Below are 40,969 nucleotides of genomic sequence, written 5' to 3'. Positions count from 1 at the left end.
TCGGGGCGACACCACGAGAGCGGAACAGTCGGAGGAATAATCCGACCGTTCACAGCGTCCTCGCTGTGTATTCTTCAAAGGAACCACGACCATCGGAAATATCTCCGACGGACGGGGTATCAACATATCTGGCGTTGACTTTTGGCACGCTGTTGAGTTCTCAAGGAACGGACGCTTCCTTCGTACTCACCCTCTCGGGCTTTCCTCCGGGCGCTTCCCTTCGATGTTTCCGACTCTATCAGATCTTTTTCTCGATCCGATTCCCGGCCGGAGCGGGTTGTCTTGGGCCCGGCGCTTTTCGGCTCCCGGCCTTTCGACATTCACTACGTTAGCCGATTTCCGTCGCTACTCATAATCGAGTCCGCGGATTCGAATTCGGGCATGCAGGCACGCCGAATTCGCCCTCGATGAGGGTGACGTAGTAGTGGGTTGGCCGCTTCCGGTTGCTGGCTGAAGCCGTACCCGGTTCAGCGGCTCGGGCTACATTACGCATCCTCCAGGGACGCGTCAACTTCGGCGTCGCCGCGGTGTGTGGGCCCGATAGGGACTCACCGTCGGGTCGTTGGCGATCCAGAAGCGCCACGGGTGGACCGCTCCGTCGCCGGCGACGCCGGCGTCGCCGGTCCGCGGACCGTTGCGGACCTGGTCGGGCGGCACCGGTGTGCCGGTCAGGGCGCGCAGCGGGGTCTCCCCCGGGCTGCAGGCGTCCGTACCGTCCAGGGCCCGGTCCACGTCCAGAGCCGTGGCCAGGCGTGCCGGGCCTTTGGCCAGTTCCTTGTCATTGCGGGCCGAGAGTCGACGTGTGTGGGCGAGCTCCGCTCCCTCGGTGATCTCGCCGGCCCGGAGGAGTACCCCGCCCGCCTGCCCCACCGGACCGCACACCAGGTTCATGCAGTGCCACATGCCGTACGTTACGCACTGAGCATGTACGTCGTTGCATCATCGGCAAGACGACGACAAGCAGGAGAGACAGGCAGTGCGAGCGATCATTTACGCCAGGCTCAGCCCAACCCCGAGGGGCGAGGAGTCCAAGGGTGGGAACCTCACGCAACAGGTCGAACTGAGCCAGGCACTGTGCGACCGGAACGGCTGGACGGTTGTCGAGGTCATCGCAGAGAAGGACTCTTCGGCGTCGAAGTTCCGCGTCGTTGAGGGCCGCAAGGTGTCGGCTCGCGGTGAAGGCTGGAGGCGCGTGGTCGAGCTGGTTCGTACGGGTACGGCCGATGTCGTCGTAGCCAGGCACTACGACCGCCTCTACCGCACGACACGAGACCTGGTCGAGTTGGTGGACCTGGCCGAGGAGACCGGTGTTCATCTGGCCGCCGCACAGGCTCAGGGCGTCCTGGACTTGGCGACCCCATCGGGTCGTCTGGCTGCTCGCATCGGTGCTGCGGTGGCCGAGAACGAGACCGAGATGCGAGTAGAGCGTCAGGTGCTCGGTCATCAGCGCCGCAGGGAGTCGGGCAGGCCCTTCTGGAGCACTCGCCCCTTCGGCTTCGAGCGCAACGGCACGCATCGCGACGAGGAGGCAGAAGCCCTGCGGCAGGCATACCGAGATGTCCTGGCCGGTGTCTCCCTGTGGTCCATCGCAAAGGACTGGAACGCTCGCGAGCTGCTCTCGCCACACGGCAAGGAGTGGCGTAGCTCGAACCTCCGGGGCGTCCTCTTGAAGCCGAGGAACGCCGGGATCCAGACGTATTCCCAGTGGGTCGAGAAGCCGGATGGGAGACGTGTACGGGTGACCGAGGAGACCGGCACAGGCAACTGGGAACCGATCGTCTCCGAGGGCATGTTCCGGGCCCTGATGCGCTACCTGAGCGACCCTGAGCGCAACACGGGCGGCGGAGGGAAGCGCAAGGCTCTGTTGTCCGGCGTGGTCCGCTGCTCGAAGTGTCAGGCCGTCGTTACGCAGGGATGGAGCCGGAAGGACGCGGCAGGCGAGCGGTACCGCATTTACACGTGTTCGGATGGCCGGTGCATCACATGCCCTGCAGACCCGCTTGACGCCTACGTGGTCCGGCAGGTCATCTCCCGGGCCGAGGAGTGGAACCAGGCTCCGGCCACGGATGCCGCAGACGAGGTGCGTGAGGCCGAGCTACTGGCCGAGGAGGTGGCCACATCCGAGAGGCGTACCGCCCTGGCGGAAATGTTCGCCGTAGGGGACATCGACGCATCGACCATGCGCGCAGGCATCGGCAGGTGTGATGCCGACCTGGCAAAGGTCCGAACCGAGCTTGCAGACCTGGCGGCGAAGCGGGTACGTGTCGACCTGGGGGACGTCGAATACCTATGGGAGGAGCTGGACTACGAGGACCCCGACCGGATCGACTACGTGCGAACGGTCGTCATACAGGTATGCGAGCGGGTGGAGCTCCTGCCGAGGGGGCGAGGAGTCCGCGAGTTCAAGTCGGATCACTGCCGGATCACTTTCCGGAACCCGTGAGCAATGCGTGACAGCCGGCTGAGGGGACGATAGCCAACGACAGGGGCGCCCTACGAGGCGCCCCTGTCGTGTCATCGCTGCAAGTGGACGACCGTTCCCTCAACGGGCGGTGCGGCGATTGACGTGGGGTGCATGAGCCACATAAGCCGGAGCCGACACAAGGGCTTCCGGCGCATGTGCACGTCGTTCGCGATGGTGGTCCGGGAGGAGTAGCCGACGGCGTGCACGGTATGGGACCGAAGGGCCTCATGGGCCTTGGGTCAGGAGGGCGAAACCGGTCGGATTCGAACCGGCGTCCTCGCGATTTTGGAGACCGCGCGCGACGACCTCTGCGCTACGGCTCCGCCCGGCCCGACAGCCTAGGAGCGTGGGTCAGTAGCGAGCAAGCGGCCCGCTGGCCGTGATCGGTCGACGGCCGCTCCGTCGGCATCTGTGAGGCTGTGGTTGGGGCCTGCCTGTCAGGTGTCCGGCTGGTAGGGCCTGTGAGGTGGCCGGGGAGGCCTGGCTCAGGCGGCCAGGGCGGCGAGTCCGGTGGCCCCGGCGTATCGGAAGATCTTGCGGAGGTTGTGGCAGGCGGCCAGCAGTCGCCACTCGGCGCGGGCGCCGTCCTCGCCGCGCAGGAGGAGTTGGCGGCCGTTCTGGCAGGTCATGATCTGGCCGAAGACGGGTTCGCCGATGGCCTTGCGGCGGGCGTAGGCGGCCTGTCCGGGCTTGGTCCGCAGCTTGCGGGCCATCCGCTCCTTCAGGGTGGCGCCGGCGGGGATGCGTCCGCGGGGCGCGGGCGGGACCTGTTCGTCGTGGCTGAGTCGGTCGGTGGCCATGAAGGTGTCGGTGTCGCAGTCCAGTTGGCGGTCTTTCGCGGCTTCGAGGTTTGCTTCCGAGCAGTATCCGGCGTCGACCAGTGCCTGCCGTGGGTGGACGCCGGTGTTCTGGGCGGACTGGTCGAGCATGCTGGTGTAGTTCAGCGCGTCCGAGGGGTTAGTCGTCACGTCAGCGGCGGTGATGACCTGGTGCTTTTCATCCACGACGGCCTGGGCGTTGTAGGCCTGGATGTAGGCGCCGTCGCTGTTCTTCATGATCCGTGAGTCGGGGTCGGTGAAGTTGGCCTGGGCCTTCGGCTTCGGGCGGGCCTTCGCGGCAGCCGTGTCACCCGCGTCGGTCACGGCCTGCTCGTCGCTGGTACCGGTGCGGTCCTGACGGTGGCGTTCCTTGTCCTCGGCGTGCGCGCGGGCCTTGTCGGCGGCCTCGGCCTCGATCTGCGCGCGGGCGGCCTGCAGGCTGGCCAGGCGCTTCTCACGCCGGTCCAGCTCGGCAGGCAGGTCCACCTCCTTGCCGTCCACGCCGAAGGTCTGGTCCTCGGCTTCGTCGGCGGCCTCCGCGTCGGCCAACAGGGCCTGAGCCTTCGCTTCCAGCTGGGCGATCTCGGCCTCTGTCCGCTCTTCCTTGTCGATCAGTCGGCCGTAGCTCATCGCCTTGTGCTTGGAGGCGTTCGCTTCGAGCTTGGTGCCGTCCAGGGCGACGCGGCCCATCGTGACCATGCCGATCTTCTGGGCGAGGTGCAGCGACTGGGTGAACAGGTTGGCCAGGGCGTCCAGGTGCCGGCGGCGGAACCGAGCGATCGAGCGGAAGTCCGGGGCCTGGCCGGCGGCCAGGAAGCGGAACGCGACATCGTCGGCGCACCGGCGCTCGATGGCCCGCGAGGAGCGGATACCGGTGGTGTAGCCGTAGATCAGCAGCCGCACCATCAGCCGCGGATCGTAGGGCGGGTAGCCGCGCTTTTCGGTGTAATCCGCCAGGACCGGCCCGAGGTCGAGGACCTCGTCGACCAGGTCGGCGACGAACCGGGCGAGGTGGTCCTCGGGCAGCCAGTCGTCCAGCGACGGCGGCAGCAGCAGGACCTGGTGCGGATCGAACGCCCGGAACGTCTTGTCCACCGCCGCCGGACGACCCAGCGTCCTCTTCGGCTCGACTGGCTCGACCTCGAACAGCCCATCGCCACCATGCATACCGTGATCATCCCGCATGAATAACCACGAACCGCAGGCGGGTTGCCGTTACTGAGACACGCTCCTAGTCCAGACATAACAGCAGCCCCCTGCTCGCGCGGGGGGCCTGACTGTGCGGCTATCTCAGGCGCTCTCGTCCAAGTGGCGGTGCAACGTGGCGCGGGAGATCCCCAGTGCCTTAGCAATGGTGCTCACGCTCTCGCCCTTGGCCTTCCTGGCGCGGGCCACAGCAAGCACGTCCTCACTGACGACGGACGGCCGTCCGCCGGTACGCCCCTGCGCCTTGGCTGCATCCAGTCCGGCGCGGGTGCGCTCCTTGATGAGCGAGCGTTCGAACTCCGCCATAGCTCCAATCACCTGAAGCATGAGACGGCCGTCCGGAGTGCTCGTGTCGATGTTGGCCAGTGCACCCGTGAGGACCTTGAAACCGATCCTTCGTTCCCGTAGCGCGTCGACCATGGTCACCAGATCTATGAGGGAGCGGGCGAAGCGGTCGAGCTTCCACACGCACAGGGTGTCGCCCTCCCGCAGGTGGTCGAGCATGGCCGCGAGCTGAGGTCGGTCGGTGTTCTTGCCGGATGCCTTGTCCTCCCAGACGCGGACGCATCCCGCCGCCTTGAGTGCGTCACTCTGAAGCTGTGCCTCTTGGTCGTCGGTGGACACACGGGCGTAGCCGTGGAGCTGACCGGTGATCGTCTTCGTCGTCACAGCCGAGACCGTCTCACAACCCGTCTCAATACATCAAGCCTGAGGCGAGGGTTGTGAGACGGGTTTTGAACAGGGTTGCGCGCCACCTTGAGGGGCGTCGCCGCCCCGTCTCATAAACCATCGTTTCTGGAACGGCTTGCCGGCGGCTCTTCACGACTGTGCCTGCTTCGGCTGGCCGTCGTCTGTCTCGACAGGGGAGGCGGCAACGAGGATGGGACCGGCGGCTGTATTCCACGACTTGCCCTGCGATAGCGCCGCCCTTCCTGCCGTGCGCAGGTTCTCAGCCACCGGCGTGAGGAAGGTCTCGCGATAGTGCTGTACCGCATCGGCAGTCATGCCGCTGGCCTCGACCACGGCCCCGACTCTCGCTTCGAGTACCGCTGCGCCCTCGTGTGCGTCCATGCCGGTCCATTCATCCGCGTGCTCGCCTGCCAGCGTCCAAGACATCTTGATCACGACGGCATCGTAGAGGCGAGGGAGGCAGTAGCGGTCGGGCTTCCCGACGGCCTGGGGGTGGGGGTATGACCCGCTGAGCCCGGCGAGCGAGGCCGCCATGTCTTAGCAGCCGAGATTCCGCCACGGTTCCAGGGTCCGTCTGCTGTGCCGCAGGTTGCCACGGCGAACCCTATGGCCTGGTCACAGGCTTGTTCGCAGCGGCGGAAGGCTGCAAGGAACTGCGTCTTACGACGCTTCCTGTGGGGCGCGGTAGCGCCCCCCTCGGTCTTACTGGCTTGCTCCTGTCGGCCCCTTCCGGGGCCGCATTGTCATTGGGTACTGCGACCGTGGCGGCCGGTAGGCCGCCCCTTCCGCTCCCTCCTTTGTCGCTGTCCCGCCCTAAAGAAGTCGTTGCTCTTGGTGGGCGGGTGCCGGGCATCATGGTCGTCGTGAGGGGCCGTACACGAGAGAGTGAGTGCAGCAGGTGCCTGAAGGCGGACAGACGGCTTTGACGGAGCTGTGGCGGCAGAGATGGCCCGACTGCCCCCCGGTTGGGTACAAGCTTCGTGACCCGTATCGAGATGTCTGGGTCCGCTTTCACAGCCTGCCGGAGTCAAAGCGGTACGCAGTGGATGAGAGCGAGCACGCCGTCGTTCTGGAGCGTTACAACACCGTCCTCGACGAGTTGTTCGCTGGCACAGACGTGTACGTGATCACTCCCCTCTGGGCGACCGAACCCGAGATCCCGCTGCTCGAACCAGACGCAGGCTATTGGCAGAGCCTGTTGGTGGAGGACGATCCAGAGCCAGAGTTCCGCACGTACTGCCACCTCTTCGCCGCCCGGCTGCCTTGGCAACGCGGCTGCATCGACAAGCTGCTCCGAGACACTGCCGACGACAAGGTGGCAGGGGTCCTCGTCACCGACAGCCTGATGCAGCGCATCTACTACCCCTACGACGGTGGCGCCGACGTCTTCCTCACCACGCCCGAGGAACGGGACCGAATGCGCGATCGGCATACCGACTGGCTCTCCAGCCATCCGTCAGGTCTCTGACCGGCAGTTCACCCCGCCCACCCACGCTGCACTGTCGTTGAGCGCTGCGACTATGGGGGCCTGGGCGCTGCCGCTCCCCTACTTCCCTTGCTGTTAATCCAAGCTGCTCTCCTCAGTCGGCCCCTTGGGGGCCGCACTGCACTGGAGGCTAAATAGATAAGAAAGGACGTGAACGTTTCCGCACCCATGAGGGCCGGGCCTGTCAAGGGCGTAGATGGCTCTCGCCTGCGGCTTCCTGGTCGAAGCAGGGGCGTTTTCCTTGTTGGGCTTCTTCGTGTTCGTCTGTGAGCCCGCCGCGTGGGAGGGGTCCAGTTGGAGCTCCTGGAGCCCCGCGAGGGATGATCGGGGCGAGGGCGAACGAGCTGGAGGCCGACGAGCGGCGGTCGAGAATGAGGGCGAGGAAGCGTCACGGATATTCACAGATACGGTCGTTGACATCCCCGGCGGGTCCTGACCGGCGGAGTGGTCTCACAGGCACCCATTCGGCACCGGGCCGGCGCTCGGCGCCATGATCGTGATGCGGGGATCCGGGCTGCTCAATCAGGTCATCGAGCGCGGCCGTTGGGCCGTCTCATACGGAAAGGCGAGCTCACCCGGGGTCTGCGACCGTCTGCGGCGATTGTCGTCTGCTGGAGTCATCGGCGCCTCTGAAGCTGGGTGGATCCAACCTCGCGCAGGACGTGGTAGGCGTGAGCCAGCAGGCGGCGGGCCACCGCGGTGGTGGCGATCTTCTTGCCCCGGCGATGAGCGAGGCGCTGGTAGGCGACGGAGAAGTCCGGCGACCGCTTCGCGGTCTGGGCGGCCTCGCACAAGATCCACCGCAGCCAGTCCGAGCCTTGCTTGGAGATGTGCCCGTGCCTGACGGTGAGATCCGATCCCCGGACGGTAGGCGTCAGCCCGGCCCAGGCGGTGAGCTTGCGCGCGGACGGGAAGCGGGTGACGTCGCCGATCTCGGCGACCATGACCAGGGCGGTGAGCGTGCCCACCCCCGGCAGCTGGGTGAGCGCCTTGACCCTGGGGTCGCCCCGCGCCTGTGCGAGCAGCTGTGCGTCCAAGGCGTCGATCGGCTCCTTGAGGGCGTCCATCAGGACCAGAAGATCGTCGACCACGCGGCGCGAGGCATCCGGCAGATCCAGGGCCTGCAGCCAGGCCCGGCCCGGAGCGGTGAAGTAGCCACCGGGCCGGTCGCAGCCGTGATCCGCCAGGACGGCGTGGACGCGGTTGCGCAGCAGGGTGCGCAGCCGCACCAGCTGGCAGCGGTGCCGCACCAGGACCCGCTGCTGCCGCACGTCCAGCGGGGCGATCCACGCTTGCGGTAGCAGATCTGCGCGCGGCAACTGGGCCAGGGTGGCCGCGTCCACCTTGTCGTTCTTCAGTCGCGCGGAGGCGATCGCCTTGCACCGCAGCGGATGCACCAGATGCGGCTCGAATCCGTAGTCCTCCAGCAGCTCCACCAGCCATCCCCAGCCGTAGGCGGCCTCGAAGGCGACCGGCGCCCCGATCGGAAGATCACCGATCACCGAAAGCACCGGCTCCACCCCGTTGGGCACGTTCCGGTTCACCTGCACCGCGCCGCCGTCCTCGACCACCGCGATCTGCGACCGCTTGCGGTGCACGTCGATACCGACGTAGACAGACATTGAGGGCCTCCCTCCTGAGCTCGTACATACCCGGACGATAGGTATCGCCGGGCTGAGCAGGGAAGGAGGCCCGGCCCTCATAGGATCAGGTCAAAGGCTATGCCGATGCACGCCAGACGTGCTCTGGCTACACGCCTGGCATGTAGTCACCGGTCCTGATGCAGACGGCAGGGGGCTGGCGCACCCTTGCCCTTCTGGAACAGGTAAGGCGGAGGCAGGCGGCCCCGGACCGGGGCGACACAAGGCCCAGCGCCTTGGCGCGGGCTACCGCGTTACGCGTGCTCTGTTCGGACAGCGGTTTGCCGTCCTTGCCCAGCAGTGCGGCCAACCGGCCGGGACCGAAGCCTGCGTGTCCGTGCCGGTCGGCCCATCCGATGGCGGCGAAGTGAACGCGGTAGGTGAGCGGGTGTCTGGGGTCCTGCGTCAAGCGCCGGAACTCGTGCTGGGAGACAGCGCCCCAAGGGCGGTCATGGCCGAAGCTGATAGCCACCGGGGTGGCTCCTTCCTGTGAGGCGCACACGGGTGCGCCAGTGACCCCCGCCGGATGGCGGGACATGTGCCTCCCTTTCTTCGCGGGGGTGGACCGGCCATGGCTGGCACGGTCTCTTCACAGGTGACGCCCAAGGCTTTGCGCTTGGGCTCGGTCTCGTGCAGTCGGGAGCGACGGCGGCGACCTGGCCGAGCGACCTTACACGAAGGAGGGAGGCCCCTGTTAGGGAGCCCTCCCGTGTGGTGCAGCTCTGTTCGGCCGTCCGATTATGTACACCTTCGCTGCTCGTCGATGTGCACAGTCACCGAGATCCTGGCGGTGCGGAAGAACGCACCAAGGGGTCATCCACCCACCCCTCCGCCCCGGGTCGGCGCACATCGACAGTCACCCGACCGGCCAGGAACGCGTCACGCGCCACGCTCGCGAGCGGTCACGCATCTTCGGACCCAACTTCCTCGCCGACTCACCGGCGAGCCGCGAGCAAGGCGCACAGCGGCTCAGGCTCCGGCGGACGGCTTGGCTCTCGGGCTCAGTCGGTACGCCGAGACCGTTGGATCACCGGCGAGGTAGAAGCGGTGCTGCCAGTCGTGGGCTTTGCTCACGCCTACCCGAGGACCAACCCGGATGAGTGCGGCGGGTACTGGCTCGCCCTCGGACAGCGCGACCGAGGCGCCTGTCAGTAGGTCTGTGCCGTTGTGCTCTGCCGTGATGCCGAGCGCTTGGCAGAAGTTCCCCGGACCCCGCGCGAGACGTGGACTCTCGACCTTGCCCCCTCGCCGCTCGCGGGCCAGGTCTTCCCCTTCGATGACCCTGCCTGCCCGGATGAGGACAGCTGTAGCGATGCCGTCTGCCCCGGTGACGATGTTGGCGCACCAGTGGAGTCCGTGAGACCGGTAGACGTACAGGTGTCCCGCAGGTCCGAACATGACGGCGTTTCGGGGTGTCCTGCCTCGGTAGGCGTGGGAGGCAGGGTCGGCCGAACCGGAGTACGCCTCGGTCTCCGTGATGGTGATGCTCACGGTTCCCTCGGGGGTCTCGTGGGTGAGGATGGCACCGAGCAGCTTGGGGGCGACTTCTTCAGCGGGGTGAGCAAGATCCATGACGTTCATGCTGACCGCCTTGACATGCCGTAGGTGAAGTAGACGTACACATGGCCCGGCGGTCCGAACATCACGTCGTTGCGGGGTGTACGGCCCCGATACGCGTGCGAACCCGGGTCGTTCGGGCCGTCGTACGCCTCGACCTCCGTCAGGCGTAGGACGATCGGACCGTCCGGGGTGCTGCGGACGATCAGACGTCCCAGGAGGTCGGTGGCGACCTCCAGTACGGGCCGGTCGAAGAACTCCCTGGGCAGGGGCGTACGGTCAGGGGTCGCGATCACGGGGTACGAGCGTAGTCCAGACGGGTGCGTGCCAAAGGGTGGTCAAGAGTCCTCCCCCTTGGAAGGGTGAGGGCCCGGAACCGGTCCCGGCCGGATCGCGTATCCAGGGATCAAGGATCCACCGATGAGGGCGCGCGCGGTACGTGAGCGCGCATGGGGCAGGACGACGGATCAGGCGTTGCCTGGGAGGGAAGATTCATGGGGTTCAAGCGGCTGCTCGCGAGCCTGGGAGCCGGCGGGGCTTCGGTCGAGACCGTGCTGACCGAGGTCAACGTCGTTCCGGGCGGTGTCGTCCAGGGGGAGGTGCGGATCCAGGGCGGGTCCGTGAACCAGGCGATCGAGGGCCTGAACGTCGGTCTGCAGGCCCGGGTGGAGGTCGAGGGGCACGACGACACGGAGCACAAGCAGGACATCGAGTTCACGAAGGTGCGGCTCGGCGGCGCCTTCGAGCTCCAGGCGGGGGCCGTGCACGCCGTGCCGTTCGGGTTCGAGATCCCCTGGGAGACGCCGATCACCATGATCGACGGGCAGGCGCTCCGCGGCATGCACATCGGGGTGACCACGGAGCTGGAGATCGCGCGTGCCCTGGACTCCGGTGACCTGGACCCGATCAACGTGCACCCGCTGCCGGCGCAGAAGGCGATCCTGGACGCGTTCATCCAGCTGGGCTTCCGCTTCAAGAACGCGGACATGGAGCGTGGCCACATCCGCGGTTCACGGCAGCGGCTGCCGTTCTACCAGGAGATCGAGTTCTACCCGCCGGCCCAGTACCGCGGTCTCCATCAGGTCGAATTGAGCTTCGTCGCGGACGAGCACGCGATGGACGTCATCCTGGAAATGGACAAGAAGCCCGGGCTCTTCAGCGAGGGCAGTGACTCCTACCGTACCTTCCAGGTGGGTCTGCACGACTTCCACGCCACGGACTGGGCCGCGTACCTCCACCAGTGGCTGCCGAGGTCGGCAGCAAGCGCAGCTGGTTCTAGGCTCTGAACTGGAATCGGTTGATCCACTGACTTGGAGGTACCGAGGTGACCGAGTCCCAGAGGCGCCCGCTGCCGCATGACTTCCATCCGCCCGTGCCGTCGTTCACGGTGACAAGCGAGGACGTCGAGGACGGCGCCAGGCTCAAGGACGCTCAGGTCTACGCGGCGGGAAACACCTCGCCGCAGCTGCGCTGGGAGGGCTTCCCGGCGGAGACCAAGAGCTTCGCGGTGACCTGCTACGACCCGGACGCCCCGACGGGCAGCGGGTTCTGGCATTGGGTCCTGTTCGACATCCCGGCCTCGGTGACCGAGCTGCCCGTGGGTGCGGGCAGCGGGAAGTTCGAGGGGCTCCCCGAGGGTGCGGTTCACGCGCGCAACGACTACGGGACGAAGGACTTCGGTGGTGCCGCGCCGCCGCCCGGGGACGGGTCGCACCGGTATGTGTTCACGGTGTACGCCGTGGACCAGGAGACGCTCGGTCCGGACTCGGACGCGTCTCCGGCCGTGGTCGGCTTCAATCTGCGGTTCCACACGCTGGCGCGCACCCAGCTCATCGGCGAGTACGAGAATCCGGCCGCCGGCTGACGTACGTGCTGAAGACTGACGTTCATTGAACGTTTGCCCGCCTCCGGTCTTGGAAGTGATCGGAGGCGGGCATTTTTTATTGCGTTGTCCATCTCGGCGCGCCCGTTCAGAGTTGATCCAAGCCCGCCAGGGGGTGGGCAGGTGCACACGGGAGGTGGGCTGGATGCGTGACACGCTGGTTCTGAACGCGAGCTTCGAGCCGCTGTCGACAGTGACGCTGAATCGAGCCGTGGTCCTGGTGCTGCAGTCCAAGGCTGTCGTCGAGCAGGCCCACCCCGAGATCCGTATGCGGGGAGCCGATGTGGACATACCAGCGCCCCGGGTCATCAGGCTTTGCAGGTATGTAAGGGTGCCCTTCCGAAGACAAGCTCCTTGGTCGAGGCGGGGTGTCCTCGTACGGGACCGGCACAGGTGCGCCTATTGCGGGAGGCGTGCGACGACCGTGGACCACGTGGTGCCGCGGTCGCAGGGTGGAGGCGACACCTGGCTCAACACGGTGGCTTCGTGCGCGGAGGACAACCACCGCAAGGCGAACCGCACACCGGAGGAGGCGGGGATGCCGCTGCTCCGGAAGCCGTTCGAGCCGACGCCGGCGGACGCGATGCTGCTGTCGCTGGGACACGACAACGTCGGCGCGCTGCCGGAGTGGCTGGCGCAGCCGGCGGCCTAGGCGGTACACGGCGGCCGTCCTGACGGCCGCTCAGAGGTCGCGGATCCGTACATGAACTGGCGCCCGTCTCCGATGGAGACGGGCGCCGTTATCGTACGGGCAGCGCCCGTCAGTCGATCGACGGCTTCTCGCGCCGGTCCGTGTCGCCGCCCGACTTGGCGGAGCCGGAGCCCGAACCCCCGCCCAGCGGGCCGAAGTTGCCGATGGCTCCGGACAGGCCCTTCAGAGCGTCGCCGATCTCGCTGGGGACGATCCAGAGCTTGTTGGCGTTGCCTTCGGCGATCTTCGGGAGCATCTGCAGGTACTGGTACGACAGCAGCTTCTGGTCGGGGTCGCCGGCGTGGATGGACTCGAAGACCGTGCGGATCGCCTGGGCCTCGCCCTCGGCGCGCAGCGCGGCGGCCTTGGCCTCACCTTCGGCGCGCAGGATCTGGGACTGCTTCTCACCCTCGGCGGTCAGGATCGCGGCCTGGCGCGTACCTTCCGCGGTGAGGATCGCGGCGCGCTTGTCACGGTCGGCGCGCATCTGCTTCTCCATCGAGTCCTGGATGGAGGTGGGGGGTTCGATGGCCTTCAGTTCGACGCGGTTGACGCGGATGCCCCACTTGCCGGTGGCCTCATCGAGGACGCCGCGCAGGGCTGCGTTGATCTCCTCGCGGGAGGTCAGGGTGCGCTCCAGGTCCATGCCGCCGATGATGTTGCGCAGGGTGGTGACGGTCAGCTGCTCGATGGCCTGGATGTAGCTGGCGACTTCGTAGGTGGCCGCCCGGGCGTCGGTGACCTGGTAGTAGATGACCGTGTCGATGTTGACCACCAGGTTGTCCTGGGTGATCACCGGCTGCGGCGGGAACGGGACGACCTGTTCGCGCAGGTCGATGCGGTTGCGGATGGAGTCGATGAAGGGGACCACGATGTTCAGGCCCGCGTTCAGCGTCCGTGTGTAGCGGCCGAAGCGCTCGACGATGGCGGCGCTCGCCTGCGGAATGACCTGGATCGTCTTGATCAGGGCGATGAAGACCAACACCACCAGAATGATCAGGACGATGATGATCGGTTCCATCGTGATTCCCCGTACCCCTTCTCCGCCTTGGCGCCCCGTGTTCTCCGCCTCGGCGCCCTGTAGAAGATCTTATGGTTGTTGAAGATCTTGCTGGACGAGTCTGACAGACCGTGCCGTGCCCCGTGGGCTGTTCCGTTCAGTTGAGTCCTACGAGGTCACATGACGATCGCCGTGGCCCCCTCGATCTCCACGACGTCCACTTCCTGGCCGACTTCGTAGGTGAGTTGGGAGTCGAGAGCGCGCGCGGACCAGACCTCGCCGGCCAGTTTGATCCGGCCGCCGCTGCCGTCGACGCGCTCCAGGACCACGGCCTGCTTGCCCTTCAAGGCCTCGACGCCGGTGGCGAATCGGGGTCGTTGGGCGCTGTGCCGGGCGGCGATGGGCCGGACCACGGCGATGAGCGCCACGGAGACGACGGCGAAGACGACGACCTGGAAGACGGCGTCGCCACCGAGGCCGGCGATCACGGCGGCCGCGACGGCGCCCACCGCGAGCATGCCGAGCTCCGGCATCGCGGTGATCACGAGCCCGATCCCGAGCCCCGCCGCGCCGATCAGCCACCACACCCAGGCGTCGATGTCCACGCGGTCATGGTAGGGCCGGGGGTCCGCCCGCGGACAGGGCGCAGATCGGGTAGAAGCGGGCTTCCCAAGGGGTTTGCGGCGGTCAGGACAGGGGCAGGCCCTGGGCCGTCCAGCGCTCGCCGACCTGCTCGACGACAAGCGGGAGACCGAAGCAGAGGGAGAGGTTGCGCGAGGTCAGCTCGAGCTCCAGCGGACCAGCGGCGAGCACCTTGCCCTGACGGATCATCAGGACGTGGGTGAAGCCGGGGGCGATCTCCTCGACATGGTGCGTGACCATGACCATGGAGGGGGCGATCGGGTCCTGGGCGAGGCGTCCGAGACGGCGTACGAGGTCCTCGCGGCCGCCGAGGTCGAGACCCGCGGCGGGCTCGTCGAGGAGCAGCAGCTCGGGGTCGGTCATCAGGGCGCGGGCGATCAGGGTGCGCTTGCGCTCGCCCTCGGAAAGCGTGCCGAACTTCCGGTCGAGGTACTCGCTCATGCCGAGGCGGTCGAGGAAGGCGCGGGCGCGCTGCTCGTCGACTTCCTCGTAGTCCTCCTGCCAGTGGGCCGTCATGCCGTATGCGGCGGTCAGCACGGTCTCGAGGACGGTCTGGCGCTTGGGGAGCTTTTCGGACATGGCGATGCCGGCCACACCGATGCGCGGGCGCAGCTCGAAGACGTCGGTGCCGGGCTTGCCGAGGGTCTCGCCGAGGATGGTGGCGGTGCCCTTGGAGGGGAAGAGGTAGCTGGAGGCGACGTTGAGGAGGGTCGTCTTCCCGGCGCCGTTCGGGCCGAGGATGACCCAGCGCTCCCCCTCCTTCACCGACCAGGAGACCTGGTCCACCAGAGCGCGGCCCTCACGGACCACGGATACGTCCTCCAGCTCCAGAACATCGCTCATGAGCGCGTTGTCTCCCCTTGCAGTGTGGCCAGTATCGGCTCTCGCGTACGCCTGTGGGCGTGGTCCGCCACGCCTGTGGGCGCAGCCCCGCAAGAAATCTACGCCACCTGCCGCCCGGACCATTCCATAGGTCAGGTCCTTAGGGTGGGGGCATGCTCTCGGAACCACGCTCAGGACGGCTGGCCGCATGGGGAAATGCCCTATTGGCCGGACTTGTTTCGCCGGACGACGCCGCGTCCGCCATCGTCGAGGACGACGCGGTGCACCGGGTCGAGGGACTGCCGGCCGAGCCGGCGCCCGTCGGGCTCACGCTCGCGCTGGGGCGGCTGCGGACGCTCGGGGTGAACGGGCTGCGGGTCGCGCTGCCCGCGCCGGGGCACCCGCTGGGGCTGAGCGGTCCGCCGGAGTTCAATGCGCGGGCACTGGAGGCCGAGGAGGCGGTGGTCTGCCAGGGGGCCGCCTTCGGGCTGGTGCCTGAGGTGTACGAGGCCGGGCCCGACGGTGATGTGCACGTCGAGGTCGTCTGGCACTGTCTGCCGGTGCGCGAGGCGCCGCCCGCCGATGTGCCCTCGCTCGGGGAGGCCGAGCGGGAGCTGGCCGAGGCGCTGCGCGATGCGACGGAGGCGCTGTCGCGGCTGGACGTGGCGGGGTCCGGGCCGGTGGCGGAGGCCGCCGTCGACGCGTACCGGGCGCGGGCCGAGCGGGGGCGTGAGGTCCTGGCGCCGGGCTATCCGCCGCGGGCGGTTCGGGTGCTGGAGCTGGCCCAGCGGGTGGGGCTGCTGATCTCGGTGGCGTCCGAGAACGGGCACGGGGGTGCGGTGAGCGCCTCGGAGATGGCGGCGCGGGCCCAGGCGCTGCGGCCGGTGGAGCGGACGGCTCGGCGGGCGCAGGTGGCGGCGTACAACTCGATCGTGGAGCAGCGGGAGATTCGGTGACGCCGGGTGTCCTGGCGTCCGACCTTCGGCGCACTGTCCCTGGGGGCTGCCGCCCCCAGACCCCCGCTTCGGCCTGAACGGCCTCGTCCTCAAACGCCGGACGGGCTGGTCTTGACTCGGCCCGTCGGTGTGACATTCGACCTCACACGCCGGACCGGCTGTGTCGCATCACACGGCCGGCCTCCCGGGAGTGTCCGGAAGGCCGGTGGTCACAAGGTGCCCCTTGGTGGGCTCAGTGGTTGAGGCCCAGGTTGCCGAAGGCCGGGTTCAGGGCGCCGATCACGTTCACGGTGTTGCCGACCACGTTCACGGGGATGTGCACCGGAGCCTGGATGACGTTGCCCGACACGACGCCCGGGGAACCCGCGGCCTTGCCGTGGGCATGCGCGCCGCCCTCGCAGGCGGAGGCGAGACCGGTGCTCGCGGCGACCAGACCACCGGCCACCATCGAGACGGCAACAGCCTTCTTCAGGTTCTTCACTTCTGAGCCCTCTCCTTGCGATCACTGCGGCAGTCGCCGCAGCACGCCCTGGAGAACGGCCGGGGTCCGCCGAGGATGCGCCGTCCGGGGGACATACACACGACGGTATGAAGATCCGCTCAGCCGTCGACGCCGTGTCGCACCGCCCAGAGCGCGGCCTGGGTGCGGTCCGCCAGGTCCAGCTTCATCAGGATGTTCGAGACATGGGTCTTCACCGTCTTCTCCGACAGCACCAGGGCCCGGGCGATCTCCCGGTTCGACCGGCCGTCGGCGATCAGACCCAGCACCTCACGCTCCCGCTCGGTGAGTGAACCCGCCCTGCCCTGGCCCGAGTTCCCCTCCTCCTGCGAGAGCAGCGCGCCCGCGACCTCCGGTTGCAGCAGGATGTGCCCGGCGTGCACCGAGCGGATGGCTCCGGCGAGCGCGTCGGGGTCCACGTCCTTGTACACATATCCCGCGGCGCCCGCGCGCAGGGCGGGAACCACCGTGCGCTGCTCGGTGAAGCTGGTGACGATCAGCACGCGTGCGGGATTGTCGAGCTGGCGCAGTCTGCGCAGCGCGTCGATCCCGTCCATGCCCGGCATCTTGACGTCCATGAGGACGACGTCCGGCTTGAGCTCCTCGGCTCGGGCCACTCCCTCGGCGCCGTCGGAGGCCTCTCCGACGACCTCGATGTCGTCCTGCACCTCGAGGAAGGTGCGCAGTCCACGGCGGACCACCTGGTGGTCGTCGACGAGCAGCACCTTGATTGCGTCAGCCACCAGGGACCTCCATCTCTATCGTGGTGCCCTTCCCGGGCGCCGATTCCACGGTCAGGGTGCCTCCCACCCCGCCCGCCCGGTCGCGCATGGAGACCAGGCCGAGGTGGCGGCCCGCGCGGCGGATCGCCGTCGGGTCGAAACCGCTGCCGTCGTCCGTGACGCGCAGGACGGCGCCCGGTCCGCACTTCTCAAGGGTCACCTCGACCCGTCCGGCGCCGGAGTGCCGCAGGGCGTTGTGCAGGGCCTCCTGGGCGACGCGCAGCAGCGCCTCCTCCTGGGCGGCCGGCAGCGCGCGGACGCCACGGCCCGCGAAGGTCACGCGGGCGGTGTGGGCGCGGTCGAGGACCTGGATCTGGGTGCGCAGGGTGGCGACCAGTCCGTCCTCGTCGAGGGCCGCGGGGCGCAACTCCACGACGGCCGCGCGCAGTTCGTCGACGGCCTCCCCGGCGAGCGTGGCCACCTGCTGCAGCTCGCCCTTGGCGCGCACCGGGTCGCGGTCGATCAGGGCGGCCGCGGCCTGGGCGGTGAGCCGCAGGGAGAAGAGCTTCTGGCTGACCGCGTCGTGCAGCTCGTGGGCCAGCCGGGAGCGCTCCTCGGCGATGGTCAGCTCTCGGCTGCGCTCGTAGAGACGGGCGTTGGTGAGGGCGATCGCGGCATGCTGGGCGAGGATCGAGAGCAGCTCCTCGTCCTCCTCGGTGAAACCGCATCCGCCCTGCGGCTTCGGACACCTCTTGTTGGCGAGGAACAGCGCGCCGATGATCTCGTCGCCGTCGCGGATGGGCAGGCCGAGGAAGTCGGACAGGTCGGGGTGGGCGGCCGGCCAGCCCTCGAAGCGGGGGTCCTTGCGGACGTCGGCGAGCCGCTCGGGGCGCGACTCGTGCAGCATGGCGGCCAGGATGCCGTGCTGGCGCGGGAGCGGGCCGATGGCCTTCCACTGCTCGTCGCTGACCCCGTCCACGACGAACTGGGCGAAGCCTCCGTGGTTGTCCGGGACACCCAGCGCCGCGTACTCCGCGTCGAGCAGCTCGCGGGCCGAGGCCACGATCGTCTTGAGGACGTCGCGCACCTCGAGGTGCCTGCTCATGGCCAGCAGCGCGGAGCTCACCGCGTACAGGCCCGACCGGGATCCATGGCTCATGACCTCACCGTACCGGTGGGATGTGACCGTGCGTATCCGACGTGTGGCGGGCGTATCTGGGGCGAAGGGCCTAGGGCGAAGGACCCCCGTACCTTGCGGCCCGCGTCCGAGGCGGCCGGCAGGGACCGGTTCCTACGTTGAGGTCACCGCCGATCAGCGGTGACCGAGGGACCGAAGGGGACGGTAGTCATGCCGGTTGCGATCATCACAGGGGCTTCCAAGGGGCTGGGGCGGGCGCTCGGCGCGGCTCTGGCGGAGCGCGGCTGGGACCTGGTGCTGGACGCCAGGACCGCACCGGTTCTGGCCGAGACGGCCGAGAAGCTGGCCGGGCACGGGACCAGGGTGGAGGCGCTGCCCGGGGATGTGACGGACGCGGGTCACCGGGCCGCTCTGGTGCGGGCGGCCCGGCGGCTGGGCGGGCTGGACCTGCTGGTGAGCAACGCGAGCGCGCTGGGCGCGCAGCCGCTGGTACGGCTGGAGGTGCTGCCACCGGACGGCTTGCGGCGGGCGCTAGAGGTCAATGTGGTGGCCGCGCTGGGCCTCGTCCAGGAGGCGCTGCCGCTGCTGCGGGCGTCGCAGGCGGGCACCGTCGTCGCCGTCAGTTCGGACGCGGCGGCCGAGGCGTACGAGACCTGGGGCGGGTACGGGGCGTCCAAGGCGGCGCTGGACCACCTGGCGGCGGTGCTCGCCGTGGAGGAGCCGGGACTGCGGGTGTGGGCGGTGGATCCGGGCGACATGGCCACCGACCTGTATACGGCGGCCGTACCGGACGACGGCGGTCCGCGTCCGGCGCCGGAAAGCGTGGTGCCCGCGTTCCTCAGGCTGCTGGACAGGCGTCCGGCGAGCGGCCGCTACGGTGCTTCCTCGCTGCTGGAGACGCGATGAGGACGGGGACGGGGATCCCTCAGGCCGAGCGCGTCCGGAAGCAGTGGACACTTCCGGAGGAGCTGGCGGCGCGGGTCCCGGCCGAGCAGCGCGGGCCGGGCCTGGACCGGGACAGCGTGCGGCTGCTGGTCTCCCGCGGTACCGACGTCTCGCACCACGCGTTCGTGGAGCTGCCGCGGCTGCTGCGGGCCGGGGACCTGCTCGTCGTCAACACATCGCCGACGCTGGCGGCCGCGGTGGACGGCCGGCTCGGGCACGCACTCGTGGTGGTGCACTTCTCGACGCGCGGGGACGACGGGCGGTGGGCGGTCGAGCTCCGGGATCCGGACGGACGAGGCACCACGCGCGCGCGTGCGTCGAGCGGGGCGCGAGGCGCCGCCCGCAAGAGCGGCGGCGGGCGACGGGAGGCAGGGGCCGCGGGCGCGGAGGTGCGGCTTCCGGGCGACGTGCGGCTCGTCCTCGAGGAGCCGCTGTCGCCGGGGAGCGACCGGCTGTGGTGGGCCCGGCCCTCGAACGGGGACCTGGCCGGGCTGCTGGGCCGGCACGGGCGTCCCATTCGGTACTCCTATACGGAAAGGGACCAGCCGCTGTCCGCGTACCAGACGGTGTTCGCGCTGCCGTCCGCCGACGGCTCGGGCAGCGCGGAGATGCCGAGCGCGGCTCGGCCGTTCACCTCGCGGACCGTGGTGGAGCTGGTGAGCCGGGGTGTGCAGGTCGCGCCGGTCACGCTGCACACGGGAGTGGCATCGGCGGAGGCACATGAGCCTCCCCCTCCGGAGCGCTTCTCGGTGCCGCAGGCGTCGGCGCGACTGATCAACGCGGTCCGGGCCGGGGACGGCCGGGTGGTGGCGGTGGGGACGACGGCCGTGCGGGCGGTGGAGTCGGTGGTGGGCGCCGACGGGGTGGTGCGGGCCCGGGAGGGCTGGACGGATCTGGTGGTGACGCCCGAGCGCGGGGTGCGGGTGGTAGACGGGCTGCTGACCGGCCTGCACGAGCCGCAGGCGTCGCATCTGCTGATGCTGGAGGCGATCGCCGGGAGGGAGGCGATCGACCGTGCCTACGAGGCGGCGCTGGCCGAGCGGTACCTGTGGCACGAGTTCGGTGACGCCCACCTCATCCTGCCCCCGGATTCGCATCACACTGTGCGTTGCTAGAGCAACTGCACGTGAAGAACCCGTGACCTCGATGTGAGGACGCGCATAGGACCCACATCACATACGAAGCCGCATAGGACCGGGATAAGACCCTCATGAACGGGGAAGACGGGGCGGTCTGCCCCGTTTTGCCCCTCCTAGGCCCACTAGCCGGGGTAGTACGTCACACCTTTGCCTGGTGTTTTTGCGGCCGCTAAGAATTGCTTTCGTCGCTCGGCGCCGTGGCTCATTACCCGCGGCGCTTGTGCTGGAAACATCCGAATCCACCGGCACCAGAGCGACCTCCGCGCAATTCGAAGAGGTCACTCCGACATGCCCCAGATCACCAATATTCGTAGTCGTGCCCGTGCGCTGACCAAGACGCAGAAGCTGTCGGCCGCATGCTGCACCGGGCTCGGTATCGCGACCCTCGCGATCACCGCCACGCCGAGCGAGGCGCAGACCACGACCCACGAGGCCCCGGCCGCCGCCGCGGCCCCGGTGACCATAGGCAACCAGCCGGTGAAGGCGATCAAGGCGAGCATCACCGACCAGGAGGCCGCCTCGATGCTGAAGGCCGAGGCGATCGCCGCGAAGCAGAAGGCCGCCCAGAAGCCCGCCGCCCAGAAGGCACAGCAGCAGGCGGTGCAGCAGCGCAGCACGCAGCAGCCCGCGAGCCGCTCCGCCGACCGCGCCCCCGTCCGGCAGTCCTCCCCGAAGTCCTACGCCAACAACCTCGACGGCTGGATCCGCCAGTCGCTCGACATCATGGCGCAGAAGGGCATCCCGGGCTCGTACAACGGCCTGTACCGCAACATCATGCGGGAGTCCTCGGGCAACCCGATGGCCATCAACAACTGGGACATCAACGCCCGCAACGGCATCCCCTCCAAGGGCCTGCTCCAGGTGATCGACCCGACCTTCCGGGCGTACCACGTGGCGGGCACGTCGATGAACATCTACGACCCGGTCGCGAACATCACCGCCGCCTGCAACTACGCGGCGCACCGCTACGGCTCGATGGACAACGTCAACAGCGCGTACTGAGGCCTGCGCGGACCTCTTCTCGCTGAGCAGAAGAAAGGGCGGCACCCCCTGACGGGTGCCGCCCTTCCGCGTTGTACGGGAGTGACTACTTCCTCATGACCTCGGGCTCGTGGCGGCGCAGGAAGCGGGCCACGAGGATGCCGCAGATCACACCGATGGCGATCAGGGCGGCCATGTCCAGGGTCCAGGCGCCCGCCGTGTGGTTCCACAGCGGATCCGTGCTGGTCGGGTCGCTCGTGTTCGGGAAGATGTTGTTGAAGTCGAGCGTCGCACCGGCGGCGCCCACCGCCCAGCGGGACGGCATCAGGTACGAGACCTCGTTGGCGCCGACCGCGCCGTGCAGGGTGAAGAGGCAGCCGGTGAAGACGACCTGGATGATCGCGAACATCACCAGCAGCGGCATGGTCTTCTCGGCGGTCTTCACGAGCGCGGAGATGACCAGGCCGAACATCATCGAGGTGAAGCCCAGCGCCATGACCGGCAGGCAGAGCTCGAACAGCGTCGAGCCGCCCAGGACGACGCCCTCCTTGGGGATCTCGCGGCTGGAGAACCCGATCAGGCCGACCATGAGGCCCTGCAGCACGGTGATGACGCCGAGGACGAACACCTTCGACATGAGGTACGCGGAGCGCGACAGGCCGGTGGCGCGCTCCCGCTCGTAGATGACCCGTTCCTTGATCAGCTCGCGGACGGAGTTGGCGGCGCCCGCGAAACAGGCGCCCACCGCGAGGATCAGCAGGACCGTGGTGGCCGTGCCGTTCGGGACGGGCACGCCGGTCTTCGGGCTGACCGGGTTGACCAGCAGGCCCTTGTCACTGTCGATGAGCAGGCTGACGGCGCCCAGCACCGCCGGCAGGATCACCGTCAGTGCCAGGAACCCCTTGTCGGAGGCGATGACCGCGGCGTACCGCCGGATCAGGGTGCCAAGCTGGGAGAACCAGCCCTGCGGCTTGGGCGGCTTGATCGCCTGCGGCGGCGGCATGTGCACCGACTGCGGCGCGACGGCGTCGATGTCCGCGGCGTACATCTGGTAGTGCTGCGAGCCCTTCCAGCGGCCCGCCCAGTCGTAGTCGCGGTAGTTCTCGAAGGCGGAGAACACATCGGCCCAGGTTTCGTAGCCGAAGAAGTTCAGCGCCTCCTCCGGCGGGCCGAAGTAGGCGACGGAGCCGCCCGGCGCCATCACCAGCAGCTTGTCGCACAGGGCGAGCTCGGCCACGGAGTGCGTGACGACGAGGACCGTGCGGCCGTCGTCGGCCAGGCCGCGCAGCAGCTGCATGACGTCGCGGTCCATGCCCGGGTCGAGACCGGACGTCGGCTCGTCCAGGAAGATCAGCGACGGCTTGGTGAGCAGCTCCAGGGCCACCGAGACACGCTTGCGCTGACCGCCGGAGAGGGAGGTGACCTTCTTCTCCCTGTGGACGTCCAGCTTCAGCTCGCGCAGCACCTCGTCGATGCGGGCCTCGCGCTCGGCGGCCGTGGTGTCGGCCGGGAAGCGCAGCTTGGCCGCGTACTTGAGGGCCTTCTTGACGGTCAGCTCCTTGTGCAGGATGTCGTCCTGCGGGACCAGACCGATGCGCTGGCGCAGCTCCGCGAACTGTTTGTACAGGTTGCGGTTGTCGTAGAGGACGTCACCCTCGTTCGCGGGGCGGTAGCCGGTGAGCGCCTTCAGCAGCGTCGACTTGCCGGAGCCGGACGGGCCGATGACCGCGATGAGCGACTTCTCCGGGACGCCGAAGGAGACGTCCTTGAGGATCTGCTTGCCGCCGTCGACGGTCACGGTCAGGTGGCGGGCGGAGAAGGAGATCTCACCGGTGTCGACGAACTCCTCGAGCCGGTCGCCGACCAGACGGAACGTCGAGTGGCCGACGCCGACGATGTCATTGGGTCCGAGCAGCAAGGAGCCGCCCTTGCCGATCGGCATGCCGTTGACGAACGTGCCGTTGTGCGAGCCGAGGTCACGGATCTCGAAACGGCCGTCGGGCGTGGCGTGGAACTCGGCGTGGTGGCGCGAGACTTGGAGGTCCGAGACGACCAGTTCGTTCTCCAGCGCACGGCCTATGCGCATCACACGGCCGAGGGCGAGCTGGTGGAACGTGGTCGGACTGCGGTCGCCGTAGACCGGAGGCGCCCCCGCGCCACTTCCGGGGCCCTGCTGCTGCGGGATCTGTGCGGCGGCCTGCGGCGCAGCCTGGTCGGCCCAGCCCGGGTCAACGCCCTGGGCGGCGTACGGCTGCTGCTGGGGCCTGGCCTGCGGCGCGGCCACGGCGGCCGCGGCACCGGACAGGTTCAGGCGCGGTCCGTCGTTCGCGTTGCCCAGATGCACGGCCGAGCCGGGGCCGATCTCCAACTGGTGGACCCGATGGCCCTGTGCGAACGTCCCGTTGGTGCTTCCGTGGTCCTCGATGACCCAACTGCGGCCGTTCCAGTTGATCGTGGCGTGACGCCAGGAAACCCTGGCGTCGTCGAACACGATGTCCCCCTGCGGATCACGTCCGAGGGTGTATGGCCTGGACGCGTCCAGCGTCCAGGTGCGTCCGTTCACTTCGAGTACGAGTTCAGACACTCCATGCCCCACTGAGTTGTCCCCCGAATTGCCCCCATCACAGAGAGTCTAGGGATGTCGAACATCGTGGGGAACTATTTCAGGCTGAGCCCTCTGACCGAAAGTCGGGCTTTATGACCCATGCGTGGACCCGCCGGAACGCGTCCCGTTGACGGGGTTGAAGCCGCCCCGGAGAGTGGTAATCCCCCGCGAGGGGGGACATCCGCGGTGGATCACCGCGGCGCGGACCGGGGGGCAGGCATGGATGTCGGAACAGCGGGAGAGGGCCGGCGGCTGCCGTGGACGGACGTGCTACTGTCCGCGATCGCCTCGGTGAGCTGGGCCTTGATCGGGATGGCGGGGACGGCCGCGCTCGGACTGCATCTGCTCCAGGCCGACGCCGCGGGCTCGCTCGGCCCGATGACCGCGGCGGTCGTGGCACTTGGGGCGAACGGGTCGGTCACACCGTCCGGCGACGTGTCGGCGTTCGGCCTCAAGGGGGCGGAGGCGACGACCGCCATAGAGATCACGCCCTTGGGCGTGAGTCTGGTCGGGGCGCTGCTGCTCTGCTGGTTCTTCCTGCGCTCCCTGCGTGCGGCGGGAGTTGTGGTCGCGCCCGCCGAACTCCTTGTGCGTGCGGGCGCGGTGGTCGTGCTGTTCGTGGCGATGCTGGGCGGTCTGGCCTGGGCCGGACACGACGTCATCACCATCGACGGGGGCTCCCTCGGGCTCGGCGGGCTGCCGGGCGGGGGCGGCGGTGGGGGCATCGGCATCCCCGGTCTCGGCGACATCGGGGGGCTGCTGCCGAGCCGGATCGGCGACCTGGTCGACGCCAAGGCAGCGGTCGGCTTCTCCGTGGACACGGCGCCCACGCTGCTGGGTGGCGCCGCATGGGCTGCGGGTGTGCTGCTGATCTCCCTGCTCGCGTCCCGGCGCACCCCTCTGCCACGCGGCTGGGACGCGGTGCACCGAGTGGTGCGTCCGGCCGTGTCCGCGCTGGTGACCGCGGTGCTGGTGGCGGTGGTCGCCGGCCTCGCGGCGGCCGCCTACGCCGCGATCGGCGACGACCATCCGGCGCGGATCGCGGGGGCGGCCCTCCTCGGGGTGCCCAACGGAGTGTGGCTGGGCCTGCCGCTCGGCCTGTTCGTGCCCTGGGACGGCAGGGCCACGGGTGAGCTGGCGAAACTGCTGCCCGATCCGCTGGACCGGTTGCTGAGCGTGCGGACACAGCAGCCGGTCACCCTCGGACGGCTGGCCGAACTGGACGGCAAGGTATGGCTGCTGGCGGTCGCCGCGGCCCTCCTGATGCTCTTCGCGGGCGTGCTGACCGCGGCGCGTACGCCTCTGGTACGAGCACGGGATGCCGCGGCCGCACCAGTCCTGCCTGCTGCCGGTGTACGGGACCCCGGTCCTCTCGGCTTCGCAGGGCGCTGTGCGCTGCGGCTCGGGATCGTGACGGCACTGGCGCTGCCGCTGCTGGCCTGGCTGACGGACGTGTCCGTGGACGCCTCGCTGTCCGTGTTCGGATTCGACGCGTTCGGTGCCGGTATCGAGTTGCACGGGCACCTCGCCATGGCGCTGCTGCTGGGTGCGGTGTGGGGCGCGGGCGCGGGCGCGGCCGGGGCGCTGATCGCGTATGCGACCGGGTCGGCCGGGAGCCGGGCGGCGCGGCTGGCACGCGGTGAGGCCGGGCCGCCGGTTCCTCCGCTCCCCTTGTTCGCGCGGGTGCCTCAGGGACCGGGCCCGTACGAGCCGGGCACGCCGTTCCGCCCGCCGAACCCCGACACGAACCCGTATCTGCGGCTGCCGGAAGGGCTGCGCGAACCGGAGGATGCACGGCCGGACGAGCGCGGGCGCAGGGGCAGGCCCCGCACATCGCCCGGCGGAACCGCGCCGGCGCACGGCCCTCGGCCCCCGCAGACGCGGTCCGGCGAGCCGGCGCCGCCTCCGCGCGGCGCTGTGCCGCCCGCTTCCGAGGACGTATACGGCGCCCCCACGGTGATCCAGCCGATCGAGCCGCCCGCGCCGTCCCCGGGCCGGCACGGGCGGGGCCCGTCGTCGGACCAGGGCGGCCCGCCCCCGCCTCCCCCGCCCCCGCCTGGGTCACCCGGGCGGCCCCGGGGACGCGGCTGACCGGCCGGGTCCGCCCTCCGGGCCGCACGCGCGGCTGGGCCGCAGCGGGGATCAAGCCGCGGCCTGCGTCTTCTTCGTCGCTCAAGACACGCGTCATCCGTCAGCCACCCACTGTTCCCTGTCCGCTGGGCGGACCGGGAACGCGCAAGGCACTGGGTGCCGGATACGGTGGAAACACCATGAGCGCTTCGCAGACCTCCGACGCCCCCACGCTCCTTGTCAAGATCTTCGGCAAGGACCGGCCGGGTCTGACCGCCGGTCTGTTCGACACCCTGGCCGCCTACAGCGTCGACGTCGTCGACATCGAGCAGGTCGTCACCCGGGGCCGGATGGTGCTGTGCGTCCTCGTGACCGTGCCCCCGTCCGGGCTCGAGGGAGATCTGCGGGCCACCGTCCACAGCTGGGCGGAGTCCATGAAGATGCAGGCGGAGATCATCTCCGGTATCGGCGACAACCGCCCGCGGGGCCTCGGGCGCTCGCTGGTCACCGTCCTCGGCCACCCGCTGACGGCCGAGTCGACGGCCGCCATCGCCGACCGCATCGCCACCGCCGGTGGCAACATCGACCGTATCTTCCGGCTCGCCAAGTACCCGGTGACCGCCGTCGAGTTCGCCGTCTCCGGTGTGGAGACCGAGCCGCTGCGCACCGCCCTGGCGACCGATGCCGCGGCGCTGGGTGTCGACGTCGCCGTGGTCGCGGCGGGTCTGCACCGCCGGGCCCAGCGTCTGGTCGTCATGGACGTGGACTCGACGCTCATCCAGGACGAGGTCATCGAACTGTTCGCGGCGCACGCCGGCTGTCAGGCGGAGGTCGCCGAGGTGACGGCGGCCGCCATGCGCGGCGAGCTGGACTTCGAACAGTCGCTGCACGCCCGGGTGGCGCTGCTCAAGGGGCTCGACGCGTCGGTGGTCGACAAGGTGCGCGCCGAGATCCGGCTCACTCCGGGCGCGCGCACCCTGATCCGGACGCTGAAGCGGCTCGGTTTCCAAGTAGGGGTCGTCTCCGGTGGGTTCACCCAAGTCACGGAGGACCTCAAGGAGCGGCTCGGGCTCGACTTCGCGCAGGCCAACACGCTGGAGATCGTCGACGGGAAGCTGACCGGAAAGGTCGTCGGCGAGATCGTCGACCGGGCGGGCAAGGCGCGGCTGCTGCGCCGGTTCGCGGCGGAGGCGGGCGTACCGCTGGCGCAGACCGTGGCGATCGGTGACGGCGCCAACGATCTCGACATGCTGAACGCGGCCGGGCTGGGTGTCGCCTTCAATGCCAAGCCCGTCGTCCGTGAGGCCGCGCACACCGCGGTGAACTTCCCCTTCCTGGACACCGTGCTCTATCTGCTGGGCGTCACCCGGGAAGAGGTCGAGGCGGCCGACATCCAGGACGCCCTGCACTGAGTCCGCGCGGGAGCGGCCCAGGACTCCGGGCGGGCCCGGCACCTCCGGGGTGCCGGGCCCGATGCCGCTCCTGCGGCTACTCGCTCGGCGCCCAGTAGTCGGACAGCGTGGCCGTGCCCGGCTCCAGTGACTTCCAGGGACCGTCGTAGGAGAGCACGGCGAAGGCGCCGGCCGGGAAGCCGCGCCGGCTCAGCCGTTCGCCGGCCTCCTCCTCGGCCGTACCGGCGAGGATCTCCGCGAGGCCCTGGACGCCCGGGTTGTGCGCGATCACGATCACGTTCCGCGCATCGTCGGGGATCTCGTTGAGCACGGCGATCAGCTCGCCCGGCGAGGCCTCGTAGAGCCGCTCCTCGTAGACGGTTTTCGGCCGGTGCGGGAACTCCTGGACGGCGAGCTTCCAGGTCTCGCGGGTGCGCGTCGAGGTGGAGCACAGGGCCAGGTCGAAGGGGACGCCGGTGTCGGCCAGCTTGCGTCCGGCGACAGCCGCGTCCGTGCGGCCCCGGTCGGCCAGCGGCCGCTCATGGTCGGGAACCTGCGGCCAGTCGGCCTTCGCATGCCGGAAGAGGACAATCCTGCGGGGTTCAGCGGAGCTCATGAGTCCCAGCTTCGCATGAAACACGCCAGGGAGCGCAGGGAGTTGGCGGCACCGGCCACGAGTCCGCGCGCGAGTGGCTCAACCGGTCGCCCGACCGCCCCACCTGCGAGGACGGGGCTGGCACCGGTGGCCGGGCGCAGCCGGGGCCCTGCGCGGACCGGATCACGAGACGCCGTGTGTCAGCGTCTGCCGGATGTGCTCCACAAGATGGCTGAGGGCGGGACCGCCGCCGGCGTGCGCGTCCGCGGGGTTGAGGATCAGCGCCAGCAGCACGACGAACGCCAGTGTGGGCAGAACGAGGGCCCACCAGGGCAACCGGATGTCGACGCCGCCCGTGGTCGCCGGGTGGGGCCGGGTGTGCGTATGGGCCGACATGCCTGCCTCCGCTGGTCCTCGAGGTGGTCCGCGGGCCGCCCCTTGCGGCCACACTTCGAAGGTAGGGAATGGCGGGCATCCAACCCATCCGGTGATCCACCCACTTGACCCTGACCCTGGCCCCCTAGGGGATGGTGGGGCCAGCCCCACCATCGACGCCGGGCGCGGATCTCACGGCCGCACCGGGCACGCGGCTGCTCGGCCGCACGGCAGGAGACAGCCGCCACGCGAGCGGGAGAAGGGAGAGTCAGGACCTCAGGGTGACCGGTGGTGCGTCACGGGGAGGCGATCGTCGCGATGATGGCGATGATCACGAAGATGGCGAAGAACGCGCCGAAGACGAGCAGCATCTTCTTCTGGCCGTTCTGCGGGTTCGGGTCGAGCACGGGCATGCCGCAAGTCTCGCACCCCTGCTTCGTCCGGCTTCCGGCGGGGTCCGCGACACCCCGGCGCGGCGTGCTACCCGCGGGCCGCCTCGTCCTCCACGGTCCGGTCGCGGCCCGCGAGGACGCCCATCACGGTCTGCGGCACCATCAGCGCGGCCATGAGCGCGAGCGGCGCGCCCCAGCCGCCACTGTGCTGGTACAGCACTCCGACCAGCAGCGGTCCCGGGATCGACAGCAGATACCCGGTGCTCTGCGCGAACGCCGACAGCTTGACCACACCCGCGCCCGTCCGCGCCCGCATCCCCACCATGGTGAGTGCCAGCGGGAAGGCACAGTTGGCGATGCCGAGCAGCAGCGCCCACGCCCAGGCGCCGGCCGCGGGGGCCCAGTACAGGCCCGCGTAGCCGCCGAGACCGCAGATACCGAGCGCGACCGCGATCGGGCCCTGGTGCGGCAGCCGGGTCGCCAGCCGGGGGATGACGAAGGCGAGCGGAACGCCCATGACCATCGTGACGGCCAGGAGCAGGCCGGCGGTACCGGCGGACACCCCCGCGTCACGGAAGATCTGCGCCATCCAGCCCATCGTGATGTAGGCGGCCGTGGCCTGGAGCCCGAAGAAGACGGCCAGCGCCCATGCGGTACGGCTCCGGGTGATCCGCAGCCCGTCGGGCTCTTCCGGGCTGGAGGCGGCGCGGCCGCCGTCCGCGGAACCGGCACCGCGCGCGCGTGCGAAGGGGACCCACGGCAGGACGGCCGCCGCCGCCAGCGCCGCCCAGACGGCGAGTCCCGACTGCCAGTTCCCGCCGAGCGCGTCGGTCAGGGGCACCGTGACCGCCGCGGCCGCGGACGTGCCGAGGGCGAGCGCCATCGAGTACAGGCCCGTCATGGAGCCCACCCGGTGCGGGAACCAGCGCTTGACGATCACCGGCATCAGGACGTTGCTGACGGCGATGCCCATCAGAGCGAGCGCGCTCGCGGCCAGGAATCCGGCGGTGTTGCCCACGTAGGGGCGAATGAGCAGACCGGCGGTGATGGCCACCATTCCGGCGCAGACCACGGCGCCCGGGCCGAAACGGCGGGCGAGCCGCGGCGCCATGACTCCGAAGGCGGCGAAGCAGAGCGGCGGCACCGAGGTGAGTACTCCGGCGACGCTGCCGCTCATGCCGAGCCCGTCGCGGACCTCTGGCAAGAGGGCGCCCAGGCTGGTGATGGCCGGACGCAGGTTGAGGGCCGCGAGGACGATGCCGACGACGAGTACCCGCGTCGTCCACGCGTGCGTGGCGGACGTCTCCGTCCCGGTCGTGGTCTCCGTCACCGCTTTCGTCGCCGTTCCCGTTGTCGTCGTCGTTTCTGTGCGCACCCCGTCGGGGCTGCCGATCGGTGGGGACGCGGTCCCGGTCTCCTCGCCTGTCATGCGACCCATCATAGATTCATGGGATGATTGGCTGTCCACTCTCGCTGAGTTAAGCTCCGGATCATCCGGCCCTGACCCCAGGCCCGTACGAAGGACCCTCATGCCGCTGAGCCATCCGCGCCGATCCGCGCTGTCCGAACAGGTCATCGCCGAGCTGCGGAACCAGATCGCCTCGGGCGAGTGGCCGGTGGGCTCCCGGATCCCCACCGAACCCGAACTGGTCGAGCAGCTCGAGGTCGCCCGCAACACGGTCCGCGAGGCCGTCCGCGCGCTCGCGCACAACGGTCTGCTGGACATCCGCCAGGGGTCGGGCACCTATGTCGCGGCGACCAGCGAACTGGCCGGGGTGATGCACCGCCGATTCGCCGGCGCCGACCCGGACCACGTCGCCGAACTGCGCTCGACCCTCGAGTCGGGCGCCGCCCGACTGGCCGCAGAGCGGCGTACCGAGCGTGACATCAAGCAGCTCGACGGGCTTCTCCTGCGCCGCGAGGAGGCCTGGCGGTCCGGTGACGCGGAGGCGTTCGTGACCGTCGACGCCACCTTCCACATGGCGGTGGTGGCCGCTTCCCACAACGACGTGATGACGGCGATGTACGCGGACCTGGGCGAGGTCCTGCGGGACTGGCTGCGCGGCGACGTCGGCGAGGAGCTGACACCGGAGTCGTACATGGACCACACGGGTCTGGTGGACGCCATCCGTGTGGGTGACGCGGCCGCGGCGGCCACGGCGGCGGCCGGTTATCCGGTGGTGTGCCGTCCGGGGCGCGGGAAGCCCGCCGGTCGCTGACCGCGGCTCACCGGGCGTGGTCCACCCACGCCGAGCGCACGTTCTGCCAGCACCGGCCGCTCAGCCGTACGGTCATCGCGGGCCCCGCGTCCACGGGCGCGGTGTCGGTGTCGATGTCCCACCACTGGTCGCATTCGATGTGCAGACTCACGTGGTCGGTGTCGGGATAGGCGTTGTGGCAGTCGGCGACGACCTCCGAGCCGGTGACGCGGACACGGCAGTCGGATCCGAAGGGCTGCGGATCCGGGGTCTTTCCGGCCTTTGCGCGCGCGTGCGCAGCGGCGTGCTTCCCGGGCGTCTGCGGCATGGCGTCGTACGGCAGGACCGTCAGCAGGGCGAGGGCGAGGAACGCCGGACCGAAGCGGCGGGACAAGCGCACAAGGGGAACCTCCTGGGCCGTTCGGCTGCGTGGCGGTGCGTACTCCCAGCCTGCGTGCTGCGCGGCCCGCGGGTCGCCGTCAGTTGCTCCGAACGGGCGACGCCCCGTCCCCCGCGTTCGCGGGGGACGGGGCGTCGGCGCCGTGGGCCGAGAGGGATCACAACGGGTCCTGAGCACCCGCGCGGTCGCCTCTGCGGCGATCGCGGACCGTCAGGCGCCGATGGCGTGCAGACCGCCGTCCACGTGGACGATCTCGCCGGTGGTCTTCGGGAACCAGTCGCTGAGCAGGGCGACGACTCCGCGGCCGGCCGGCTCGGGGTCCGTGAGGTCCCACTCCAGCGGGGCACGGTTGTCCCAGACCGAGGCCAGCTCGGAGAAGCCCGGGATGGACTTGGCGGCCATGGATCCGATGGGGCCGGCGGAGATGAGGTTGCAGCGGATGTTCTGCTTGCCCAGGTCGCGCGCCATGTAGCGGCTGGTGGCCTCCAGGGCGGCCTTGGCGGGGCCCATCCAGTCGTACTGCGGCCAGGCGTACTGCGCGTCGAAGGTGAGGCCGACGACCGAGCCGCCGTTCTGCATGAGCGGCAGGCAGGCCATGGTCAGCGACTTCAGGGAGAACGCCGAGACGTGCATGGCGGTGGCCACCGACTCGAAGGGCGTGTTGAGGAAGTTGCCGCCGAGCGCGTCCTGGGGCGCGAAACCGATGGAGTGGACGACACCGTCGAGGCCGCCGAGCTCCTCGCCGACGATGTCGGCCAGGCGCCCGAGGTGCTCGGCGTTGGTGACGTCGAGCTCGATGACCTTGGTGGGCTTGGGGAGCTTCTTGGCGATGCGCTCGGTCAGCGTGGGCCGCGGAAAGGCGGTCAGGATGATCTCCGCACCCTGCTCCTGAGCCAGCTTCGCGGTGTGGAACGCGATGGAGGACTCCATCAGCACACCGGTGATCAGGACACGCTTGCCCTCGAGAATTCCGCTCATGGTGATCAGTGACCCATTCCCAGTCCGCCGTCAACGGGAATGACGGCTCCAGTGATGTACGAGGCGTCGTCGGAGGCGAGGAACCGCACCGTTGCGGCGATCTCCTCCGGCTTCGCGTACCGGCCGAGCGGTACCTGCGACGTGATGTTCTCGCGCTGCTCGTCGGTGAGCACCCGGGTCATGTCCGTGTCGACGAAACCGGGGGCGACGACATTGAAGGTGATGTTGCGCGAGCCCAGCTCACGGGCGAGTGAACGGGCGAATCCGACCAGAGCCGCCTTGGAGGCGGCGTAGTTCGCCTGCCCGGCCTGGCCGAGCAGCCCCACGACCGACGAGATCAGCACCACGCGACCCTTCCTGGCCCGCAGCATGCCGCGGTTGGCGCGCTTGACGACGCGGAAGGTGCCGGTGAGGTTGGTGTCGATGACCGAGGTGAAGTCCTCCTCGGACATGCGCATCAGAAGCTGGTCCTTCGTGACGCCGGCGTTGGCGACGAGGACCTCGACCGGGCCGTGGGTGGCCTCGATCTCCTTGTAAGCCTGCTCCACCTGCTCGGTGTCGGTGATGTCGCACTTGACGGCGAGGAAGCCGGCCGGCGGTTCACCCGAGCGGTATGTGATCGCGACCTTGTCGCCGGCGTCGGCGAACGCGCGGGCGATGGCGAGGCCGATGCCCCGGTTGCCTCCAGTGACGAGAACCGAGCGGCTCAACGGATCACCCTTTCGATAGCGGTCTGTAAACCCCTGCAAGCAGGTGCCTTCGCCAAAAACCTATCGGTCCGGCCCGCCGCGCGGACAATCGGGCACCGACAGTGGCTAACGGGACTCACTGTCGGATCCCTACAGAATTAACGGCCACGATCCGCCCGAGGAGGGCCACCGGGGCAAAGGCCGGGCCGCGGAACGCAAACGTGTGGTCCGGGCGCCCGCCCGCGCGACATGATCGGACCCGACAGGCCACGACAGCAGGGAGACCTCCGTGCCTCATTCCATCGACGAAGCCTTCACGGCACTGCCGCTGCGGGCACTGGCCGACGCCGCGCTGGCACGAGCGCGGTCGCTCGGGGCCGAGCACGCGGACTTCCGGTTCGAACGGGTGCGCAGTGCCGCGTGGCGGCTGCGGGACGGCAAGCCCTCGGGGTCCTCGGACACGACCGACCTGGGGTACGCGGTACGGGTCGTGCACGGCGGGACCTGGGGGTTCGCCTCGGGTGTCGATCTGACACCGGACGCCGCCGCCAAGGTCGCGTCCCAGGCGGTGGCGATGGCGAAGCTGTCGGCGCAGGTGATCAAGGCAGCGGGTTCCGACGAGCGGGTCGAGTTGGCCGACGAGCCGGTGCACGCCGAGAAGACATGGGTCTCGTCGTACGAGATCGACCCCTTCACCGTGCCCGACGAGGAGAAGACGGGCCTGCTCACCGAGTGGAGCGCGCGGCTGCTGGCGGCCGAGGGGATCAACCACGTCGACGCCTCACTGCTGACCGTCCACGAGAACAAGTTCTACGCCGACACCGCGGGAACCGTGACGACCCAGCAGCGCGTGCGGCTGCACCCGCAACTCACTGCGGTCTCCGTGGACGAGTCGACGGGCGAGTTCGACTCCATGCGCACCCTCGCGCCGCCGGTCGGCCGCGGCTGGGAGTACCTGACGGGAACCGGCTGGGACTGGGACGCGGAGCTGGCCGGCATGCCGGAGCTGCTCGCCGAGAAGATGCGCGCGCCGAGCGTCGAGTCGGGCATGTACGACCTCGTGGTCGACCCGTCCAACCTGTGGCTGACCATTCACGAGTCCATCGGGCACGCCACCGAGCTGGACCGGGCCCTCGGGTACGAGGCCGCCTACGCGGGCACCTCCTTCGCCACCTTCGACCAGCTGGGCAAGCTCAAGTACGGCTCCGGGCTGATGAACGTCACCGGTGACCGCACCGCCGAGCACGGCCTCGCGACGATCGGGTACGACGACGAGGGCGTCGCGGGCCAGTCCTGGGACCTGGTCAAGGACGGGACGCTGGTCGGGTACCAGCTGGACCGGCGCATCGCCAGGCTGACCGGGTTCGAGCGGTCCAACGGGTGCGCCTACGCCGACTCGCCCTCGCACGTGCCGGTGCAGCGCATGGCCAACGTGTCGCTCCAGCCGGATCCCGCGGGGCTGTCCACTGAGGACCTGATCGGCGGTGTGGACCGCGGGATCTACGTCGTGGGCGACCGTTCCTGGTCCATCGACATGCAGCGGTACAACTTCCAGTTCACCGGTCAGCGCTTCTTCAAGATCGAGAACGGGCGGATCACCGGCCAGCTGCGGGATGTCGCCTACCAGGCGACCACCACCGACTTCTGGGGCTCGATGGCGGCCGTCGGCGGTCCGCAGACCTACGTCCTCGGCGGTGCCTTCAACTGCGGCAAGGCCCAGCCGGGCCAGGTTGCGTCAGTCTCGCACGGCTGCCCTTCGGCCCTCTTCATGGGCGTCAACATTCTGAACACCACGCAGGAGGCCGGCCGATGACCGCCCGTACGAACAAGCCGCACGAGATCGTCGAGCGTGCCCTCGACCTGTCCCGCGCGGACGGGTGTGTGGTCATCGCGGACGAGCGCTCCACCGCCAATCTGCGGTGGGCGGGCAACGCACTGACCACGAACGGTGTCACGCGCGGGCGCACCCTCACCGTCGTCGCGACCGTCGACGGAAAGGAGGGCACGGCGTCCGGGGTCGTCTCCCGTTCCGCCGTCACCACGGACGAGCTGGAGTCGCTCGTACGGTCGGCGGAGGCCGCCGCCCGCGGCGCGGGGCCGGCCGAGGACGCGCAGCCGCTGGTCACGGGGGTGCCCCAGGCGCCGGACTTCACCGACGCGCCCGCCGAGACCTCGTCGGCCATCTTCGCGGACTTCGCTCCGGCGCTCGGCGAGTCCTTCGCACGCGCGCGTGCGGGCGGGCGCGAGCTGTACGGGTTCGCCAACCACGAGGTCGTCTCGACCTATGTGGGTACGTCGACGGGGCTGCGGCTGCGGCACGATCAGCCGAGCGGCACGCTGGAGCTCAACGCCAAGTCGCCGGACCGGGCGCGCTCGGCCTGGGCGGGACATTCGACCCGGGACTTCAAGGACGTCGACCCGGCGGCGCTGGACGCGGAGCTCGCCCGGCGTCTGGCGTGGGCGGAGCGCCGGATCGAACTGCCGGCCGGCCGGTACGAGACGCTGCTGCCGCCGACCGCGGTGGCGGATCTGGTGATCTACCAGATGTGGTCGGCCGCGGCCCGGGACGCGGCCGAGGGCCGCACGGTGTTCAGCAGGCCCGGCGGCGGCACCCGCGTCGGCGAGAAGCTCTCCGAGCTGCCGCTCACCCTGCGCAGCGATCCGCACGAGCCCGGTCTCGAGACGTCGCCCTTCGTCATCGCGCACGCCTCGGGCGACGACGCGTCCGTGTTCGACAACGGCCTGCCGCTGAACGCCACCGAATGGATCAGCGCAGGCGAGCTCAGGCATCTGACGACGACCCGGCACAGCGCGGGACTGACCGGTCTTCCGCTCGCGCCGTCGATCGGGAACCTGATCCTGGACGGCGGCGCCGACCGGTCCCTCGAGGAGATGGTCGCCGGCACCGAGCGCGGGCTGCTGCTCACCTGCCTGTGGTACATCCGGGAGGTCGACCCGGCGACCCTGCTGCTCACCGGCCTGACCCGGGACGGTGTCTACCTGGTCGAGAACGGCGAGGTCACCGGCGAGGTCAACAACTTCCGCTTCAACGAGTCACCGGTGGATCTGCTGGGCCGGGCGGCGGAGGCCGGGCGCACGGAAAAGACGCTGCCGAGGGAATGGAGCGACTGGTTCACTAGGGCTGCGATGCCCGCCCTGAGGGTGCCGGACTTCAATATGAGCTCCGTCAGTCAGGGCGTATAACCTCGTAGCCGGTGGTCGTTCGACTGCCCCAGGATCATCCAAGGAGATACGAGAACCGTGACGGACATCGTCGACGAGCTGAAGTGGCGCGAGCTCATCGCCCTCTCCACGGACGAGGACGCACTGCGCAAGGCGTTCGCGGACGGTCCTGTCACGTTCTATTGCGGCTTCGACCCGACCGCGCCCAGCCTGCACCTCGGCAACCTCGTGCAGATCCTGACGATGCGCCGGATCCAGCAGGCGGGCAACCCCCCGCTGGGCCTGGTCGGGGGTGCCACGGGGCTGATCGGCGACCCGAAGCCGACCGCGGAGCGCACGCTGAACGACCCCGAGGTGGTGGCCGGCTGGGTGGCGCGACTGCGCGGCCAGATCGAGAAGTTCCTGGACTTCGAGGGCCCGCACGCCGCGACGATGGTCAACAACCTGGACTGGACCCAGGGCCTGTCGGCCATCGACTTCCTGCGGGACATCGGCAAGCACTTCCGGGTCAACAAGATGATCTCCAAGGAGGCCGTTTCCCGGCGGCTGCACTCGGACGCGGGTATCAGCTACACCGAGTTCAGCTACCAGATCCTGCAGGGCATGGACTTCCTGGAGCTCTACCGGAGGTACGGCTGCACGCTGCAGACCGGCGGCAGCGACCAGTGGGGCAATCTCACGGCGGGCGCGGACCTGATCCACAAGGTGGAGCCGCACGTCGCGGTGCACGCACTGGCGACGCCGCTGATCACCAAGGCGGACGGCACCAAGTTCGGCAAGACGGAGTCCGGCACGGTATGGCTCGACCCGGAGCTGACCACGCCGTACGCCTTCTACCAGTTCTGGCTGAACGCCGACGACCGGGACGTCTCGAAGTTCCTGCGCATCTTCAGCTTCAGGTCCCGCGAGGAGATCGAGGAGCTGGAGAGGCAGACCGTCGAACGCCCGCAGGCCCGCGCCGCCCAGCGCGCGCTGGCCGAGGAGCTGACGACGCTGGTGCACGGCGCCGACCAGACGACCGCCGTGGTCGCCGCGTCCAAGGCCCTCTTCGGCCAGGGCGAGCTGGCCGAGCTGGACGACAGGACGCTGACCGCGGCCCTCGCCGAGGTGCCGCACATCCAGGTCGCCGAGCCGGGCCCGGTCGTGGACCTCTTCGCGGAGGTCGGTCTGGTGGCCAGCAAGTCCGCCGCGCGGCGCACGGTCAAGGAGGGCGGCGCGTACGTCAACAACGTCAAGGTGACCGCCGAGGACGCGGTCCCGGCGACGGACGACCTGCTGCACGGCCGCTGGCTGGTGCTGCGCCGCGGCAAGAAGAACCTGGCCGCGGTCGAGATCGCCGGCGCCTGACCCACGCCCGTACGCCTCGAAAAGGGGGCGGTCGCTCCGGCGGCCGTCCCCTTGTCCGTGCCGTCATGCCCGCTCTCTGCGCCTGCCCTTCATCGACGTGTACACCATCTCGCCCAGGAAGACGAGGACGACCACGGCGGCGAGCTGCAGACCATGGCGGCCCCAGTCGATACCCCGGGTCTCCGCGATACCGATGGAGCGAGCGATCGCGTTGCCGATGATGCCGCCGATCAGGCCCATCAGAGTGGTCAGCCAGAGCGGGCTGTGCTGTCTGCCCGGCAGGATGAGCTTGGCCAGCAGGCCCAGCACGAATCCGACGATGATCGCCCACAACCAGCCCATGGCTGCCTCCTCGTACGGTGCGTGAGCAGTACGCCCAGTTTCGGGCTGTCCGCCATACGGCGCATGTCGGGTACGCCCGTACGCGGTAGACCGCAGCGCCTTCGCGCAGACAGACCGTGCCCCGGTCTCGAAGGCGGCGGATGCGCGGCGTAACGTTATGGGTGTTCGGGCCCGGCTTCTGACAGGGCGCGGGCGCGGTACGGGCTGGGGAGTGTCCGAGGCAGGCGGGTGGTGGAATGTGATGCGGAAGCTGAACAGCGGCGGTCACGCCGAGGTGTTCCGGATCACGGGTGCCCGGCAGGGTCTCGCGGCGGACGTACGCGGCCGGCAGCGCCGCTATGTCATCTCGATGGGCATCCGCACGGTCGCGGTGATCCTCGCGGCCACGCTGTGGAACGTCTCCCGGCCGGTCGCCGTGGTCGCGCTCGTCCTGGGGGCCGCCCTCCCCTATGTGGCGGTCGTCATCGCCAACGCGGGGCGGGAGAACGCTCCGTCGCTCCCGTCGACGTTCGTCAGTGCCCCGATGCGCCCCATGATCGCTTCGCAGCAGGAGGAAGGCACCTCACGCCCGGGCGAAGCCACCCATGACAAGGGCGCCGCGGAATCCATCCCGAAAGACGTCCAGGCCGAATCCGCTGCGGGCGTCCGGAGCGAAACACACGAAAGAACCTGATCACGGGCCCTCGCCAGGCGCTGAATCGCACCCCGCGCCAAGCTCAGGAAAAGCTCAGATCAATCATGTTGTTCCGGTGCCGGGCAATGGGTTACCCGTGACATACTGCGTACGCGCTCCGCATCCCCCGTCGGAGCGACAGACCGACGCCGGGCAGCTCCCCCCGTGGCTGCTCGGCGTCGCCTTTGATGAGCACGTTAGGGTCGTGGATGTGATGGCCCCTGACCCTGAATCGCCCATGTGTTCCGCCAAGGGCTGCCGTGCGGACGCCGTGTGGGTGCTCGCCTGGAACAACCCGAAACTGCACACGCCCGAGCGGCGCAAGACGTGGCTGGCGTGCGAGGAGCACCGCGAGTACCTGTCGAAGTTCCTGAGCGTGCGGGGGTTCTTGAAGGACGTGGTGAAGCTGGAGGAGTGGGAGTCCCCCGGCACCGGCACACCGACGGACTGAGTCAGCCGCCGATCGCCGACATCGGCCGCTCGGGCTGCAGGAACGACGGGTCGTCGAGCCCGGAACCGGCCTTCTTCCCCCACATCGCGAGCCGCCAGATCCGGGCGATCTCCTCGTCCGGGGCACCGGAGCGCAACGCCCCGCGCAGATCGGTCTCCTCGGTGGCGAACAGGCACGTCCGTATCTGGCCGTCGGCCGTCAGCCGCGTACGGTCGCACGCCGCGCAGAAGGGCCGGGTCACCGAGGCGATCACGCCGACGCGGTGCGGGCCGCCGTCCACGATCCAGCGCTCGGCCGGGGCGGAGCCGCGTTCCCCGGCGCCCTCGGGGGTCAGCTCGAAGCGGCTGCGCAGCGAGGCCAGGATGTCCCCCGCGGTGACCATGCCCTCGCGCTTCCAGCCGTGCTGGGCGTCCAGGGGCATCTGCTCGATGAAGCGAAGCTCGTAGTCGTGCTCGACGGCCCAGGCCAGCAGGTCGGGGGCCTCGTCGTCATTGAGGCCCGACATCAACACGGAATTGACCTTGACGGGCGCCAGCCCCTCCTCGCGGGCGGCCATGAGTCCCTCGATGACGTCCTTGTGGCGGTCCCGGCGGGTCAGCGCCTTGAAGACGTCCGGCCGCAGGGTGTCCAGTGACACGTTCACCCGGTCGAGGCCCGCCGCCTTCAGAGCCGCCGCCGTCCGCTTGAGGCCGATGCCGTTGGTGGTGAGGGACATCTGCGGACGGGGACTCAGCGCGGCGGCCCGCTCGACGATGCCGACGAGACCCGGGCGCAGCAGCGGCTCGCCGCCCGTGAAGCGGACCTCCTCGATCCCGAGGGAGGTGACCGCGATGTCGATCAGGCGGACGATCTCGTCATCGGTCAGCAGATCGGGCTTGGCCAGCCACTGCAGGCCCTCCTCGGGCATGCAGTACGTGCATCGCAGATTGCACCGGTCGGTCAGCGAGACTCTCAGGTCGGTGGCCACCCGGCCGTAGGTGTCGATGAGCACGTGGGCCCCCTCCCTCGTCGCGATCACACATTTTCCGTTCACTGCGAGCCTACGTGACCGCACCGACACAGACCTCGGAACGAACCCACCAGGCACACGGCGGCCGCGTCGTAGGGATCTACGACGCGGCCGCCGTGTGCGGGTCCGTCAGTGCGCCCCGGTGCCGGTCAGCGACCGGACCTCCAGCTCCGCGTACTTTCCGGCGTCCGGCTCCTCCTTCGACAGGAGCGTGCCGAGCCAGCCCAGCAGGAAGCCGACCGGGATGGAGATGATCCCCGGGTTCTCCAGCGGGAACCAGTGGAAGTCGACGTCCGGGAACATCGACGTCTCCTTGCCGGAGACCACTGGCGAGAACAGCACCAGGCCGACCGCCGTGACCAGGCCGCCGTAGATCGACCACAATGCGCCGCTGGTGGTGAACCGCTTCCAGAACAGGCTGTAGAGGATCGTCGGCAGGTTGGCGGAGGCGGCGACCGCGAAGGCGAGGGCGACCAGGCCCGCCACGTTCAGGTCACGGGCGAGGGCGCCCAGGGCGATGGACACGGCGCCGATGCCGACCGTCGCCCAGCGAGCCGCCCTCACCTCCTGCTGTTCGCTCGCCTGTCCCCGCTTGATGACGTTCGCGTAGATGTCGTGCGCGAACGACGAGGAGGAGGCCAGGGTCAGGCCGGCGACCACCGCGAGGATCGTGGCGAAGGCGACGGCCGAGATGGAGGCCAGCAGGATCGCGCCCCAGTTGGAGTCGACGCCTCCCAGATGCAGGGCGAGCAGGGGCGCTGCCGTGTTGCCCGCCTTGTTGGAGGCGATGATCTCGTCCGGCTTGATCAGTGCGGCGGCGCCGAAGCCGAGGGCGAGGGTCATCAGGTAGAAGGCGCCGATGAGGCCGATGGCCCAGTTCACGGACTTCCGGGCGGCCTTGGCGGTCGGCACCGTGTAGAAGCGGATCAGGATGTGCGGCAGTCCTGCGGTGCCGAGGACCAGGGCAATACCCAGGGAGATGAAGTCCAGCTT

37 protein-coding genes, 1 tRNA gene and 4 pseudogenes (1 of these 42 running past the window's edge) are annotated in these 40,969 nt (G+C 69.4%); 17 read left to right on the top strand and 25 right to left on the bottom strand.

Going from position 1 to position 40,969, the window contains the following annotated elements:
- Positions 1-507: 507 nt before the first annotated feature.
- Positions 508-912 (bottom strand): annotated as a pseudogene (locus ACQEXA_RS41690) (DNA-3-methyladenine glycosylase); the annotation flags it as partial.
- A gap of 64 nt (positions 913-976) precedes the next feature.
- Here ACQEXA_RS41690 and ACQEXA_RS41685 point away from each other — a divergent pair.
- Positions 977-2,443, top strand: a complete 1,467-nt coding sequence (locus ACQEXA_RS41685) for a recombinase family protein (protein WP_432926147.1) — start codon at positions 977-979, stop codon at positions 2,441-2,443.
- 269 nt (positions 2,444-2,712) lie between these two features.
- On the opposite strand, the gene ACQEXA_RS41680 is transcribed toward ACQEXA_RS41685, so the two are convergent.
- The 4 genes from ACQEXA_RS41680 to ACQEXA_RS41665 form a co-directional block, all read right to left on the bottom strand.
- Positions 2,713-2,787: transfer RNA gene (locus ACQEXA_RS41680), tRNA-Trp, on the bottom strand.
- Between the two features lie 162 nt (positions 2,788-2,949).
- Positions 2,950-4,377 carry an IS1182 family transposase gene (locus ACQEXA_RS41675; protein WP_433134673.1) on the bottom strand — a complete coding sequence of 476 codons (1,428 nt, stop codon included), beginning with the start codon at positions 4,375-4,377 and terminating at the stop codon, positions 2,950-2,952.
- Between the two features lie 195 nt (positions 4,378-4,572).
- Positions 4,573-5,157 carry a recombinase family protein gene (locus tag ACQEXA_RS41670; protein WP_433132667.1) on the bottom strand — a complete coding sequence of 195 codons (585 nt, stop codon included), beginning with the start codon at positions 5,155-5,157 and terminating at the stop codon, positions 4,573-4,575.
- 150 nt (positions 5,158-5,307) lie between these two features.
- Positions 5,308-5,613 carry a hypothetical protein gene (locus ACQEXA_RS41665; RefSeq protein WP_432926151.1) on the bottom strand — a complete coding sequence of 102 codons (306 nt, stop codon included), beginning with the start codon at positions 5,611-5,613 and terminating at the stop codon, positions 5,308-5,310.
- A 454-nt stretch (positions 5,614-6,067) separates the two neighbouring features.
- Here ACQEXA_RS41665 and ACQEXA_RS41660 point away from each other — a divergent pair, with 454 nt between their 5' ends.
- Complete coding sequence (locus ACQEXA_RS41660; protein WP_433132665.1) at positions 6,068-6,646, top strand: DUF3885 domain-containing protein; 579 nt, start codon at positions 6,068-6,070, stop codon at positions 6,644-6,646.
- A 635-nt stretch (positions 6,647-7,281) separates the two neighbouring features.
- Here the strand turns inward: ACQEXA_RS41660 and ACQEXA_RS41655 are convergent.
- The 3 genes and pseudogenes from ACQEXA_RS41655 to ACQEXA_RS41645 form a co-directional block, all read right to left on the bottom strand.
- Positions 7,282-8,286 carry an IS110 family transposase gene (locus tag ACQEXA_RS41655; RefSeq protein WP_433132663.1) on the bottom strand — a complete coding sequence of 335 codons (1,005 nt, stop codon included), beginning with the start codon at positions 8,284-8,286 and terminating at the stop codon, positions 7,282-7,284.
- 987 nt (positions 8,287-9,273) lie between these two features.
- A complete protein-coding gene (locus ACQEXA_RS41650; protein WP_360985670.1) occupies positions 9,274-9,885 on the bottom strand; it encodes a DNA-3-methyladenine glycosylase in 612 nt (203 codons plus the stop codon).
- Between the two features lie 14 nt (positions 9,886-9,899).
- Positions 9,900-10,157, bottom strand: a pseudogene (locus ACQEXA_RS41645) (DNA-3-methyladenine glycosylase); the annotation flags it as partial.
- 198 nt (positions 10,158-10,355) lie between these two features.
- Between ACQEXA_RS41645 and ACQEXA_RS41640 the strand changes: the two are divergent.
- The 3 genes and pseudogenes from ACQEXA_RS41640 to ACQEXA_RS41630 all read left to right on the top strand — a co-directional run bounded on the left by ACQEXA_RS41640 (position 10,356) and on the right by ACQEXA_RS41630 (position 12,395).
- A pseudogene (locus ACQEXA_RS41640) lies at positions 10,356-11,140 on the top strand (sporulation protein).
- 45 nt (positions 11,141-11,185) lie between these two features.
- Positions 11,186-11,725, top strand: a complete 540-nt coding sequence (locus ACQEXA_RS41635; protein ID WP_359398933.1) for a YbhB/YbcL family Raf kinase inhibitor-like protein — start codon at positions 11,186-11,188, stop codon at positions 11,723-11,725.
- 163 nt (positions 11,726-11,888) lie between these two features.
- Entirely contained in the window at positions 11,889-12,395 is a 507-nt protein-coding gene (locus ACQEXA_RS41630) for an HNH endonuclease (RefSeq protein WP_432926161.1), read from the top strand.
- 109 nt (positions 12,396-12,504) lie between these two features.
- On the opposite strand, the gene ACQEXA_RS41625 is transcribed toward ACQEXA_RS41630, so the two are convergent.
- The 3 genes and pseudogenes from ACQEXA_RS41625 to ACQEXA_RS41615 all read right to left on the bottom strand — a co-directional run.
- Positions 12,505-13,455, bottom strand: a complete 951-nt coding sequence (locus tag ACQEXA_RS41625) for an SPFH domain-containing protein (protein WP_359398929.1) — start codon at positions 13,453-13,455, stop codon at positions 12,505-12,507.
- 155 nt (positions 13,456-13,610) lie between these two features.
- On the bottom strand, positions 13,611-14,039 hold the full coding sequence (locus tag ACQEXA_RS41620) for an NfeD family protein (RefSeq protein ID WP_359398927.1): 429 nt from the start codon (positions 14,037-14,039) through the stop codon (positions 13,611-13,613).
- Positions 14,040-14,388: 349 nt separating this feature from the next.
- Positions 14,389-14,919, bottom strand: a pseudogene (locus tag ACQEXA_RS41615) (ABC transporter ATP-binding protein); the annotation flags it as partial.
- Positions 14,920-15,071: 152 nt separating this feature from the next.
- On the opposite strand from ACQEXA_RS41615, the gene ACQEXA_RS41610 reads away from it, so the two are divergent.
- Positions 15,072-15,854 carry a hypothetical protein gene (locus tag ACQEXA_RS41610; protein ID WP_360999417.1) on the top strand — a complete coding sequence of 261 codons (783 nt, stop codon included), beginning with the start codon at positions 15,072-15,074 and terminating at the stop codon, positions 15,852-15,854.
- A gap of 232 nt (positions 15,855-16,086) precedes the next feature.
- Here the strand turns inward: ACQEXA_RS41610 and ACQEXA_RS41605 are convergent, their stop codons facing one another.
- The 3 genes from ACQEXA_RS41605 to ACQEXA_RS41595 all read right to left on the bottom strand — a co-directional run bounded on the left by ACQEXA_RS41605 (position 16,087) and on the right by ACQEXA_RS41595 (position 18,234).
- The gene (locus ACQEXA_RS41605) at positions 16,087-16,335 is read right to left on the bottom strand and encodes a chaplin (protein WP_359398921.1); all 249 of its coding nucleotides are present in this window, start codon (positions 16,333-16,335) and stop codon (positions 16,087-16,089) included.
- Between the two features lie 119 nt (positions 16,336-16,454).
- Positions 16,455-17,096: a response regulator gene (locus ACQEXA_RS41600; protein WP_432926164.1), complete on the bottom strand. Its 642-nt coding sequence runs from the start codon at positions 17,094-17,096 to the stop codon at positions 16,455-16,457.
- A complete protein-coding gene (locus ACQEXA_RS41595) occupies positions 17,089-18,234 on the bottom strand; it encodes a GAF domain-containing sensor histidine kinase (protein ID WP_432926166.1) in 1,146 nt (381 codons plus the stop codon). The genes ACQEXA_RS41600 and ACQEXA_RS41595 overlap by 8 nt, the downstream gene beginning before the upstream one ends.
- Before the next feature lie 189 nt (positions 18,235-18,423).
- On the opposite strand from ACQEXA_RS41595, the gene ACQEXA_RS41590 reads away from it, so the two are divergent.
- The 3 genes from ACQEXA_RS41590 (at position 18,424) to ACQEXA_RS41580 (ending at position 21,299) form a co-directional block, all read left to right on the top strand.
- Complete coding sequence (locus tag ACQEXA_RS41590) at positions 18,424-19,119, top strand: SDR family NAD(P)-dependent oxidoreductase (protein ID WP_432926168.1); 696 nt, start codon at positions 18,424-18,426, stop codon at positions 19,117-19,119.
- On the top strand, positions 19,116-20,273 hold the full coding sequence (locus ACQEXA_RS41585) for an S-adenosylmethionine:tRNA ribosyltransferase-isomerase (protein ID WP_432926170.1): 1,158 nt from the start codon (positions 19,116-19,118) through the stop codon (positions 20,271-20,273). The genes ACQEXA_RS41590 and ACQEXA_RS41585 overlap by 4 nt, the downstream gene beginning before the upstream one ends.
- A gap of 312 nt (positions 20,274-20,585) precedes the next feature.
- Positions 20,586-21,299 carry a transglycosylase SLT domain-containing protein gene (locus tag ACQEXA_RS41580; RefSeq protein WP_432926172.1) on the top strand — a complete coding sequence of 238 codons (714 nt, stop codon included), beginning with the start codon at positions 20,586-20,588 and terminating at the stop codon, positions 21,297-21,299.
- A gap of 85 nt (positions 21,300-21,384) precedes the next feature.
- Here ACQEXA_RS41580 and ACQEXA_RS41575 read toward each other — a convergent pair whose 3' ends face one another.
- Positions 21,385-23,862 carry an FHA domain-containing protein gene (locus ACQEXA_RS41575; protein ID WP_432926174.1) on the bottom strand — a complete coding sequence of 826 codons (2,478 nt, stop codon included), beginning with the start codon at positions 23,860-23,862 and terminating at the stop codon, positions 21,385-21,387.
- Positions 23,863-24,102: 240 nt separating this feature from the next.
- Here ACQEXA_RS41575 and ACQEXA_RS41570 point away from each other — a divergent pair, with 240 nt between their 5' ends.
- Positions 24,103-25,974, top strand: a complete 1,872-nt coding sequence (locus tag ACQEXA_RS41570; protein WP_433132661.1) for a streptophobe family protein — start codon at positions 24,103-24,105, stop codon at positions 25,972-25,974.
- 179 nt (positions 25,975-26,153) lie between these two features.
- On the top strand, positions 26,154-27,365 hold the full coding sequence (gene serB, locus ACQEXA_RS41565; protein WP_359398905.1) for a phosphoserine phosphatase SerB: 1,212 nt from the start codon (positions 26,154-26,156) through the stop codon (positions 27,363-27,365).
- A gap of 76 nt (positions 27,366-27,441) precedes the next feature.
- On the opposite strand, the gene ACQEXA_RS41560 is transcribed toward serB, so the two are convergent.
- From ACQEXA_RS41560 to ACQEXA_RS41545, 4 genes are all read right to left on the bottom strand, one after another.
- The gene (locus ACQEXA_RS41560) at positions 27,442-27,960 is read right to left on the bottom strand and encodes a SixA phosphatase family protein (RefSeq protein WP_433132659.1); all 519 of its coding nucleotides are present in this window, start codon (positions 27,958-27,960) and stop codon (positions 27,442-27,444) included.
- A 162-nt stretch (positions 27,961-28,122) separates the two neighbouring features.
- The gene (locus ACQEXA_RS41555) at positions 28,123-28,335 is read right to left on the bottom strand and encodes a hypothetical protein (protein WP_359398901.1); all 213 of its coding nucleotides are present in this window, start codon (positions 28,333-28,335) and stop codon (positions 28,123-28,125) included.
- A gap of 275 nt (positions 28,336-28,610) precedes the next feature.
- Positions 28,611-28,727, bottom strand: a complete 117-nt coding sequence (locus ACQEXA_RS41550) for an SGM_5486 family transporter-associated protein (RefSeq protein WP_311698178.1) — start codon at positions 28,725-28,727, stop codon at positions 28,611-28,613.
- A gap of 67 nt (positions 28,728-28,794) precedes the next feature.
- Positions 28,795-30,144: a CynX/NimT family MFS transporter gene (locus tag ACQEXA_RS41545; RefSeq protein WP_433134743.1), complete on the bottom strand. Its 1,350-nt coding sequence runs from the start codon at positions 30,142-30,144 to the stop codon at positions 28,795-28,797.
- Positions 30,145-30,235: 91 nt separating this feature from the next.
- On the opposite strand from ACQEXA_RS41545, the gene ACQEXA_RS41540 reads away from it, so the two are divergent.
- Positions 30,236-30,925, top strand: coding sequence for a FadR/GntR family transcriptional regulator (locus ACQEXA_RS41540; protein WP_433132657.1), 690 nt, complete (start codon positions 30,236-30,238; stop codon positions 30,923-30,925).
- Between the two features lie 7 nt (positions 30,926-30,932).
- Here ACQEXA_RS41540 and ACQEXA_RS41535 read toward each other — a convergent pair whose 3' ends face one another.
- The 3 genes from ACQEXA_RS41535 to fabG form a co-directional block, all read right to left on the bottom strand.
- A complete protein-coding gene (locus ACQEXA_RS41535) occupies positions 30,933-31,304 on the bottom strand; it encodes a hypothetical protein (RefSeq protein ID WP_432926182.1) in 372 nt (123 codons plus the stop codon).
- A gap of 210 nt (positions 31,305-31,514) precedes the next feature.
- Positions 31,515-32,282 (bottom strand): enoyl-ACP reductase FabI, encoded by a 768-nt coding sequence (fabI, locus tag ACQEXA_RS41530; RefSeq protein ID WP_359398892.1) that lies wholly within the window; start codon positions 32,280-32,282, stop codon positions 31,515-31,517.
- Between the two features lie 5 nt (positions 32,283-32,287).
- Entirely contained in the window at positions 32,288-32,992 is a 705-nt protein-coding gene (gene fabG, locus ACQEXA_RS41525) for a 3-oxoacyl-[acyl-carrier-protein] reductase (RefSeq protein WP_359398890.1), read from the bottom strand.
- Between the two features lie 268 nt (positions 32,993-33,260).
- Here fabG and ACQEXA_RS41520 point away from each other — a divergent pair, with 268 nt between their 5' ends.
- The 3 genes from ACQEXA_RS41520 to tyrS are packed head-to-tail and all read left to right on the top strand — an operon-like array spanning position 33,261 to position 37,501.
- Positions 33,261-34,784, top strand: a complete 1,524-nt coding sequence (locus ACQEXA_RS41520) for a TldD/PmbA family protein (protein ID WP_432926184.1) — start codon at positions 33,261-33,263, stop codon at positions 34,782-34,784.
- The gene (locus tag ACQEXA_RS41515) at positions 34,781-36,175 is read left to right on the top strand and encodes a metallopeptidase TldD-related protein (protein WP_432926186.1); all 1,395 of its coding nucleotides are present in this window, start codon (positions 34,781-34,783) and stop codon (positions 36,173-36,175) included. The genes ACQEXA_RS41520 and ACQEXA_RS41515 overlap by 4 nt, the downstream gene beginning before the upstream one ends.
- 57 nt (positions 36,176-36,232) lie before the next feature.
- On the top strand, positions 36,233-37,501 hold the full coding sequence (tyrS, locus tag ACQEXA_RS41510; RefSeq protein WP_433132655.1) for a tyrosine--tRNA ligase: 1,269 nt from the start codon (positions 36,233-36,235) through the stop codon (positions 37,499-37,501).
- A gap of 63 nt (positions 37,502-37,564) precedes the next feature.
- On the opposite strand, the gene ACQEXA_RS41505 is transcribed toward tyrS, so the two are convergent.
- The gene (locus ACQEXA_RS41505) at positions 37,565-37,843 is read right to left on the bottom strand and encodes a GlsB/YeaQ/YmgE family stress response membrane protein (protein ID WP_433132653.1); all 279 of its coding nucleotides are present in this window, start codon (positions 37,841-37,843) and stop codon (positions 37,565-37,567) included.
- Between the two features lie 241 nt (positions 37,844-38,084).
- On the opposite strand from ACQEXA_RS41505, the gene ACQEXA_RS41500 reads away from it, so the two are divergent.
- Together ACQEXA_RS41500 and ACQEXA_RS41495 are read left to right on the top strand one after the other, a co-directional pair.
- Positions 38,085-38,516 carry a DUF3099 domain-containing protein gene (locus ACQEXA_RS41500; RefSeq protein ID WP_432926192.1) on the top strand — a complete coding sequence of 144 codons (432 nt, stop codon included), beginning with the start codon at positions 38,085-38,087 and terminating at the stop codon, positions 38,514-38,516.
- Positions 38,517-38,754: 238 nt separating this feature from the next.
- Positions 38,755-38,967 (top strand): hypothetical protein, encoded by a 213-nt coding sequence (locus ACQEXA_RS41495; protein ID WP_432926194.1) that lies wholly within the window; start codon positions 38,755-38,757, stop codon positions 38,965-38,967.
- Between the two features lies 1 nt (position 38,968).
- Here ACQEXA_RS41495 and moaA read toward each other — a convergent pair whose 3' ends face one another.
- Positions 38,969-39,958: a GTP 3',8-cyclase MoaA gene (gene moaA, locus ACQEXA_RS41490; protein ID WP_433134741.1), complete on the bottom strand. Its 990-nt coding sequence runs from the start codon at positions 39,956-39,958 to the stop codon at positions 38,969-38,971.
- Between the two features lie 147 nt (positions 39,959-40,105).
- A protein-coding gene (locus ACQEXA_RS41485) for a solute symporter family protein (RefSeq protein WP_432926198.1) crosses the window boundary here: on the bottom strand, positions 40,106-40,969 show its 3' portion. 756 nt of this gene lie beyond the right edge of the window; only the last 864 of its 1,620 coding nucleotides appear in the window; its start codon lies beyond the right edge, outside the window; the stop codon is at positions 40,106-40,108.

Source organism: Streptomyces sp. CA-106110 (assembly GCF_050936285.1).
Taxonomy (GTDB): Bacteria; Actinomycetota; Actinomycetes; order Streptomycetales; family Streptomycetaceae; genus Streptomyces.
Note: the sequence above shows the minus strand (reverse complement) of the source record. Positions and strands in the feature narration are given on the sequence as shown.

Bases quoted from the DNA above. Each gene is read 5' to 3' on its own strand.
- ACQEXA_RS41655 (WP_433132663.1), bottom strand. From the start codon at position 8,286: ATGTCTGTCTACGTCGGTATCGACGTGCACCGCAAGCGGTCGCAGATC.
- ACQEXA_RS41650 (WP_360985670.1), bottom strand. From the start codon at position 9,885: ATGAACGTCATGGATCTTGCTCACCCCGCTGAAGAAGTCGCCCCCAAG.
- ACQEXA_RS41630 (WP_432926161.1), top strand. From the start codon at position 11,889: ATGCGTGACACGCTGGTTCTGAACGCGAGCTTCGAGCCGCTGTCGACA.
- ACQEXA_RS41625 (WP_359398929.1), bottom strand. From the start codon at position 13,455: ATGGAACCGATCATCATCGTCCTGATCATTCTGGTGGTGTTGGTCTTC.
- ACQEXA_RS41610 (WP_360999417.1), top strand. From the start codon at position 15,072: ATGCTCTCGGAACCACGCTCAGGACGGCTGGCCGCATGGGGAAATGCC.
- ACQEXA_RS41595 (WP_432926166.1), bottom strand. From the start codon at position 18,234: ATGAGCCATGGATCCCGGTCGGGCCTGTACGCGGTGAGCTCCGCGCTG.
- ACQEXA_RS41590 (WP_432926168.1), top strand. From the start codon at position 18,424: ATGCCGGTTGCGATCATCACAGGGGCTTCCAAGGGGCTGGGGCGGGCG.
- ACQEXA_RS41585 (WP_432926170.1), top strand. From the start codon at position 19,116: ATGAGGACGGGGACGGGGATCCCTCAGGCCGAGCGCGTCCGGAAGCAG.
- ACQEXA_RS41580 (WP_432926172.1), top strand. From the start codon at position 20,586: ATGCCCCAGATCACCAATATTCGTAGTCGTGCCCGTGCGCTGACCAAG.
- ACQEXA_RS41570 (WP_433132661.1), top strand. From the start codon at position 24,103: ATGGATGTCGGAACAGCGGGAGAGGGCCGGCGGCTGCCGTGGACGGAC.
- serB (WP_359398905.1), top strand. From the start codon at position 26,154: ATGAGCGCTTCGCAGACCTCCGACGCCCCCACGCTCCTTGTCAAGATC.
- ACQEXA_RS41560 (WP_433132659.1), bottom strand. From the start codon at position 27,960: ATGAGCTCCGCTGAACCCCGCAGGATTGTCCTCTTCCGGCATGCGAAG.
- ACQEXA_RS41555 (WP_359398901.1), bottom strand. From the start codon at position 28,335: ATGTCGGCCCATACGCACACCCGGCCCCACCCGGCGACCACGGGCGGC.
- ACQEXA_RS41550 (WP_311698178.1), bottom strand. From the start codon at position 28,727: ATGCCCGTGCTCGACCCGAACCCGCAGAACGGCCAGAAGAAGATGCTG.
- ACQEXA_RS41545 (WP_433134743.1), bottom strand. From the start codon at position 30,144: ATGGGTCGCATGACAGGCGAGGAGACCGGGACCGCGTCCCCACCGATC.
- ACQEXA_RS41540 (WP_433132657.1), top strand. From the start codon at position 30,236: ATGCCGCTGAGCCATCCGCGCCGATCCGCGCTGTCCGAACAGGTCATC.
- fabI (WP_359398892.1), bottom strand. From the start codon at position 32,282: ATGAGCGGAATTCTCGAGGGCAAGCGTGTCCTGATCACCGGTGTGCTG.
- ACQEXA_RS41515 (WP_432926186.1), top strand. From the start codon at position 34,781: ATGACCGCCCGTACGAACAAGCCGCACGAGATCGTCGAGCGTGCCCTC.
- ACQEXA_RS41505 (WP_433132653.1), bottom strand. From the start codon at position 37,843: ATGGGCTGGTTGTGGGCGATCATCGTCGGATTCGTGCTGGGCCTGCTG.
- ACQEXA_RS41500 (WP_432926192.1), top strand. From the start codon at position 38,085: ATGCGGAAGCTGAACAGCGGCGGTCACGCCGAGGTGTTCCGGATCACG.
- ACQEXA_RS41495 (WP_432926194.1), top strand. From the start codon at position 38,755: ATGTGTTCCGCCAAGGGCTGCCGTGCGGACGCCGTGTGGGTGCTCGCC.